The organism is Aliicoccus persicus, assembly GCF_900110815.1.
Lineage (GTDB): Bacteria > Bacillota > Bacilli > Staphylococcales > Salinicoccaceae > Aliicoccus > Aliicoccus persicus.
Window position 1 is genome coordinate 129,054 of record NZ_FOIT01000003.1, and the last position, 47,724, is coordinate 176,777.

Annotated in this window: 45 protein-coding genes, 3 pseudogenes and 1 riboswitch; of the genes and pseudogenes, 29 read left to right on the forward strand and 19 right to left on the reverse strand. The window is 37.8% G+C overall.

Annotated elements, in window-relative coordinates; genetic code table 11:
* Positions 1-172 precede the first annotated feature (172 nt).
* The 7 genes and pseudogenes from BMW30_RS06040 to BMW30_RS10740 all read left to right on the forward strand — a co-directional run.
* Positions 173-2,134, forward strand: a complete 1,962-nt coding sequence (locus BMW30_RS06040) for an ICP22 family protein (protein WP_091474879.1) — start codon at positions 173-175, stop codon at positions 2,132-2,134.
* Between the two features lie 116 nt (positions 2,135-2,250).
* Positions 2,251-3,099 (forward strand): DUF72 domain-containing protein, encoded by an 849-nt coding sequence (locus BMW30_RS06045; protein ID WP_091474881.1) that lies wholly within the window; start codon positions 2,251-2,253, stop codon positions 3,097-3,099.
* Between the two features lie 8 nt (positions 3,100-3,107).
* On the forward strand, positions 3,108-3,929 hold the full coding sequence (locus BMW30_RS06050; protein ID WP_091474883.1) for a sulfite exporter TauE/SafE family protein: 822 nt from the start codon (positions 3,108-3,110) through the stop codon (positions 3,927-3,929).
* A 12-nt stretch (positions 3,930-3,941) separates the two neighbouring features.
* On the forward strand, positions 3,942-5,294 hold the full coding sequence (locus BMW30_RS06055) for a bifunctional metallophosphatase/5'-nucleotidase (RefSeq protein ID WP_091474884.1): 1,353 nt from the start codon (positions 3,942-3,944) through the stop codon (positions 5,292-5,294).
* Positions 5,295-5,349: 55 nt separating this feature from the next.
* Positions 5,350-5,513, forward strand: a riboswitch (Lysine riboswitch).
* Positions 5,514-5,574: 61 nt separating this feature from the next.
* Complete coding sequence (locus BMW30_RS06060) at positions 5,575-7,161, forward strand: Na+/H+ antiporter NhaC family protein (protein WP_091474886.1); 1,587 nt, start codon at positions 5,575-5,577, stop codon at positions 7,159-7,161.
* 67 nt (positions 7,162-7,228) lie between these two features.
* Positions 7,229-8,155: a lipoyl synthase gene (gene lipA, locus BMW30_RS06065; protein ID WP_091474888.1), complete on the forward strand. Its 927-nt coding sequence runs from the start codon at positions 7,229-7,231 to the stop codon at positions 8,153-8,155.
* Positions 8,156-8,184: 29 nt separating this feature from the next.
* A pseudogene (locus BMW30_RS10740) lies at positions 8,185-8,466 on the forward strand (YutD family protein); the annotation flags it as partial.
* A 997-nt stretch (positions 8,467-9,463) separates the two neighbouring features.
* Here the strand turns inward: BMW30_RS10740 and BMW30_RS06075 are convergent.
* Positions 9,464-9,754: a DUF3055 domain-containing protein gene (locus BMW30_RS06075; protein WP_091475137.1), complete on the reverse strand. Its 291-nt coding sequence runs from the start codon at positions 9,752-9,754 to the stop codon at positions 9,464-9,466.
* A 78-nt stretch (positions 9,755-9,832) separates the two neighbouring features.
* On the opposite strand from BMW30_RS06075, the gene BMW30_RS06080 reads away from it, so the two are divergent.
* From BMW30_RS06080 to BMW30_RS06105, 6 genes are all read left to right on the forward strand, one after another.
* Positions 9,833-10,258 carry a DUF86 domain-containing protein gene (locus tag BMW30_RS06080; protein WP_091474890.1) on the forward strand — a complete coding sequence of 142 codons (426 nt, stop codon included), beginning with the start codon at positions 9,833-9,835 and terminating at the stop codon, positions 10,256-10,258.
* Positions 10,259-10,343: 85 nt separating this feature from the next.
* Positions 10,344-10,901 carry a biotin transporter BioY gene (locus BMW30_RS06085; protein ID WP_091474892.1) on the forward strand — a complete coding sequence of 186 codons (558 nt, stop codon included), beginning with the start codon at positions 10,344-10,346 and terminating at the stop codon, positions 10,899-10,901.
* A gap of 167 nt (positions 10,902-11,068) precedes the next feature.
* Entirely contained in the window at positions 11,069-12,997 is a 1,929-nt protein-coding gene (locus BMW30_RS06090; protein ID WP_091474894.1) for a DUF6583 family protein, read from the forward strand.
* A 31-nt stretch (positions 12,998-13,028) separates the two neighbouring features.
* On the forward strand, positions 13,029-14,255 hold the full coding sequence (locus BMW30_RS06095; protein WP_091474896.1) for an ABC transporter permease: 1,227 nt from the start codon (positions 13,029-13,031) through the stop codon (positions 14,253-14,255).
* Complete coding sequence (locus BMW30_RS06100; protein WP_091474898.1) at positions 14,252-15,355, forward strand: ABC transporter permease; 1,104 nt, start codon at positions 14,252-14,254, stop codon at positions 15,353-15,355. The genes BMW30_RS06095 and BMW30_RS06100 overlap by 4 nt, the downstream gene beginning before the upstream one ends.
* Positions 15,348-16,013 carry an ABC transporter ATP-binding protein gene (locus tag BMW30_RS06105; protein ID WP_091474899.1) on the forward strand — a complete coding sequence of 222 codons (666 nt, stop codon included), beginning with the start codon at positions 15,348-15,350 and terminating at the stop codon, positions 16,011-16,013. The genes BMW30_RS06100 and BMW30_RS06105 overlap by 8 nt, the downstream gene beginning before the upstream one ends.
* A gap of 55 nt (positions 16,014-16,068) precedes the next feature.
* On the opposite strand, the gene BMW30_RS06110 is transcribed toward BMW30_RS06105, so the two are convergent.
* From BMW30_RS06110 to BMW30_RS06145, 8 genes are all read right to left on the reverse strand, one after another.
* Complete coding sequence (locus BMW30_RS06110; RefSeq protein ID WP_091474901.1) at positions 16,069-18,144, reverse strand: hypothetical protein; 2,076 nt, start codon at positions 18,142-18,144, stop codon at positions 16,069-16,071.
* A gap of 397 nt (positions 18,145-18,541) precedes the next feature.
* Positions 18,542-19,459 carry a sensor histidine kinase gene (locus tag BMW30_RS06115; protein WP_091474904.1) on the reverse strand — a complete coding sequence of 306 codons (918 nt, stop codon included), beginning with the start codon at positions 19,457-19,459 and terminating at the stop codon, positions 18,542-18,544.
* Between the two features lie 97 nt (positions 19,460-19,556).
* Positions 19,557-20,354 carry a hypothetical protein gene (locus tag BMW30_RS06120; protein ID WP_143248999.1) on the reverse strand — a complete coding sequence of 266 codons (798 nt, stop codon included), beginning with the start codon at positions 20,352-20,354 and terminating at the stop codon, positions 19,557-19,559.
* 1 nt (position 20,355) lies between these two features.
* Complete coding sequence (locus BMW30_RS06125) at positions 20,356-21,282, reverse strand: ABC transporter ATP-binding protein (RefSeq protein WP_091474907.1); 927 nt, start codon at positions 21,280-21,282, stop codon at positions 20,356-20,358.
* A gap of 2 nt (positions 21,283-21,284) precedes the next feature.
* Entirely contained in the window at positions 21,285-21,980 is a 696-nt protein-coding gene (locus tag BMW30_RS06130; protein ID WP_091474909.1) for a response regulator transcription factor, read from the reverse strand.
* A gap of 49 nt (positions 21,981-22,029) precedes the next feature.
* Positions 22,030-22,704, reverse strand: a complete 675-nt coding sequence (locus tag BMW30_RS06135) for an ABC transporter ATP-binding protein (protein ID WP_091474910.1) — start codon at positions 22,702-22,704, stop codon at positions 22,030-22,032.
* A 34-nt stretch (positions 22,705-22,738) separates the two neighbouring features.
* Positions 22,739-24,322, reverse strand: a complete 1,584-nt coding sequence (locus BMW30_RS06140; protein WP_091474912.1) for a hypothetical protein — start codon at positions 24,320-24,322, stop codon at positions 22,739-22,741.
* 15 nt (positions 24,323-24,337) lie between these two features.
* Positions 24,338-25,162 carry a hypothetical protein gene (locus BMW30_RS06145; RefSeq protein WP_091474914.1) on the reverse strand — a complete coding sequence of 275 codons (825 nt, stop codon included), beginning with the start codon at positions 25,160-25,162 and terminating at the stop codon, positions 24,338-24,340.
* 1,354 nt (positions 25,163-26,516) lie between these two features.
* Between BMW30_RS06145 and mobT the strand changes: the two genes are divergently transcribed.
* The 3 genes from mobT to BMW30_RS06160 all read left to right on the forward strand — a co-directional run bounded on the left by mobT (position 26,517) and on the right by BMW30_RS06160 (position 29,246).
* On the forward strand, positions 26,517-27,698 hold the full coding sequence (gene mobT / locus BMW30_RS06150) for a MobT family relaxase (protein ID WP_091474915.1): 1,182 nt from the start codon (positions 26,517-26,519) through the stop codon (positions 27,696-27,698).
* A gap of 50 nt (positions 27,699-27,748) precedes the next feature.
* Positions 27,749-28,012 carry a helix-turn-helix domain-containing protein gene (locus BMW30_RS06155; protein WP_091474917.1) on the forward strand — a complete coding sequence of 88 codons (264 nt, stop codon included), beginning with the start codon at positions 27,749-27,751 and terminating at the stop codon, positions 28,010-28,012.
* A 91-nt stretch (positions 28,013-28,103) separates the two neighbouring features.
* The gene (locus BMW30_RS06160) at positions 28,104-29,246 is read left to right on the forward strand and encodes a tyrosine-type recombinase/integrase (RefSeq protein ID WP_180366234.1); all 1,143 of its coding nucleotides are present in this window, start codon (positions 28,104-28,106) and stop codon (positions 29,244-29,246) included.
* Positions 29,247-29,565: 319 nt separating this feature from the next.
* Here BMW30_RS06160 and BMW30_RS10745 read toward each other — a convergent pair.
* From BMW30_RS10745 to BMW30_RS06175, 3 genes and pseudogenes are all read right to left on the reverse strand, one after another.
* Positions 29,566-30,156: pseudogene (locus tag BMW30_RS10745) on the reverse strand (ATP-binding cassette domain-containing protein); the annotation flags it as partial.
* A complete protein-coding gene (locus BMW30_RS06170; RefSeq protein WP_091474923.1) occupies positions 30,116-30,520 on the reverse strand; it encodes a GntR family transcriptional regulator in 405 nt (134 codons plus the stop codon). The gene BMW30_RS06170 and the pseudogene BMW30_RS10745, both read right to left, overlap by 41 nt.
* 247 nt (positions 30,521-30,767) lie before the next feature.
* Positions 30,768-31,088 (reverse strand): YuzD family protein, encoded by a 321-nt coding sequence (locus BMW30_RS06175; protein ID WP_091474925.1) that lies wholly within the window; start codon positions 31,086-31,088, stop codon positions 30,768-30,770.
* A gap of 119 nt (positions 31,089-31,207) precedes the next feature.
* On the opposite strand from BMW30_RS06175, the pseudogene BMW30_RS06180 reads away from it, so the two are divergent.
* The 7 genes and pseudogenes from BMW30_RS06180 to BMW30_RS06210 all read left to right on the forward strand — a co-directional run.
* Positions 31,208-31,429 (forward strand): annotated as a pseudogene (locus BMW30_RS06180) (NifU family protein); the annotation flags it as partial.
* Between the two features lie 43 nt (positions 31,430-31,472).
* Entirely contained in the window at positions 31,473-31,733 is a 261-nt protein-coding gene (locus tag BMW30_RS06185) for a YuzB family protein (RefSeq protein ID WP_091474927.1), read from the forward strand.
* A 20-nt stretch (positions 31,734-31,753) separates the two neighbouring features.
* Positions 31,754-32,113: a HesB/IscA family protein gene (locus tag BMW30_RS06190; protein ID WP_091474929.1), complete on the forward strand. Its 360-nt coding sequence runs from the start codon at positions 31,754-31,756 to the stop codon at positions 32,111-32,113.
* A gap of 91 nt (positions 32,114-32,204) precedes the next feature.
* Positions 32,205-33,422 (forward strand): NAD(P)/FAD-dependent oxidoreductase, encoded by a 1,218-nt coding sequence (locus BMW30_RS06195; protein ID WP_091474931.1) that lies wholly within the window; start codon positions 32,205-32,207, stop codon positions 33,420-33,422.
* Between the two features lie 63 nt (positions 33,423-33,485).
* Positions 33,486-33,806 carry a YuiB family protein gene (locus BMW30_RS06200; protein ID WP_091474934.1) on the forward strand — a complete coding sequence of 107 codons (321 nt, stop codon included), beginning with the start codon at positions 33,486-33,488 and terminating at the stop codon, positions 33,804-33,806.
* An 18-nt stretch (positions 33,807-33,824) separates the two neighbouring features.
* On the forward strand, positions 33,825-35,303 hold the full coding sequence (locus BMW30_RS06205) for a leucyl aminopeptidase (protein ID WP_245705641.1): 1,479 nt from the start codon (positions 33,825-33,827) through the stop codon (positions 35,301-35,303).
* A complete protein-coding gene (locus BMW30_RS06210) occupies positions 35,303-35,686 on the forward strand; it encodes a hotdog fold thioesterase (RefSeq protein WP_180366236.1) in 384 nt (127 codons plus the stop codon). The genes BMW30_RS06205 and BMW30_RS06210 overlap by 1 nt, the downstream gene beginning before the upstream one ends.
* A gap of 19 nt (positions 35,687-35,705) precedes the next feature.
* Here the strand turns inward: BMW30_RS06210 and mnhG are convergent, their stop codons facing one another.
* Genes mnhG through BMW30_RS06245 form a run of 7 tightly spaced genes read right to left on the reverse strand, consistent with a single transcriptional unit; the run spans position 35,706 to position 41,553 of the window.
* A complete protein-coding gene (gene mnhG / locus BMW30_RS06215; protein WP_091474936.1) occupies positions 35,706-36,113 on the reverse strand; it encodes a monovalent cation/H(+) antiporter subunit G in 408 nt (135 codons plus the stop codon).
* Entirely contained in the window at positions 36,091-36,396 is a 306-nt protein-coding gene (locus BMW30_RS06220; RefSeq protein WP_091474939.1) for a Na(+)/H(+) antiporter subunit F1, read from the reverse strand. The genes mnhG and BMW30_RS06220 overlap by 23 nt, the downstream gene beginning before the upstream one ends.
* Positions 36,393-36,872 carry a Na+/H+ antiporter subunit E gene (locus BMW30_RS06225; protein ID WP_091474941.1) on the reverse strand — a complete coding sequence of 160 codons (480 nt, stop codon included), beginning with the start codon at positions 36,870-36,872 and terminating at the stop codon, positions 36,393-36,395. The genes BMW30_RS06220 and BMW30_RS06225 overlap by 4 nt, the downstream gene beginning before the upstream one ends.
* Positions 36,873-38,366, reverse strand: a complete 1,494-nt coding sequence (locus BMW30_RS06230; protein ID WP_091474943.1) for a Na+/H+ antiporter subunit D — start codon at positions 38,364-38,366, stop codon at positions 36,873-36,875.
* Positions 38,356-38,697: a Na(+)/H(+) antiporter subunit C gene (locus BMW30_RS06235; protein ID WP_091474945.1), complete on the reverse strand. Its 342-nt coding sequence runs from the start codon at positions 38,695-38,697 to the stop codon at positions 38,356-38,358. The genes BMW30_RS06230 and BMW30_RS06235 overlap by 11 nt, the downstream gene beginning before the upstream one ends.
* Positions 38,697-39,164 carry a Na(+)/H(+) antiporter subunit B gene (locus BMW30_RS06240; protein ID WP_091474947.1) on the reverse strand — a complete coding sequence of 156 codons (468 nt, stop codon included), beginning with the start codon at positions 39,162-39,164 and terminating at the stop codon, positions 38,697-38,699. Before BMW30_RS06240 ends, BMW30_RS06235 begins: the two co-directional genes overlap by 1 nt.
* On the reverse strand, positions 39,133-41,553 hold the full coding sequence (locus BMW30_RS06245) for a Na+/H+ antiporter subunit A (protein WP_091474949.1): 2,421 nt from the start codon (positions 41,551-41,553) through the stop codon (positions 39,133-39,135). The genes BMW30_RS06240 and BMW30_RS06245 overlap by 32 nt, the downstream gene beginning before the upstream one ends.
* 209 nt (positions 41,554-41,762) lie before the next feature.
* Between BMW30_RS06245 and BMW30_RS06250 the strand changes: the two genes are divergently transcribed.
* From BMW30_RS06250 to BMW30_RS06275, 6 genes are all read left to right on the forward strand, one after another.
* Positions 41,763-42,353 carry a peptidylprolyl isomerase gene (locus BMW30_RS06250; RefSeq protein WP_091474951.1) on the forward strand — a complete coding sequence of 197 codons (591 nt, stop codon included), beginning with the start codon at positions 41,763-41,765 and terminating at the stop codon, positions 42,351-42,353.
* Between the two features lie 82 nt (positions 42,354-42,435).
* Positions 42,436-42,651: a hypothetical protein gene (locus BMW30_RS06255; RefSeq protein WP_091474952.1), complete on the forward strand. Its 216-nt coding sequence runs from the start codon at positions 42,436-42,438 to the stop codon at positions 42,649-42,651.
* A gap of 114 nt (positions 42,652-42,765) precedes the next feature.
* Positions 42,766-43,155, forward strand: a complete 390-nt coding sequence (ygs, locus tag BMW30_RS06260) for a S1 domain-containing post-transcriptional regulator Ygs (RefSeq protein ID WP_091474954.1) — start codon at positions 42,766-42,768, stop codon at positions 43,153-43,155.
* A 172-nt stretch (positions 43,156-43,327) separates the two neighbouring features.
* Positions 43,328-44,872, forward strand: coding sequence for an L-glutamate gamma-semialdehyde dehydrogenase (pruA, locus tag BMW30_RS06265; RefSeq protein ID WP_091474956.1), 1,545 nt, complete (start codon positions 43,328-43,330; stop codon positions 44,870-44,872).
* A gap of 75 nt (positions 44,873-44,947) precedes the next feature.
* Positions 44,948-46,141, forward strand: coding sequence for an ornithine--oxo-acid transaminase (locus BMW30_RS06270; RefSeq protein WP_091474958.1), 1,194 nt, complete (start codon positions 44,948-44,950; stop codon positions 46,139-46,141).
* A 70-nt stretch (positions 46,142-46,211) separates the two neighbouring features.
* Positions 46,212-47,456, forward strand: coding sequence for a Glu/Leu/Phe/Val family dehydrogenase (locus BMW30_RS06275; protein WP_091474959.1), 1,245 nt, complete (start codon positions 46,212-46,214; stop codon positions 47,454-47,456).
* Positions 47,457-47,724: the final 268 nt, after the last annotated feature.

Genomic DNA, 47,724 nt, shown 5'->3' on the forward strand with positions numbered 1-47,724 from the left:
CGCCAATGAGGTTATCTCATAGTCCGTCAAACTGATATGCACGCCAATGAGAGTCGCTCATAGTCCGTCAAATGGATTCTGCGCGCCAATGAAACTTGCTCATAGTCACGCAAACCTCCAAATCACCACTGTTCATCAGATTTATTAACTTGAATATAGGGAGAGATACCAAATGAAGTTAAAATTAGCCTCGGCCATAGCAACTTTTGCCATTTCGCTTGGTTTTTATGCGACTGCTTTTGCTCAAGACAGCTATACAGTTCAAGATTATTTTCCATTAACAGAAAATTACCATGCATGGTTTGAAGGAGACGGTATAGAATTTTCTTCTTATGATGTTTATTTTGATTATATTGAGGACAATTACGTTCAAACGCGTACGGTTTCTGGTACGAGCATGTTAGAAATCTACCAGGTAACTGAAGATACATTGTACCTCTGGTATCAAGAACCTGAGATGTATGATCCAGATAATTATATTCCTGAAATAAAGAACACTGTGGATGTCCCAGTGGATGTGCCACTTCAAGCACCACTAGAAGTTGGTAATACGTGGGGTACTGCGAGTGGTCAGAGAGAAATTGTTGAGGCGTTCATTCCATTGGAGATAAACGGCACAACGTATCAGGATGTAATCGTTGTAAGAGAGTATCCAGATTTTGAGATTCCTGAAAATGAAACAGTAGAAATGTATAAATACTATGCTCCTGGAGTAGGTCTCGTTCAAGACTACTACTATTCAGAAATTGAAGGTGAGGAGCCGTTTAGTGTAACGAGCGTACTCCATACACTCGATACTTCTGGTACAAATCACCAAACTGTAGTTGTCGGTGCTGAAGACGGCACTGAAGAAGACGGCACTGAAGAAAACGACACCGAAGAGGATAACGGCACTGAAGAAAACGACACCGAAGAGGATAACGGCACTGAAGAAGACAGTACTGAAGACGGTACTGAAGACGGCACTGAAGAAGACAACACTGAAGAAAACGACACCGAAGAGGATAACGGCACTGAAGACAACGGTACAGAAGAAGACAACGGCACTGAAGACAACGGCACAGAAGAAGACAATAACGAAGAATCTAACACCGAAGACGAAAGCTCTGAAGAGGACGGTACCGAAGAAATCGACGGACCACTTGCGAGTGATTACTTCCCGCTGACGGATAATTATCATGCTTTCTTTGAAGGTGAAGGTATCGAGTATGCAACATATGAAACATACTTTGATTTCATCGATGATGATTATGTACAAACGCGTACGATTTCTGGAACGAGTTTAGTGGAAATTTTCCAAGCGACGGATGAAGCGGTATATCAATGGTACGCGCAACCTGAAATTTATGTGCGTGAGAACTTTATTTCCCGTGTTCGTTCTCAAGCGGATGAACCGCTGGATGTCTTGATACAAACACCAATCGAAGTTGGAAACTATTGGGAAACTGAAACTGGTGCGCGTGAGATTGTTTCCATCGATGAAACAGTAGAAGTTGGAGATGAAACGTACGAGGATGTTTTAGTGATTGAAGTGTACCAGAACGAGGAAACAGAACAGAATGAAGAAAATCAAACATTAGAATACTATGCACCAGGTGTCGGTTTGGTGTTAGAAGAATTCTCAAGTGTGGCTGGTGAAGATGAGGAACCTGTTGTAGTGACAAGTACGCTCGATAGTATTGAAACAGATGGTTGGTATGAAACGATAACGGTATTTGTACCGGATGAGCAGGGTATGTACTTAGAACCTGTAGAATATGAATTATTCACAGAAACTGACACGTTTATGAGGGGCGACTTTGCTTCTATTTTCCAAGGTGAGCATGATGGTATTCCACAAATTGCACCGGATGGTTTAACGATAAACTTCATGTACACACATTGGAATAGTAATCCATCAGACAACCGACTTTTTGTAGATTTCTCAAATGAAATAACAGAGTTAAGAGGGTCAACTGAAGTACTAATGACGCTGGAAGCAATGCTCCATACGATTCAAAACTACTACTACGGTACGGATATGATCGTAACGGTTGAAAATGAGCCACTTCACACAGATGGCATTCAGTTTAATGAAGATGAAGTCTATGTACCTGATGAATCGTTAATCAACGAATCAGAAACTGTTCAATAACTAATTTATAGACTCCGAAACACTGCTTCAAAAGTGTTTCGGATTTTTTTAGTTTCGATAAGCCTGTACCCCTTTATGCATAATTTTCTATGATACAATATACCAAGGTGATAAGTATGATTTATATCGGCTTGACAGGGTGGGGGGATCACGACGATCTTTATCCGGATGTTAGTCAGAAAAAAGATAAACTACGCACGTACGCATCGTATTTTCCAATTGTAGAATTGGATGCGACTTACTACGCAATTCAACGGCAATCTACAATTGAAAAATGGTGTATTGAGACTCCCAAAAATTTTAAATTTGTCGTCAAGGCTCATCAATATATGACGGGACACAGTGATTTTAGACAATACTTTGATTCGATTAAAGATGTGTTTGACGCATATAACGACATGCTGAAGCCGATGGTTAAACATGACAAACTCGCGTTCGTATTGTTACAGTTTCCACCTTGGTTCGACTGTTCGGTAAAAAATGTTAAATATGTTCAATATGCCATTCAGCAGCTTGAACCGTATCCAATATCCGTGGAATTTCGCAATCAGACATGGTTTACGAAAGAGAATAAGGAACAGACATTGGAGTTTTTACATCGCAACTCTGCCATTCATAGTATTTGTGATGAACCACAAGCGGGTATCGGCAGCATTCCTTTTGTCAATCGCATTACGAATGAATCGGCGTTTATCCGGATGCACGGAAGAAATGTGGAAGGATGGACACAGAAGGATTTGTCGCAAGAAGAGTGGCGTAATGTGAGATACTTGTATGATTATAATCAAGAGGAACTCAATTGGTTGCAGCACGAGATAAAAATACTGTCACACAAAGCAAAAGATATTTATATTGTATTTAACAATAACTCAGGTGGTCATGCTGCGAACAATGCACTGCACTTTATAAAGATGTTAGGGATACAATATGAGAAATTAGCACCTCAACAACTTAAATTATTTTAGGAGAAATTATGTATATAATCATTTTAATTCTAATCGGATTACTCGCATCGATGATCGGTGCATTGGTTGGTCTAGGTGGCGGTGTGTTCATCGTTCCACTGCTTGTTTTCTTCGGAACTGAATTGCAATGGGTCGATGGTATTACACCACAAATTGCAGTGGGGACATCCAGTGCAGTACTCATATTTATTGGGCTGTCAGCGATGCTTGGTTACGGTAGAAAGAGTCAGGTGGACTATAAAAATGGTCGCATGTTCTTAATCGGGATTATTCCTGGTGCACTCGTCGGATCTTATGTAAATAGATTTTTCACGATTGATGGTTTTTATTTATACTTCGGGTTATTTCTTATTTTTATCAGTTTACTTTTAATTATTAGAAGTAGAATTAAACCATTTAAAATTTTCCAGAATGAAAAATACATGCAACGATTTACTGATGCCGATGGTACAGAGTATCAATATGGATTCTCACCACTCGTTGCGATTGTGTTAACATTTGTTGTTGGATTCAGCACGGGGTTATTCGGAATTGGTGGTGGTGCACTGATGACACCAATCATGTTGATACTACTCAGAATGCCACCAAAAGTAACGGTTGGCACGAGTATGATGATCGTGTTCTTTGCTGGTTTAGCCAGTGCATTTGGACACATGTTACAAGGAAACATTCATTACTATTATTTATTATTCTTAGTACCAGCAGCGTTTATTGGTGCGAGACTTGGCGTCAACATCAATCAAGTCATTTCATCTCAAGGTACAGTCATCGTTTTGCGTTTAGTTTTAATGGGACTCGGGCTCTATATGGTGTTACAAACATTCTTCTAGGAGTTGATGGCCATGCAGATAAAGATCTTTCACACGAATGACGTACATAGTACGTTTGATAACTATATTAAGATTACTTCTTTTATACAGGATATGAAGAAAAAGTATGGAGATAATATGCTTTATGTGGATATCGGCGATCATGTGGATCGCTCACATCCATTGACTGAAGCGACGCGCGGTCTTGCCAATGTTGAGATGTTGAACGAGGCATTATGTGACGTTGCCACGATTGGAAATAACGAGGGCATAACACTTGAGAAAAAGGACTTAGAAAGACTTTATGAATCCGCGGATTTCGATGTGATCTGTGCAAACTTACGACATAAAGATACCCATGAATTATTTTTTGATCCTTATGTGATTAAAGAAGTAAATGGCGTTAAAATTGGGTTTATTGCAGCAACAGTAGAGTTTACACCATTTTATGAAGCATTGGATTGGGAAGTGTCCGGGGCAATCCGTTGGATTGAAAAAGCAGTTGCAGAGATTAAAGACAATGTCGATATCATCGTCGTCATGAGTCATCTTGGTATGTATGATGATGAATTGATCGCACAAAAGATGCCAGAAGTGGATTTGATTTTAGGTGGGCATACGCATCATTATTTCGAACAGGGTGAATGGCAGAACGATACACTGATCGGTGCTGCGGGTCGCTTCGGTGAATACATCGGTGAGATCACGCTAGATATTGAAGACGGCAAAGTGATCAAAAAAGCGGCGCGATTAATTGATGTTAACTTGCTCAGCTCAAAACACGATAAATCATTTGAACATGGAAAACAATTACTCAGTACGCCGATTGTTTCTCGTGCGGAACCAATCGAACGTCGGCTGCTCAGCGCAAGTTGTTTTATGACTGCACTGAGTGCTGTGCTTTTATCGTTTACGAGAAGTCATGCAACACTGATTAATACGGGACTCGTCGTTAAGCAATTCGATGGTGGTGAGTTGACGATGTATGAGCTTCACAAAGTCTTGCCCCATGCAATAAACGCAGTGAGAATTGAACTCAGCGGCCGTGAATTGAAAGAGGTCATTCATCAAGCAGAGGACCATGAATATCAAGATATGATCGTTAAAGGTCTAGGATTCCGCGGAGATATTTTTGGAAGATTTGTCATGCATAATGTTGGCTATATCGAGTCAAAGCGTGAACATTTTATTTACAAAGATGATGAACCGGTCTTAATCGATGACCACGAAACATACATTTTGGGAACGCTCGATATGTATACATTCGGTCGATTTTTCCCGCAATTTAAGTCGGCGAAAAAAGAGTATTTAATGCCGGATATGTTGCGTGATATCGTGCAGAACGCATATAGAAATGACCCAGAAATTTTTAAAATGGTCGATTAAGGTAGACAAGACTGAGTTTGTGATCTATAATCATAATCATCAAAAAACTTAATACAATCAATGTAGAGGTTGCAATTCTCAGGAGTACATATTTTAGCAGACATGCCGAGATGATATGGAAAGGGAGCGTTGCCGAAATGTGGTATGCGGTGGCATATCATGTTGGGGATACGTAAAACATACGTATAACTGTCATGGAAATGGAGTACTACATCTTTTATATATTTAACCATGATCTCATTGTATTGGATCATGGTTTTTTATATTTAGGAGGATTTTTATGGAAGCTATTTTAAATTGGGAGTACATGCCAATCGTGCCGCCGTTAATCACTTTGATTTTGGTACTCGCGACACGCAAAGTTGTGCTCAGTTTAGGTATCGGTATTATTTTATCTGCAATTGTCGTTGGAAATGGTCAGTTTGGTGAGACGTTATCACTACTTTGGCAGGGGTTTGCAGCTATTTTTGTAGATAGTGGCAGCATCAACACATGGGAAGCGTTTATATTAATATTTCTAGTATTACTTGGAATCATGACTGCATTTATTAATATGTCGGGTGGTGCTCTGCAGTTCTCCAACTGGGTAGTCAGTAAAGTGAAAACGCGAAGACAATCAAAGCTCGTGGCGGGTATTCTCGGAATTATTATTTTTATTGATGATTACTTCAGTGCATTGATGGTTGGTCAAGTGTCAAAACCGCTCACTGATGAGCACAAAGTGTCACGCGCTAAACTTGCATACATCGTTGATGCGACAGCGTCACCAGTATCAGTCATTGCACCAATTTCATCATGGGGTGCAGGAATCATGGCACTGACAGCGCCACTGTTAGTCGCAGCGAGTATTGAAACATCAGCATTCATGGCATTTATTGAAATGATTCCGATGAATTTATATGTTGTTGCAGCACTTGCACTCATGTTCATAGTGATTATTTTCAACATTAACATCGGTCCGATGAGAACGCACGAAGAACGCGCAATGCAAGAAGGTATTTTATTTGATGCAGATAAAGAGATACCTGGTGAGATGAATGACGACTTGCCATTACATAAAGAGGGTTCACCGATGGCATTAATTATGCCACTCTTCGCATTGATTGTTACTGTATTCGTGATGATGTATGCAACTGGTGTTTATGAAGGAGGTTCATACTCATTATTCAGTGCTTTTGAAAACACGTTAGTCACACATTCACTTGTTGTCGGTGGGATTGTTGGACTTCTAGTGAGTCTGTTTTATTACTTTAGCTACACAGGGAGTAAACAAGAATTTGGTGCAAAGACTTTCGGTTTAGGTATTGTTAATGGCTTTAAAGCGATGATGCCAGCAATTATTATTTTAACGCTTGCGTGGATGATCGGTTCACTCATCAGTAGTCTAGGTACAGGAGAATTGCTCGGGCATTGGGTAGAGACAAGCAACTTACCAATCGCATTGATTCCAGCAATCGTATTTATTGTCGCGTGTATCATGTCACTAGCAACAGGAACAAGCTGGGGTTCATTCGGTATTTTGATTCCAATTGCAGGTGAAATCATCATCGCATTAAATTCACCAGAGTTACTGTTAATCACGATTGCAGCAGTATTAGCGGGTAGTGTATTTGGAGACCACTGTTCACCAATCTCAGACTCGACGATACTTGCGTCGACGGGATCTGGAAGTAACCACATCGACCACGTCATGACTCAGATACCTTATGCAGTCATCGCAGCGTGTATCGCACTCGTGGGCTTTATCGTGCTCGGGTATACGACGAACGTATTACTTGGACTGTTAACGGTGACAGTATTATTAGTTGCGGTAACAGTTGTTGCGAGGTTCATTAAAAGTTCAAAAACAAATACCGTTACTTCTTAATTAAGTCAAATATTTACTGATTTGTATGTTAAAATAGTCAGTAAATGCGACTTAAGGGGGATTTATTATGGCAACGAAGAATGATGAAATACTTAGAAAGCCCGATTGGTTGAAAATAAAATTAAATACGAACAAAAACTATACAGATCTCAAGAAAATGATGAGAGAAAAAGATTTACATACGGTTTGTGAAGAAGCGAGATGTCCGAACATCCATGAATGTTGGGCAGAGCGCCGTACAGCAACGTTTATGATTCTTGGTGATACATGTACACGCGCATGTCGATTCTGTGCAATTAAAACAGGCTTGCCAACACACTTCGACAAGGACGAGCCGAACCGTATTGCAGAATCAGTGAAAGCTATGAATTTGAAACACGTTGTGATTACAGCAGTTGCGCGTGACGACTTAAAAGATGGGGGATCAGGAATTTTCGCTGAGACAATCCGTCGCACACGTGAAGTAAATCCGTATACGACAATCGAAGTATTGCCAAGTGATATGGGTGGCGTGTACGAAAACTTAAAAACTTTAATGGATGCACAGCCAGATATTTTAAACCACAATATTGAAACAGTGGAACGCTTAACGCCAAGAGTGCGCGCGAAAGCTAAATACCGCCGTTCTTTAGAACTATTGCAACGTGCAAAAGAGATGTATCCAGAAATTCCTACAAAATCAAGCATCATGGTTGGGTTAGGTGAATCACTAGAAGAGATCCACCAGACAATGGATGATTTACTTGAGCACAAAGTGGACATCATGACGATTGGTCAATATCTACAACCCACACGTAAACATTTAAAAGTACAAAAATATTATTCACCACTTGAATTTGGTAAAATGGCTAAAGTGGCACGAGAAAAAGGATTCTCACATTGCCAAGCAGGACCGATGGTTCGTTCAAGTTACCATGCAGATGAACAAGTGAACGAAGCAGCAAAACAAAAACAAGCAATGGGTGACAAACTTTTAAATGAAACGAATGAGTAGGTGATAATGTGGTCATATCCATTGGACACATGCACTTTGACATAATCGAAAATTATCGAGATGCATTTGATCAAGAACAGTTTGCTTTGAAATACAGTGAAGTGTTGAACAAGTATGATTACATCGTCGGCGATATCGGTTATGAAAAACTGCGAATGAGTGGTTTTTATCGGGATAATAAAGCGAAGGTTGAAAGAGAGAAAAAATTCAGTGCCATTGAAGATTACATCAGCGAGTACTGCAACTTCGGCTGCGCGTATTTTATCTTGAGAAAACTCTCGAAAGAAGAAGTGAAAGAACTGAAAGAAGAAGGTACTGTTTTTATAGAGCTCGAGATGGGCGGACCGGCTGAGACGGCTGATGATAAGGTTTCGGATGATGGTGCTGGTTTAGGTGAAAGTGCTGGTTCAGGTGACGAAGCTAGTTCAAGTGACGAACCGGGCGGGAAAGATATAAAACCTGCCGGTAAACCGAAGCGTGGCTCGCGTGGTCAAGGTGAAGACCAGAAAGCTGGTAGTCGATCGCAAGGAAAACCAGATAACCGCCGATCAAGAAGAAGAAAGTCGCGAGCGAAGCAAGATGGCGGAGGCGGTGCCGGTGGGAATAAACCTGCTGCGCGTGGGAAACAGGGGCAGAAAAAAAGTGCCGCTGACAACACTGCTAAGAAAAAAAGTACGAACCGTACGTTGTCGTCATTTCAGAGAGATTAATAAGGAAAAGTTCAACAAACCTTCATGGGATTGTTGAACTTTTTTTGTGCCGAGCTACTACGTACACTAAAAGAGGGTCTACCGTACCAATGAGAATCCACAGAGTCGAGTTAGAGGCGCCAGCGTACCAATGAGAATCCACAGAGTCGAGCTAGAGGTGCCAGCGTACCAATGAGAAGCGACAGAGTCGAGTTAGAGAAGCCAGCGTACCAATGAGAATCCACAGAGTCGAGCTAGAGGTGCCAGCGTACCAATGAGAATCCATAGAGTCACTATTGTGTAAAGCTGATCACCGTCAAGTTTATGCTAGAGGGCTTACTGTAAAGTTGTGGTTTCACAAGTTTATGCTAGATGGCTTACTGTAAAGTTGTGACTTCACAAGTTTACGCTAGATGGCTTACTGTAAAGTTGTGGTTTCACAAGTTTACGCTAGATGGCTTACTGTAAAGTTGTGGTTTCACAAGTTTATACAGGAGGGCTTATAGTAAAGTTGTGGTTTCACAAGTTTACGCTAGATGGCTTACTGTAAAGTTGTGGTTTCACAAGTTTACGATGAGCCGCTACCATACCAATAATCAGCTGCCTTTCAACGCATCCCCTACAAATCTCCAATATCCATGCCAGGTGATATAACTTCTCTCAAGAAGACTTCGACTTCGGCTGCTTCCTCTTCCGTGTAACCTAGTGCATAGGATGTAAACCCTTCTTCATCCAGATCATCGGTCCCGAAAATTCCAAACTTGTTATTTTGCATGTTCATTACGATACTTTTACCAAAAAAACGCGTCGTTTGCATGACCGCCAAATCATAACGGTTTTCATCACCGACGAAGCTTACGAATCTGGTACTCGTATCTTCCGTATCATCATATAGGTAAAAATCTATCATATGCTCAGTCCATTCTAATAATATTTCTTCATATGCTATCATAATTATATACAAATAAAAATGAACGGGGATAGGCACATGTACTTTGTCGATAAAGAACTTTTAATAGAACGTTTAGATTACATTGAGAAATTATCACATGAAGTTGAAAGTCAAGATGGCTTCGCACTCGAAAGGGTGTGTCACATGTTAATAGAAGTAACTGTCGATGTTGGGAACATGATTATCGATGGTTTTATCTTAAGAGATCCTGGCAGTTACAGTGATGTGATGGATATTATGGCGCTTGAGGGTGTAATGTCTGAAGAAAACAAAAACAAAATTGTAGAAACTTTCGAATGGCGTCAAAAGCTTCAGAGGGAATACACAAACATTGATCACCAATCTCTTAAAGAAGACTTCACTAAAGCAAAAGATTTATATGCGCAGTTCAAACAAGAGGTATATCGCTTTTTCGAAAATGAAAATCAGAGTATTACAGCATTCAAAGCGGACAAAAACTAATTGTCAACCAAAAATAAAAATAGGTTAACAATCACCACTCAATTATGTTACAATCTGAAAGTAACTAAAAATTGAGGAGAACATCATGAAAACAAAAGAACTAATTTTAATCGGGTTATTCGCATCAATCATTGCAATTTCTACCTTTATAAAAATACCAATTGGCCCTGTACCAATCACACTACAGCTACCAGCAATTCTACTCACTGGATTTTTGCTCGGTTCAAAGCGCGCAAGCTATAGTGTACTCATTTATATACTTGTCGGCTTGGTCGGCATTCCAGTTTTTTCATTCGGTGGGGGACTGAGTTCAGTCGTATCTCCTACATTCGGCTTTGTCGTTGGTTTTATCTTTGCTGCAATGATCGTTGGCCTGAGTCATCGATTTAAGATAAACATTCCGCTCTATATCCTTTTATCGGTCTGTGCAATTGGTGTGACATATATTTTTGGTGTCCTACACTTCTATATCATTATGAATTTTGTATTGGATACTCCATACTCGATCATTGGTGTTCTGCAAGTTGCAGTAATTCCATTTGTGATAAAAGATATCATATTTGCAATAATTACGGTTTTTCTTGCTATAAGTTTGAGAAAAGTGGGTATAGGATTAAATGAATACCAAAAAGAGCCTGTATAAACATTCATCACTGTAATTAATTTACAATAAATTAACTCGAAATCGTGATGATATTATATATTTTTGTATAATCATCGTGTATACTTTGATTTTTTGGTATGAATGATTTTATGCTGTTTTTACTAGGTATTCACCTTGGTAGTCAACAAAATGGAGGTAGGTTAATTATGAAAGGTAACAAAAAAGCTTTAAAATTTCCACTGCAACTAGCAACTGCATCCGCTTTAGCAGTCAGTACATTAGCATTTGGTATGTCTGCAGAAGCTCAGTCAGAAGCTAAAGATGCTTACATCCAAGCAGAAGAAAATGAATCAGCTCAGGTTACAACTTATTTGGAATCTCGTTTCCAGAGTGAAATGGATTGGGCAGAGCAGAGTACAAACAATGCATCTGAAAGTTTAGTGAACCTTAGCTTAGAAGCAAATGGTGTACCTGACTTCGATCCAGAAATTGAAAGCATCATTAATTCATCTTACCTTGAGTTCTTAGCTCAACAAGATATGAATGCCCAACAATTACTAGTAGATGTAAATGCGAATATTGGTGGCGCAAACATCGATGATTTAGCATTTGGTATTGATCAAGATACATTAATTGCTAACTTACCATTCTATGACACACCATTAACACTGACGGAAGATGGAATCAAACGTCTAGCTGAAGAAAATGGTGAGAGCTTAGGAGAATTTACTTTCGCTGATTTCTTTGCAACAGAAATGACTGTTGAAGGTTTAGATGAAGAATACTTTACACGTTATAACGATTTAGTATATGAAACTTTAGCTGATGAGTCATTTACATCAGAAGAAGTTGAAGAAGAAATCGCTGGTGTATCTCAGCAAGCGACAGTACTTACTATGCAACTTTCAGAAGAAGAAATTCATGAAGTTGTAAATGTTGTATTAGAAGAATTAAAAAATGACGAAGTAATTCTTGATTTAATTGCCACACAATTTGAAGTACAGATGAATAGTCAAGATGTACAACAAGAGTTTGTTGACTCAATTGAAGAGTTACAAACTGAATTCAATGAAACGAAATTCCCACAAGGTTTAACTTCTACACTTTATGTTGTAGATAATCAAGTATTGAAGCGTGAAGTGGTTACTGAAATCCAGGCACCAGAAGGTACTGGCAGTGCACCAGTTGATGAAACAACTGAAGTAGAAGACGGTACTGAGGAAGATGCAACTGAAGACGGTACAGAAGTAGAAGACGGTACTGAGGAAGATGCAACTGAAGACGGTACGGAAGTAGAAGATGGTACTGAGGAAGATGCAACTGAAGACGGTACAGAAGTAGAAGACGGTACTGAGGAAGACACTGAAGTAGAAGACGGTACTGAAGACGATACTGAAGGCGATAGCGCTTCAATTAGTTCTTCTAATGGTCAGTTCGCTGCGCAATCATCTGAAGACGATGAAGGTGAAGAGGACGTAACAGATGAGGGAACTGAAGAAGGTACTGAAACCGAAGAAGGCACAGAAGTAGAAGAAGGTACTGAAGAAGACGGAACTGAAGAAGGTACTGAAGATGTTACAGTTGAAACTAGTGAATCTGTTGTGATTAACTATGTAAGTGAAACTGCATTAACAGAAACTGGTTCTGAAACAGTTTATACACTTGAAGCTGATGGTTCAGTACTTGAAGGTACGTTATCATTAAGTGAAGGTGCTGAAGGATTCAATGATTTATTCACACTTGTAGCTGACGGTGAAGAAGTTGCATTTGTTCAAGTAGATAAAGCGAACACAGGCGACGGTTCTTCTGACTACACTTACACATTTAATGTAGGTCCAACAGGTGAAAAAGTTGAAATCGTATGGAGTGGTTCATCGACTTACCAAGCAGATAATGCTCAAGGTGAGGATCGTATCACATTCAATATTCCTGAATTTGTGACTCATGATCAGTTTGCAGTAGTGTTAACTACTGAAAGTCGTTTAATCAATGGTATTGAAATGATTGACACTTCTAATGCGACAGACTTAAGTGGAATGTCAGCAACTGAGATTGAAACATTCTTCAACACGGAAATAGCTGAAAGCTTTAACAACTGGTTGATGGGTCTGTTCAGTCAAACACAACAGCAGTAAAATTTAACGAAGGTTAACCGAGGTGTCGTTTATGAAATGGTTTAAGCATATCATGCTTTTCATCAACAACGACATAAAACTCTTATTGAGGAAGTGGAGAACACTTCCTCTTCTTTTAGTTGCACCAGTAATTATGCTCGTAATGATTGCTTTTTTGGCGATTCGTTTTATTGGTGATTTTGAAGAGATGGATATTCAAGTCGGATTGACAAATCTCGATGAAGCACAAGAAACAACGATGATTGTCAATGCGTTGATGGAAACATCAGATATAAGTGAAATGCTTACGATACATAACATGACGGTAGAAGAAGCGGAGATCGCAATTAGTAGTAACGAAATCGCAGCAAACATAATTTTTCCTGAAGACTTTTTTGCGGATATGACCGGTGGTAATTCTTCGACTGTTGAAGTGGTCGGAAATGCGGACATGTCATTAGAGAGTGATATCGTCAATGAGATTGTTGCGACTGTCACGAAGCACATCAGAAATTCGCAAGCGAGTATTTTAGCAATTGGTTATCGTGCAGCTGAAGTGGGTGTTGATGAAGAAGAAGTTGATGAGATGATTTTGAACTTGTTCGTCGAATATTTCGTGCAAGTCATGTCGAGTAGCGATATGTTAGATGAGAATTTACAAAGTAACGTTGCGACAAATAATACGAATAATTATTATATTTTGTCTGTTGTATTTGTACTTTTGATTATTTGGTCGACGATTATCTCGATTTATTTAAAAGGCGAAACACATCAACGTGTTAAAACACGTATGAAATTATATGGTGTCACTGAACTCACAGAGAGCATAAGCAAGATTGCCGTATTGATTGCATCTATGATCATACTTGCAGCAATCTCATTGCTCGGACTGTACTTTTTCACAGACATATTAAACTTAGCGTTTGATAACATATTGAGAGTTATAACACTCGTCGCATTGTTTATTATCGCAATCGGTGGTATTCATATTTTAATCGGTATACTGTTCGATAATGTAAAAACACAATTGATTGTTAAACTGATCATGAGTATTTTACTTATTGTATTTAGTGGTGCACTCATCCCAGAAATTTACTTCCCTGAGTATCTATTACCTGTATTTGATTACAGTGTGTCACATATGACTGTTTACTGGGTAATGGAGATTGTGTTTGGTGGACGTTTCTATATGGAACTTGTTCCTATAGCAATTGCAATTGGTGTTATTTATGGATTGATTGTCCTTGCGTCACTCTTTAAGGGGGTGAGACGCGCATGAAAAATATGATAGATATTCGCTTGATGTTGAGTAAAAAGCGTCTCATTGGATTGTTTGTATGGTTGACAGTTCCGACATTACTAACGATGGGAATTTTTTATATTTTCAACGATGTGACCGACGATTTTTCTGTACCAGTCGGTATCGCAAATGACAGCGATGAAGAAGAAGTTGAATCAATCATTCAAGAAATTGGTGACAATAACTTAATCAATGTCCGAATGATTGAGGCAGATGAGGCTGGAAGACTCGTTGAACAACACGAGTTAGATAGTACATTCGTCTTTGATGAACAGTTCTATGATAATCTGGAGAACTTAAGAAGAACAAACATGATTGAAAGTCATTACTCGAACCGCTCGCTTGCGTATGGTGCAATTAAAGAAAGCGTTGGGGCAGTTGTTCAAGAACGCTACGGTTTGTACTACGCAAAAAATATGATCAATCAAGTAGAAGAGGAAAATGACGCAGAACAATCGGATTTAGAAACCGTTGATACGTTGATCAATGATCTCATCGACCGCTTTAACTTACTCGAATATGAATATTCATATTATGGCGATATTACTCCGGTTTCGGACCATGAAGACATGAACATCTTCTTGATTTGGAGTATCGTCACATTCTTTGTTACGTTATTTATTTTCGAATTGATCGTGTCAGAACGTAGGCAAAAAGTCATGCAACGATTGGCATTTACTCGCTATAACATGACGAAATACTTCTTGTACCAGGTATCAATTCTGACGATATTACTCGTCGTTTCAGACTTGATTGCATGGTTTGTCTTTGAGTTTTTCTACGAGCAGTCAATCAGTATTTTAACAGTGCTCAGTGTGAGATTGATGATGATATTATTCGCTTACGTACTCGCTGTGCTGATAAAAAATGTCTACACATATTTACTCGTCAGTCTGTTTGTTATCATTGCGATTATCATATTCACATTCGTACTTAATCCGTTGTTTGTCACGATGGATTTGGGATATTTAAATCATCTCAACCCGTTGTATCAGTTTATTAATGAAGAAATCACAGTGTACTGGAGTGTCGGATTGCTCGTCATCATTGCACTATTTTGGAGGGTTAGACATGCTTAAAGTAGATAATGTATCATTCTCATATCGTACAAAGAAAGTTTTAGATAACGTATCGATAGAAATCGAAGACGGGGAAATTATCGGTCTAGTCGGAGAAAATGGTGCGGGTAAAACGACATTTTTAAATATACTTGCAACATTGTTAAAACCTAGAAAAGGTACAATCACTTACAATGATATGAAGTATAAATCAAAGAAAAGTGCGATTAGAAAACAGATCGGTTACGTCCCACAGGACATCGCACTTTGGGAAGACTTAACTGTTATGGAGAACATGTTATTCTTTGAAAAGTTATCATGGGTGAAGAAGTCTGAAAAAGAATTAAAAGATATACTTCTCGACATGCAGCTTGACCGCTTTGATTCAAAAGTTAAAGAATTATCCGGTGGTATGAAACGGAAATTAAACTTAGCCATCAGCTTAATTCATGATCCGTCACTCTTATTACTCGATGAACCGACGGTCGGAATTGACTTAAAGTCGAAGATCGAAATCAATGACATACTCGACTACATGAGTGAAGAAGAAAATATGACGGTCATCTATACTTCACATGATATGGATGAAATTACACAATTATGTGACCGAACGATTGTTTTCGGACAAGATCCATTTTATCGCGAGCTGCTTGAGCGCGAAGGTATGCCGATCAGTTAATGAAAAATTAAATGTAAAAATCACACCTACTCGAATGTAAGTGTGATTTTTTTGATTAATCTTCTAGTCCTAAAATATTCAAGGTCGTATTATTAAATGGGATATCATATAAATCTTCAAATTCCTCTACTATTTCAAATTCCTCTGAGTAAACCGGTGCGTAAACAAGTACGAGTTCTCCGTTTCCATCAAATGCGGCATCGTTTACTTTTTCAAACACATCTTCAAGTGATTCCTCTTTAACGCGTTCGAAATCATATGCTTCAAAGACTTCTTCTACTGTATCGTTTTGTATCGCTTCAACAAATTCATCTATCTCACCTGACAAGTTGGCAATATAAACATCTCCAGAATAAGAGAGTCCAAGAGATTCAGAGATTGGAATGTTGGCAGCCTCTTGTCTATCGAGTAATATGGACTGTATCGCACTGTTATAAATGTCTATATATGAAATACTTTGATTGCCTATCCAGTAATAGTAATCGATACCATTCAACTCGAATCCAACATCAACAAATAACATCGGATTTAATTGTGTTTGGATTTGAGCGAGTGATAATTCATCACGATTATCTGCATTTTGAAATTCTTCCACAAATTCAGCGCTACGTGTGCCTTCGATTTGTATCGTATCAGAATAAGTCGTAATTGTTACATGATTCACTGCATCGATATTAATAATTCCATCTAAAATATTCTTTACTTCCACTCTATCAACAATCTCGTCATATAATGCCATCTCATCATCGTCTAATAAATATGTTCTGTGTAGAAAATCTCCATTACTTAATCGATAAGAAACATTCACTTCATTGGAAGCATCGTAATATTGCCAACCGTTTGATAAGTAACTAAAAATATTGGAACGATTTTCGATTATTTCTTTGTGAACGCTATGGAAATATTCTATATCGGATTTTTTTGTTGAGTAGCCATGATTTTCATCGATTATCTCAGCTTCTTGTAACACAAAATAGTCATAAAGATGATAGCGCGAATCATAGATGTATGCCGCTTCTATATCATCTTGATTCGGAATCGTTGAGAAATGCACATGCCAACTGATAAAAAAGATAATCCAGAATGTTAATGCAAATACGAGAGCTGCAATCATTGATTTTAGAGAGAATTTTATCCTCGGTGTGAATTGTAAGATCATCTCTACAATTAAATAAGCAAGTCCGAGACCGATGAAGTAACTGACAATCGTAACAATCCAGTTAGAAAATACGATTGACATAAAGCTACCAAATACAAGCATGCCGAGTGTCGTTAACCAAGCGCTGAGCAAAACGTGTAACCAATCGAAGTAAAATGCTTGTGCTGTACGTTCCACATGGTGACGATTGTATAGCATATACGTGGCCGCAACTAAGATGATTGCAAAGATTACCCAAAATATGATCGAGAAAGTATACCCTGTGTAAAGCGCGCTCAGTATATGCACCGGAAATGTTAATGATTCCATAAAACGACTAAACCCGTATGATTGAAGTGGTGTAAAACTGGATGCCCCAACAAACAATGTGGATGCAGCAAACTGACTGAGTACCCATGTAATATAAGGTAAGAGCATCATTGCTGCAGTAAACAGAGCTTGTAATACAGCACGTTTTACAAACATACCGACGAATATAGTAAAGCTATACGTTACAAAAATGACATACCATGAGAAGAGTATCCACGTCATAATTTCAGCAAATGGTAATTCAAATGCAAGTCCAAATGTTAATAGATAGATAATCAGTCCGACGACTGCAGTTAAGATAAACAATATACTCGTTCCGATTATGATGCCCTGAGTCAAAATTTGCGTGCGTTTGATTGGTAGAGCATGGATGAAATCTGATGATGCTTCATGGTTTTTATAATCAAACTGTGTGATGGCAATAATCGTTACCATGACGAGTGTAAACAAATGTTGCAAAGAGCCGAGCTGACGAAAGTATGTAATCGTATCCTCGATTGTGTATTCTTGTAGCGTAAAGCTATCTATATAAGAAGAATGGCTAATCAATGCAGGTATGTGAATGAGTAAGAGCCCGATGAAATAAATGAGTGCTAACCAGACGATGTTATTAAAGAAATAGCGCACCAATGATTTATTCCAAAATGATGTTTTTGATTTCATAGCCCTTACCTCCCATCTCGTATGCAAAGATTTCTTCTAACGTCAGTGGTAATATATCGTACATGTACTTCACTGCTTAAAGAGACAAAAATATTCAATTAAGCCTGATACAATAAGCTTAATTGCATTTCTCATAACTTAACAGTAACAGCGTGGTTGTCGTATTTTTTGTCCATAGCTAATATTTAGTTATACAGAGGGCAATTCTTAATTTCTATCATGAATAAAGAAATTTATCCGATATTTTGACAATTTTAGAGATTTTTTCCAATGTTTTTCCAATAAATTTTCAGTTAAAAATACTAAGAAAAATGCGCACATATGCAAAAACTAGAGGGTGTTTACGTCCTCTAGTTTTTAATACCATTCTATTTTAATTATGAATCTTTTTAAATTCTTAATCTTCTACAGGGATTTGTAAAGTGAAATGAATCTTATTATCCATAGTCTTCACAGACAACTTCATTCGCAAACGTTCTGCCAGTTTTTGGGCAATGGATAAACCTAAACCACTAGATCCGCTAGTTCTACTTTCATCTGCTCTATATAATCGTTCAAACAGTCTCTCTTCATCAATTGCGGAAAGGTTTTCTGCTTCGTTTTCAAAATGAAAACTTATATATCCTTCTTTCTTTTCAGAATAGACAGAAAAACTTCCTACTCCATGTTGAAAGGCATTTTTAATTAGATTCCCGATAATTCGTTTCAAATCATTTTGACTCGTATGAATATAAATAGGAGTTTCTTCTATATGAATATCAATGGAGTCAAAGATTTTATCTAATTCTTCATAATACAGAGCTAATTGTTCCTGTAAAACAAGGACTGGATTTACACGTTGTAATGAAACACTATATTCTTTGGAGTCAAGAAGAGAAAGCATATAAAAGTCTTCTACTAGACTGTTTAACGTTCTCGTTCGTTCTTCAATAATCCCTAGATAATTCTCCTCGTTTAAAGTAAAAGCGTCTTTCTTAACGATTTGAATATAGCCAAGCATAGAAGTCAGTGGTGTTCTAAAGTCATGGGAAATAGATGATACCATTCGCTTATTTTCTTCGATCATTTTCTCATACTGAAAAGAGATCTCATTTAACTTTTTAACAAGTCTATTGACTTCTATTATCAACTCATCATGACTTTTACTTTGACCTGAAATAGAAAGCGCAGAGTTCGATTTTCCTTCAATAATCTTCTTCAAGTGTGTTGTTGTTCGTTTATTTTGTTTTTTCTGAATCATTTCTTTAAAAATAAACAGTCCATTAAAAAGTAGACTGCTTATTAATATCCCAATAAAAATTTCCAGCATTCCCATCTTTTGCACCCCTATTTCCCTAACTTAAAAAAATGTAGATTACACTACATACTCTCAATCTATCTAAAGTATCCTATACATTTTTACATATGTCTAGTTAAGAAAGAGCATCATATTTAATATCTACTTTTTTAAGTATGAAAATAACGATTGGAAGCAAAAACAAAATATATAGTAACCCTATACCCCAGGTTGCAAGCAAAATAGTGTATGAGAACCCGTTTTCTATATAATTCGGAATAGTTAACATCTGTGATACTTCAAAAAGACGGTAAGATAAGGTATACGATTTCACTAATTGTAAATCTAATCTGCTCAAAGTAGAGAATCTATCTAGTATTTCAATAATAGCGCTCGAATAAACAAACAGTAAAGCAAAAATACTAACTAAAGCACTTTGGGTACTATACAAGATAACTTGAACTAGTAAGGAGAAAGCTATAATGCCAAAATATAGTGTGATTACACCATATAAAATATGTTCAAAAAAGTGTACATGAAAAGGCGCTCCATTATGAATCAAAGCAAGTATGCCATAGAGACTAAAGAAAAAAACAGTTCCTAATATAAGAATGCCTGTAACAAATAGAACCATAACGATAAGTTTAGAAAAAACATAGGTTGACCTTTCTATTCCCACACTTAAAATATTTGATAGATTATTTGAAGAAAAATCATCAATATAAACAGTATAAAAAGTAAAAATACCAATAATAAGAGTACTGAAACGCGCGACAATATCTAAAGTATGCCTAAAAAGTGGCTCACTAATTGTTTCCCCAACGTTGGGTGTGACTATAAACAATTGTAGGAATGTAAATCCACCAAATAAAAGCGATAACACAATATACATCGATTTTTTGTGAAGTATGCGCTGGATATCTGCACGAACCAAGTTAATCATCCTTATTCACACCTCTTAACTTCACTAATTCCAAGTAATATTCCTCTAAAGTACTACTTTGATTAACTAATTTATAGATTGTCAGTCCTCCGGCAATTAACTGATCATTTAATTCATCCACACCTCGAGTGTAGTGTGATAAAACAATCTCTTTATCTCCATTTATTCTGTAGTCTTCAACATGCAAATGTTGTTCAAGTATATAAGTAGCCTCTTCAAGACGATCAACTTTAATAATCGTTCGATTTTCAGTTTTATTCCTTAAATCTTCCCGATCAATTTCTTCAAGAAGTAGTCCGTCATGCATAAATCCATAACGTGTTGCTATTAGGTCTAGTTCTCCTAAAATATGTGAAGAGATAATAAACGTTACATGTTGTTCTTTATTTAATCGTTGGATGTACTCTCTAAAATCAGCTATGCCTTGAGGATCAAGCCCATTAATTGGTTCATCAAGAACAACAATATCTGGTGATCCTAAAAGAGCTACAGCTATACTTAATCTTGTCTTCATTCCCATAGAATAGGAGCGAAATACTTTCGTTTCCTGATCTAAGTCAACAAGTTTTAGAACCCTGTCCACTTCGTTCCTATCAGCAATTCCTTTTAATTGCCTAAAATATTCTACATTTTGATGAGCAGTTAAATAGGGATAAAAGGATGAGTTCATCATAAATCCCATATGTTGTCGAGATTCATTTACTTTTTTAGGTTCTGTTTCTCCATAAATGCTTAGTTCACCAGAAGTAGGTTTCGCAAGTCCCATCATCATACGCATAATAGTGGTTTTTCCTGCACCATTTTTTCCTATTAATGCATAAATTTCTCCATGACGAACGTGGATAGAAACATCTTTTATTGCATATTCTTTTCCATATTTCTTATTCAATTGATTTGTTTCTAATATATTTTGTAACACGCTTAGTCACTTCCTTGATAACTTTCAAGTGCCAACTTAAATCCAACTCCCCAAACAGTTTGAATAATCTCCTCATCTGAATAATCTGTTAATTTCGATCGTAAACGAGACATATGCACAGATATAGTATTATCATCTCCAATATAGGGTTCTTGCCATACACTTTCATAAAGATTAGCCTTTGTATAGACTTTCTTGGGATGGAGCAGGAACAGCTTTAACATTTCATACTCTTTTTGAGTTAAATTCACGACTTCATTGTGTATAGTTACTTGTCGTCTCTCTTCATTCATTTTAATTGGTCCTACTTGAATGATTGAAGTACCTACTGAATGAACAGTCTTTCTTAGTTGGGCTTCTACTCTTGCCAATACTTCAACTGTATTGAATGGTTTTGCGATGTAATCATTTGCTCCAAGTTTAAATACATCAGCCAGTACATCTATTTCTGACTTAGCTGTAATTACAATAATAGGTACCTCAGAGATTTTACGAAATTCTTTAATAAATTCTTCCCCTGGAAGCCCTGGAAGCATTAAATCCAATAATATCAAATCATAGGAGTCTCCCACTACTAATCTTTTTGCTTCAGTACCAGAGTAAGCTTGAGTGATATGAACTTTTTTATTCTTGCTGAGTAAATCTAATAAGAGATTATTAATATGTTGATCATCTTCCACTATTAGTACCTTTTTCATTAAAGATCCCTCGATTTTCCCTTGTTTTTATTACTTAAAGCTTACCATATTACTGATGACTGAAATACATTTCTTTTATCTTTTCATCAAACTCTACGACTTCTTGATCCAGAATAATATAGACATCATTACAAAGCATTTCGATATCTTCATGATTGTGACTCGTTAATAGAATCGTCTTTCCTTCTGTTTGCAATTCTTTAATCACCTGCCGGATATTAACCACTGATTTTGCATCTAAAGCATTAAATGGTTCATCTAAAATAATAATATCCTGATTTTCCATAATGGCTTGAGCAATTCCAAGTTTCTTTTTCATTCCTGAAGAATAATCTTTTACTTTCGTTTTATCTTCTGGATCTAACCCTACACGTTTCAAGGTATCCCTTATTTTTTCATCATCAATAATTTGGTTAATCTCTGCTAGGTATTTTAAGTTTTTAAATCCCGAGTATGGAGCAATATATCCTGGATCATTTATCAAAGCTCCTGTGTTTGAAGGAAAATCGACATCTCTTCCAATCCGTTTTCCTCGTACAATCACTTCCCCCGTATCTGGCTCAATTAACCCTACAATCATTTTATATAAAACTGACTTCCCACTTCCATTCTCTCCAACTAAACCAATCGTCGATCCTTCATTCACTGTAATGTTTACATCTTTCATTAGTGTTCTTTTCTTAAATCTTTTTGATACTCCGTTGACTTCAATAATTTGACTCATTTTTATATTCTCCCTCTTTCATATTTCATATCTATTATTTGAATAATTTCTTACTCCCTAACATAGAAATATACGTTAGTAAGATTGCAATGTATAAAATCAATAAGAAACTTGATTGATAAAATGACAAACCAATTTGTGCACCGAAACCTGTGTTTCTTCCAATAGCTGCCATACTAAAGGGACTAAATCTCATCACTGAAAAAGGAAATCCAGTAATAATATATCCAAATAGAATAACGATAAAACTAGTTGTTGTTGACTTCGTTAGGCAATACAGACTAAAAAGAAATAAAAATCCAGTTATTATTTCTAAAACAAGTAAAACAAAACTTTCTAAATATAAATTTACTGCCATTATTCCAAGTCCATTAGGTGATAGTCCAGTGCCTTCAATCAAAGAAAAGATTTCAGCATTAAACCCTACTCCTACTATGAAAGACAGTAGAAAAGATACAAGCACATATCCAATTAAGAAAATAACAATTGCTCTAATGACTGAGTAAATCCATTTCTTTTTATCTCTTAGACGGATTAATAAAATTGAGCTTGCATCAGATAATCGATCTTCTAAATATACTCCCACAAAATAAAATGGAATAAGCATATATAAACTATAAAATACCAAGCTCATTAGACTAGGCTCTTCTAAAGAAGTCCCATAAAATTGTGTAAGGATTAAGTCTCCTACATGTCCAACTTGTAATCCTTCCGTAGTAAACACTCCCTGTAAGGCATACAGAAGTAACCAGCTAATTAAAATAACTATTCGATTTTTTGATAATAAGCTTTGTAAATTCCAGTAGGTTAACGAACCAGTTAGTGGGGTTAACCTCTCTTTTTTTCTTTTCACTTTTAACTCTCTTACGTTCTTTCTAAATTTATACTTTTCTATACTTAGCAAAAATAAGATAAGACCTAGTGTAATTAAAAGATAAAAATACCAACCATACCCAAATAAATATCCTTGATGAAAAATTAAATAACGATTTAATAGAAAAAAGTTAAGTGCTGTTGGGACTTCCATTCGAGTACTGACAGTAACTCCTACATAAAGACAACCTAAAAGTAGAACCAGTAACTTTTCTTTTAAAAATTTCTTCAAAATTAAGAATAACGTAATCAACGTTGTACATCCCATAACCATATAACTAGAAGCTCCTATAATTCCAGATAAGGGTGTAGAAAATGTTTCTTTAAAGAAATAGAGTTGGCTTTGTGAATCTTGAGCGACTATGGAAAACTCATTCTGAAAAGGAAGACCTAGCGCAAGTAGAAGCAAGAGAACTAAATGAATGGCTACAACGACTAGAGAGATTAAAAACCCTGCTAGAATTAATTGCCAAACATATTTCCATCTTTTTCCAAACCTTAAAAGAGCAATCTCTGTTTCTTCTTTAAAAGTGAAAAATACAAATACCCAAAAAGGGAGCAGAAACCCAAATGATAGATAATAAATTTCCGTCATCCCATGAAGTACAAATTCAGAATATGTTATTGCTGTATTTGCATAAAGCGATCGTTCATATCCCATAAAAAGAAGAAGTAAAAAAATCATTGCTAAAATTTTTGGAGTGAAAAACTGATACATTTTCTCTCTAATAACAATACTATTCATTTTTCATTCCCTTTCTTATACATCATATATGGTTTCTTTCTTTATTTTGGCAAAATAAATCCAAATAGTTACTATCAACAATACAATCCAAACTGGGGATATCAAATATTTTGGAATAGAAACTGCTTGGCTTGTTAAACCGCTTTGAAAGAAACTATATGATAGCGATAGATCCGATCGACCCACAACAGCTGTAATAAAATTCTCAAGTTGAACAATTACAAATGGGGATATCAATACAACAAATAGATTTTTAATATAAGCTGCTAGCAGAAATCCTAAACTATTCACAACAATTGCTAAAACAGATCGCCATAGACTTACCACTATTCCATAGATTAACGGGTGATTTAAAGTATAATATCCTCCAAATCCACTCAATTGTGATGCTTCAGCTTGTTCTAATAATGTTGAATCCGTAGTTGCTACATCTGGAAATAAATAAAGAGCAATGAATAAACCAAGAAAAGAAATTAGAAAAATAATGAATGCGGCTGAACCACTTGAGACTAACCATTTTGCTATCAGATACTTTTTCTTTGGAATTCTGGTTTGCATGTAGCGTATATAGTGATACTTTCGTTCGTAAACTAATTGCCAAATAATTGGAATTGTAGCAAATAAAGGGAAGACAACAGTAAATAAATCTCCCGTATTCATCCATAAATCCATATTATTTGCGTAGACATAGCCTTCTCTTAAAAAAAATAAAGTACTCACTGCAAAAATTATTCCTACTATTAATCCAATCAAATATATGGGTTGTATTTTTTTAAATTCTAATTTTATTAAATATGACATTTTATCATTTCCCTTCTTTATACTTTCTAATCTCATCATAACGAGCAAACCTTTCTAAAGTCTGTCTTATTTCTTACAAAAGTCTTAACTCTTTTTTTTATTAGTAAATATATTTAAAAAGTTCAATACTTAGGTATCTCAATGCAACAATTTAATGTTTCCAGTTGAGTTAATGTATAGAAAAGGAATTCACTATATTCCACCTTCTATACCTTGACTCTTTTTTTCGTTATGACTCTTAGCTCATAAATTATTTCTAATAATTCCAACAAATTCCACTTGCCATCCCTTCTATTAAGTGAAAGAAGATCAGGTTATTTTATTGAAAAAGAAAGAAAATGATTCAAAAAAAGTGATAGAAATGCAACAAATTCATCTTTCAATCGGTTCTATTGTTTGAAGAGGGAAGTTATTTTCTTAGTAAGAATCTACTCAAAATAAACTTTTATAAGGAAAAACGCTACAAATCCCCATTCCCAATTGGGACTAAGTATGAAGGGGCGCTTCTCTCTATCACTCAATAATATTATTTTATAAAACAACTTAAATTCCAGAATTTATTACGTAGTCGCAACAAATCCCCCTTCTCAGTTGGGCTATTGTATGAAGGAAGGATACTCTTCAAGGAAACCAATTCTCCTTAAAATAAATACTTTGAAGTTAAACCGCTACATTCCTCACTTTTCAATCGAGACTAAGTGGATGAAGGGGCACTACTTTCATAAAGAAAAGTTTTCTTAACTTTCTATTATTGATATGCAACATTTCCACTCCACCTGTCGAGAGATAGAGTGAGGGAACATCTTTTTGATTACTTTATGAATTTTTCCTATCTATGAAACAAATTGACGTTACCTCGGTATGTATTGTTTAGAAAAGGGAAATGACATCTTTATGAGGATAAATTAAAAATTCAAAGAGAATGACTCTGAAAACGCGATTTTTCGGGTGTTTCAGTCGGGCTATTGTATGAAGGGGATCGTTTTCCTTGAGTTGAAATAGAAGAAGGAGAAAGAGTCAATTCCTTTATTCATAGCTATTTCTTTCACTATTTATCCTCAAGGGAGAATAGAAAGAAAAGTGAACAAGCTAAGTCTAACGAAAGATTCCCCTTTTTAAACCACAAAGAATGGAGTGATAACAATGGTGACAACTTCCCAGCAGTCTGGAAGCACAGGCGGCGGGCGGAGCGTAAGCCAGCCAAAGCTTCCAGAGCTGCTGGCTGGTGTGGCGTTAGCCACGCCAGCTGATTTACCCCACACCATCTAACAGTGGGGTAAAAAACAACTGGAAACAGACAATATTTCGTCAGGTAGACTTGATACCACAGCGTTTAACGTACCTGTCAACTTTTTCGCATGAGTTGACTACTAAATTTCAGGAGGAATGTACAATGACAACGAAACAATGGCATGAGAATTTGAAGGAAAAACGAATTGCTTATGGACTCTCTCAAAAGAAATTGGCTCAAGCTTCTACGATCTCTCGTCAATATTACAATCAAATTGAAACAGGAAAAAGAGTTCCTTCGGACGAACGAAAACAAATGATTGAACAAGCCTTAGAACGTTTCAATCCAGAAAGCCCGTTAGACATGATGATTGATTATGTCCGTTTAAGGTTTCCAACAACGGATGTAAAAGAAGTTATTCAGAAGACTTTACGACTGAAAATAAAATACTTCTTACATCAGGATTTTGGTTATTATGGCTACTCCGAGCATTTTGTCTTAGGAGATATTATGGTGCTTGTTTCTCATGAGGAAGACAAAGGCGTACTTTTAGAATTAAAAGGTCGGGGAACACGCCAATTTGAAGGCTACCTTGACGCACAAGGAAGAGATTGGTATGAATTTTTCATGGATTGTTTGATACAAAAAGCGGTCATCAAACGATTGGACTTAGCGATCAATGATAAAGTCGGTTTATTAAATATTCCAACTCTCACAAAGAAATGTGCGGATGAAGAATGTATTTCTGTCTTTCGGAGTTTTAAGAGCTACCGTAGTGGAGAATTAACCAGACGTGATGAAAAGATAGGCATGGGTCATACGTTATATATTGGTTCCTTACGTTCGGATATTTATCTGTGTTTGTATCAGAAGAACTATGAAGAATATGCAAAAAAGAATATTCCCCTATCCGATACGGAGACAAAGAATCGGTTTGAAATTCGACTAAAGAATGAACGTGCCTTGTATGCGTTAAAAGATTTACTCAGGCATGAAAATCCTGAACGAACCGCCTTTAAAATTATTAATCGTTATCTTCGTTTTTGCGATAAAGAAAAAGGAAAACCTCGCTCCGAATGGAAACTCAATGATGACTGGAAGTTATTCATTGGCGAAAACAGACAAGCCATGAGGCTTACCACAAAGCCTGAACCTTATACGTTCGATCGAACACTTCGCTGGCTCGCCCATCAAGTTGCCCCTTCGTTAAAAATTGCCACTAAATTAGATGAACTTCACAACACCTCTCATATTAAAGACATGATTTCCAAAGCCAAACTAAAAGATAAGCATATTACCCTTCTTAAGCAACAATCCGTCTCTATAGACGAGATTATTCTTTAATTTACCCTCTTATTTCCCTCTCAAAAACTTCTACAAAGGATTGACCTCATATGACAAACACTTCTCTCTTACTCGCCAAAATGGCCCAACATGGCTATAACAAAACCCAACTCGCCGATAAAGTCGGTATTCACCGTCACACCTTCTCAAACAAAATGAATAACCAGTCTCATTTTACCGTTGAAGAAGTAGTTGATTTAGCAGAAACATTGGAACTTACTGCGACAGAAATTGATATCATCTTCTTTGACAACCAACTGGCAAAGATCAATCAAACGGTACTCTCTAAGCGCCCTGATTATACTTCTCTATAAACTATTCTCCCTATTCGAATCCCACAGAAAGATGTGCTACAATAAGGGCGCATATTGTAGCGCGTTTTTCTTTCAGAAGGACGTGTTAAAAATGGCTTCATTTACAAAAACCAAACATGGCTGGGGTGTACGCATTAGTGCAAAGAACCCTCGCTGGTACAAAGGAAGTGACGAACCACGCTATCTCAGAGATAGCAAACAACCGTTTCAAACCAAAGCAGAGGCAAGAGAATGGGCAGACAACCGAAAGAAAGAATTAGAAAATGGAATAAGCGAGTTTACAGACTTATCGGTGCCAGATTACTTTGAGAAATGGTTTCTCACATTTAAAAAAGGGAAACATTCTGAAAATACTGACCTTGCATATGAACATGCGATTGATAAGTTTAGAGATCATCTGTCTCATGTAAAAATGAACGAGTTAACTCAAATTATTTATCAAACTTTTATGAATGAATTAGAAGCAAAAGGACTTGCTAAAAATTCGATAATCAACTATCATAAATGCTTTGCGGTATGTTTAAAACAAGCTCTGTATGATGAAGTAATTCCAAAAGATCCGACATTCAACATAAAAATTGGCGGGGTTCCTCCTAAAGATGAAAAAGAGAAGTACCTTGAAGTAAATGAATTAAAACAACTGGAAAACTTCTTTTTGAATCACTTTGAAGATATGTTTGCACGAGTACTCTTTGTTCAAGGACGTACAGGCTTACGTATTGGGGAAGTTTTAGGCATTACACATGACCGTATTGACTTCAAGAACCACACTTTACGAGTGGATCGGCAATGGGATCATCGGGCACTTAAATTTGCCCCTACGAAAAACAGAAAAAATCGAACCATTGATTTAGCTCCTTCAACCGTCCGCTTCTTAAAACAATGTATCGCTGATAACCGTAGATATGAGTTAACGATAGGAAAACGGGGTGAAGTGGGATTCTTGTTCCCTAGTCGAAAACTTCATTTAACTCGTCCCGTTAGCTATAAAACGGTACGGACAAAGTTAAAAAACTATCTCAAGGAAACTTTTGGAGAAGAAAAAGAGATTGATATAGCTACTCATGCTTTTCGACATACCTATGGAAGCTCCCTCTTACTTGCAGGAGCAGATGTAGTTTATGTAGCAGATCAATTAGGAGATACGGTTGAAATTGTAGAAAAGACCTACTTACACCTGCTTGAAGATATTCGCAAGCGGAATGTAAAAATTCTACATGAACAACATGGGTGAGTTGCCAATATTTTGCCAATTTCAAACTAGAAATGCTGGTTTTATAGGAAATCCTACTATCAAGTCTATAGTGCGGATGTTTCGTAATTTTTTCTTCGATATCCATCATGTCTCCACGTACGATACATGTCATCACGCGTCCCTTCTTCGTATGATGTACGACATTTAACGCTTTGAAGAACGATTCATCTGGCATCTCTTTAAATGCAATTTGAACCTTGCTGTGTTCGCCTTTCATATCGCTCATTTCTTTATAGAATAAAAGTGCTCCATGATGAATAATCGATACAGAATCACAAATATCTTCCATCTCACGCAAGTTATGACTCGATGCAATGATTGTCATGCCATGTGCAGCGATATCCTGCATCATGATGCTTTTCACTTGTGAACGAATGATTGGATCAAGTCCGTCAAACGGTTCATCTAAAATCATCACATCAGGACGTGCTGAAAATGCAAGAATAAATGCAGCTTGACGCTTCATCCCTTTAGATACTTGATTAAGTGATTTTTTTTCGTTGAAGTTAAAGTGTTCTTTCAATTTGTTGTAGCGCGATTGAGACCATTTTGGGTATATATTCTCATAGAATTCAGCCATTTGAGCGAGTGATGCATTTCTAAAAAAGTAGGGTATATCAGCAAGAAAAATCACTCGATTTTTAATGTCAGATTGTTCATATACTGAATTCGGATTATCCTCATATTTAATCGAACCGCTATCGAGCTGATAAATCCCGATCATCGACTTCAACAGTGTCGTCTTCCCGGCACCATTCGAGCCAAGAACACCGTGAATCGTGCCACTATCAATTGTCATCGAAACATTTTTTAGCGCTTGCTGGTGTCCAAAAAATTTATTTACACCATCAATTGTGATTTTCATTTGTATCACCACTTTCTTTCGCATTTAAGTTTTCTACTGCATCCATCCACTCAATTAACTCCGCTTTGGAAACATTAAGCAGTGACAACTCCGTGAAAATACGTATCAATTCAGTTTTTAATTGTGCAATTTTGTCATTGTTAATCGTCTCTTTCATATCGTTTACAAAGCTACCTTTCCCAGGGAGTGAATAGACATAGCCTTCTGATTCAAGCGCCCTGTATGCTTTTTGAATAGTATTTGGATTGACCGTTAATTCACCAGCGAGCACGCGCACAGATGGTAATTGATCACCAGGTTGCAACACTTCTTGTGCCATGAGCAACTTAATGCGATTGATCAACTGCTCATAGATGGGTGTTCGACTTTTCATATCGATCTGTATCACATCGTTTCCCTCCTTATAACACTGTACTATCTGTAATAACTAAGATAATACAGTTAATGCGGTTGAGTGTCAATAAAAATAGAATGGAATAAAAAAGCACACGACAACTGTCGTGTGCGTACAAAACATTATTTTGTTTTTTAATCTGTCTACTTGACAGTGAGCAGTTTATCCCTAGGCGTCAAGTGTGCTTTATAATTTGGACCAGACTTATGTCCGTATTTAAAAATCATACTAAAGTATTGAATTATTGAGCGTTCTCTTTCTGTCCGTCCAACCATCTATAAATCGGTTTTAAATTTACATAACCATCTTGTACCACTTCGTCATTCATTGTCACTAACGGATAAAATAACTCATCATCGTTAATCTGTTCAATCAGTGAATCATCGTGATCTGATAGGTTTTCTGCATTGTCTAAGTCAATGTATGAAAATCTGAAATCAGTATCCGTATATTTTTTTGGAAGTAGGGCTTCTAGCCATTCATAGGTATCCTTCGATCCGGGAGCGTTCACACAGCTGGCACAGATAACATCGCGACCATAAATTTTTACTGCTACACGCATGTAATCCAACCTCTCTTTTATTAGATTTTTTTATCAATGTCTATTATAATATAAATTATAGAATTTTACTGTTTGAAAGAACTGGAGTGAAGACAATGACAGTAGAGCAACAAGATTCAATGTTCGAACAAGTTGATGAGGTCATTGAGAAGTTACGTCCATTCTTACTGCGTGATGGTGGGGATTGCGAGCTTGTTGATGTCGAAGAAGGTGTAGTCAAACTTAGATTACTTGGTGCTTGTGGAACATGCCCAAGCTCAACGATAACGCTTAAAGCAGGTATTGAGCGTGCGTTATTAGAAGAAGTACCTGGGTTTGTAGAGATAGAGCAAGTATTCTAAAGCGACCCCAGTGGTCGCTTTTCATTTTACAGGAGGGAATGACATGTATCATATCGTTGAGTTCTGTTCATCTAATATGCTAAAGGGTTCACAAAACGTATATGATACACTTCAGAAAGACCCTGAACTCGATGTCGTCGATTATGGCTGTCTCAGTAACTGTGGCATCTGTAGTAAAATGTTTTTTGCATACGTGAACGGAAAGACTGTAAGTGGTAAAACACCTGAGCAACTGCTCGAACGCATATACAAGCAGATCGAAAAGGAAGACGAAAAAAGCAAGTTAGATCGCTATCAATTTTAAAACTGGTGAGGTGAAACATAATGAGTGTGATTACATTAACTGAAAGTGCAGCATATGAAGTTAAAGATATGTTAGAAAAAAACAATCTGGGTCATGGTTTCTTACGTTTCAAAGTTCAAGGTGGCGGTTGCACGGGATTAACTTATGGTATGTCTGCAGATGAAGAATCAACAGACAAAGATGAAATATTAGAATTTTACGGCATTAGAGTACTCGTTGATCGCTACGATATCCCTGTCATTGAAGGTACAGTTGTCGATTTTAAACAGTCTTTAATGGGTGGCGGATTTACGATTGAAAATCCAAATGCTATCGCATCATGTGGATGTGGGACTTCATTTAAGACGAAGAAGAATGCAGGTACACCTGGAGATTGTTAGAAATTAAGAAAACAGCTTGATATACCTACAAAAGATAAGTAAAATTGATAATGATATATTATGTAAAAGAAACGGGGAAAAGGTGACTAATATGAGTTTCGAAAGAACTAAAGTACTAGTGCTTGGCGCTGGTTATGCAGGTATTCAAACTGTAGCAAAAATTCAGCAAAAACTTTCAAGACATACGCTAGACGTAACGTTAATCAACAAACATGAATTCCACTATGAATCAACATGGTTACATGAAGTAGCGGCGGGTGCCATTGAATGGCATCATGCAACATACTCAATCAATCACATCGTTGATACTTTAAAAACAAATTTTGTTCAAGCAACTGTAACAGCAATTGATAAGGAAGCAAAAAAGGTCCAAACAACGGCTGGTGAGTTTGACTACGATATTTTAGTCGTTGCACTTGGCTTCGAAAGTGAATCATTTGGTATTCAAGGTATGGACGAACATGCACACACGATTGTATCACCAGAAACTGCCATTGCAGTTTGGGAAGAGATCAATAAAAACTTCAATCGCTATTTAGAATCTGGAGATAACAATGATCTATCAATTGTTGTTGGCGGTGGCGGGTTCACAGGGTTTGAATTCCTTGGTGAACTTTCAAATACGATTCCTGAGCTATGTAAAGAACTCGGCATCGATCGTAATAAAGTGAAAATTACAGCAATTGAAGCGATGCCTAAAGTATTGCCGATGTTCCCAGATCATTTAGCAGATTATGCGAAAAACTTCTTAAAAGATAACCAAATTGAATTAATGACAGGCACTGCAATTACTGCAGCAAACGATCAGGGTTTAATGGTTAAAGTTGGTGAAGAAGAGAAACTAATCGCGGGTGCTACACGTGTTTGGACAGCGGGCGTACGTGGTAATCAGTTGATGGAGAAATCATTTGAAGGCGTTAAACGCGGGCGTATTATCGTTAAGCCTGACCTATCAATTGAAGGCCATCCAGAAATTTTTGTTATCGGCGACTGTGCTGCAGCGATGAACGGTGAGGGTGAAGGTGCTAGACCATATCCAACGACAGCGCAAATTGCAATGCAGATGGGTGAATTAACAGCGACAAACATCGGTCATATTATTAAGGGAGTTAAAACAGAGCCATTTAACTTCATTGACCGCGGCACAGTGTGTTCTTTAGGTAGCCATGATGGTATTGGTATTGCACTCGGTCGTGAAGTGACTGGTAGACGCGCTGCGATGATGAAACGCATCATTGATACTCGCGCAATTTTCAAAGTCGGCGGACCGATACTCGCACTTTCAAGAGGTAAACTTTTAAATATTTAATTTTAAGCGATGGGTATAAAATATTTTTATACCCATTTTTTATTACGGAGGTTCATGTAAATAATGATTGAACTTGTACAGTTATTCATATCTATGGTCTTATTTTTAGTACTCTTCTTTGGGATCTCATTCATCTTGAACATGGTGCTGAAATTGACATGGGTAATGGTATTTATCTATCCGATTATCGTACTGTTTTTTATAAACACTGTACCACTCGGTGATTTTATCTCAAGTCCTGGTGCATCATTCGGTTCACTTTGGGATAATATTACAAGCATGTTGCTCGCAGATTATTTGCTGTTCGGTAGTGGACTCGTCGGTGTAATTATCGCCGGTGCAGCAATACGTTACTTAAGAAAAGCAGGATATACAATGTTTTAAATTATAGGAGGAATCACTTTGAATTTTACATATTTGAACAAGTATGAAATGACAGAAGGACCTGTAGTTATTGCACTGCCTAGCCATTTAAACCAACTCGATAACTTTGAGGAAGTCGATGCATTGCTCGGTGGTAGTTTAGAAGCAATGGTAAAAGAAAAAATATTAACGACGAAGCGTGGATCGATTTCATCGACTGGTGCAACGATTCAAACAGAATACAAAAAAGTGATTACAGTTGGTTTAGGTAATAAGAACGAACTGGGATATAAAGAAATGATCAGTGTATTTGCACACTTATTTAAACATTTAAGAAAAGAAAAAATTGATACTGCGCAAGTGTTACTCGATAGTTTTAGTTACGACAATGGTAATTTAGGTGAAGTACTTCCTGTTGCACTTTATATGGCTGTACATGAATTTGATTCATATAAATCAGATAAAAAACCGTACTATATTGATCAGTTAAACTTAACATTAACAAGCGCGCAAGATCTTGAGTCAGATATTGAAAGATATAAATATCTAGGTGAAGGGATTGCGCGTGCACGTGATTATAGTGAGACTCCGCCGAATCTTTTATATCCAGAAAACTTTGCTGAGCAAATCAATGCGGAGTTTAAAGATGTTGCGAATGTAACGGTTGAAGTAAAAGACGATAAAGTGCTTGAAGATGAAGGTTATGGATTAATCATGGCTGTGGGTAAAGCGTCGGTTCGTAAACCGAGATTGGTGACTTTAGAATACAAGCCTGAAAATCCTAAAAATGAATCACCGATTGCGCTTGTTGGTAAAGGGATTACGTACGATACAGGTGGTTACTCAATAAAAACTAAAAATGGTATGCCTGAAATGAAACGTGACATGAGTGGGGCAGCGAACGTTGTCGGTATGTTCCATGCAATTAGCAAGATGGAATTACCGGTTCACGTGGTAGCGGTGTTAGCACTCGCTGAAAACATGATCGATGGCAATGGTATGCGTCCAGATGATGTGTATACAGCACTGAGCGGTCATTCTGTAGAAATTAAAAATACTGATGCTGAAGGTCGTCTCGTGCTTGCAGATGCTGTGTTCCATGCAGCGCAATACACACCAGAGGTTATCATGGACTTTGCAACGTTAACAGGTGCAGTCGTTATGGCACTGAGCGGAGACAGAACAGGCGTATGGACGAACCAACCACGCACGTTTATAGAAGATGTGCTTGCAGTGTCAGATACAGTTGGGGAAGAGATGTGGCAGTTACCAATTTCGGAAATCGAAGAAGATAAAGTTAAAAAATCTGAGATCGCAGATATTACGAACCATTATCCAGCGCCAGGTGCGGCATCATTTGCAGCATGCTTCATTAAACAATTCGTCGATAGTAAGCCGTGGATTCACTTTGATATTGCAGGTACAGCTTCAACGGGTACAGGTTCTGAACTAGGTCCAAAAGGTGCGACGGGAACGCCAATTCGTACGATTGTTAAATATTTGGAGCAATACAAATAATGGATATCAATACGGGCCTTATTGAGTTCTTTGGAATTGAGGAAGTCAGTCGAGGTGAAGATACGCTCGTCATGAAGATGCCGGTTACTGAGCGCATTAAACAACCGGTCGGATTTGTTCATGGTGGGGCATATGTCGCACTTGCTGAAACTGTGGCGAGCTTAGGAGCATTTTATTCGATTGATTTAGATAAGTATTTAGCATTTGGCCAAGAGATTAATGCAAACCATGTGAGAGCAACGCGAGAAGGTGTGCTGTATGCATATGGCAAAACAATGCACAAAGGACGCACATCACAAGTTTGGATTGTCGATATTAAAAATGAACAAGGTCAACTGGTCTGTACTTCAAGATGTACAGTTGCAATCACAGAAAAACGATAAAAAAGAGTCAAACGATGAATTATTCATCGTTTGACTTTTTTAATGCCTGATATGAAGGTGCTGTATATTCTACTTCTTCAATACCTGATTCATCACGTTTAAGCTCATTTAAGATGGTTAACCGGTAAGGTTCGACATCCGAGTGGAAAGCACTACGTGAGACGACATGTGCAGCAACAGGTGCTGTTACAAATATAAATAGTATTGCTAAGAACAATTTTGCATCGATTAAGTTATCCATATACCAAAAATAGAAAAATGTACCGAGCATCATCATCATGACGCCGAGTGTTGAACTTTTTGACGCAGCATGTAATCTAGAGTAAACATCTGGTAATCGGACGACACCAACAGCTGCTACGACAGTGAAAAAGGTACCGCCAAGAATTAAAAATGAAATTAGACTAATCATCAGAATCTCTATCATTTTCAATCACCAAACCTTTCTCTAAGTATTTTGCGAATCCAATCGTAGCAATAAAAGCAAGAATTCCAATTAAGAGTATGACAACAGTTAAATACTGTGAATGAATCATCATCGAAATCAGTGCGATAAAACCCATTAAAAGTACACCAAGCGCATCTAGACTTAATACACGATCGTGAAGTGTCGGACCGACAACAATGCGGTACATCATGCCGAGCATAGCAAATGACAATACGAGAATGCTAAAGATTAAAACAACATCCAATACGGACTGTGCATTCATGATAACTTCACCTCTTCAATCACAGCTTCAAAATTCTTTTTAATTTTTTCAATTTCTGTATCTGCTTCTTCTAAATCCAAAGCGTGAACATACATCGTGCGTTGATCGTCACTGATTGCAACGATTACTGTTCCAGGTGTCAGTGTAATTAATGCCGAAAGCAGTGAGATTTCCCAATCAGCCTCTAAATCTGTAGGATATGCAAAGAATCCTGGGTGAATATCAATTTTAGGACTCAGCACGATACGCAAGACACTGAAGTTTGATTTGATGAGCTCGACTAAGAAAATTATTATTAATTTTAGAATTGCGTACACGCGTTTCATATAGAATCGACCGGGTAAAAAGCGTCGCATAATAAACACGACAACGATACCTAATGTGTATCCAACAAAGAAACCTGTCACCGTGAAGTTTGAGTTCATAAACATCCAAAGAAGTGCTAAAACGACGTTAATTAAAATTTGAACTGGCAATTATTGCACCTCCAGTAAATAACTTGAATACGATGCAGGGTCATAGAATGATTGGGCAGCCATTTCAAAGAGAGGATACAAGAAGTCTGCACTTAGCCCAAAGACGACTGCAATGACGACTAAACTGATTGCACTAAACATCATCTTATCCATCTTAACGTCTTTCAAACGATCGAAGTCCATATCTTCACCCCAGAAGACATTCATAAATACACGCATGATCGAGTAAAGGACGACTAGACTTGATAGCAACACAACGATTGCCGCGATGAACATCTGATTATCAAGTGCTGATTCTACGATAAACAACTTCCCATAGAAACCAGATAACGGCGGTACACCAGCGAGTGATAAACCGGCGATGAAAAATGTCCAACCGAGTACAGGATGTACTTTTATCAGTCCGCCAAGACGCTCAGAATTTGTCTCACCGGTACGGAAGATAATGACACCGATCAGTAAGAATAATGCCGCTTTGATTAACATATCGTGAATTAAGTAATACATCGCACCGATTGAACCAGCAGCATCCATAATCGCAAATCCAACTAAGATGACACCTACTGCGATGATAATGTTATAGATGATAACTTTCTTCATATCTAAGTATGCGAGTGCACCGATACAACCTGAAATAATCGTGAGCACTGCGAGGACTAAAATAATCGTTGACGTAAATTCAACATTATCGACAAAGAATAAGCTGAATGTACGAGCGATTGCGTATATACCAACCTTTGTTAACAATGCACCAAATAGCGCGAGTATTGGAACTGGTGGTGCCGCATAAGAGTTTGGTAGCCAAGAGTAAAGTGGGAACATACCAGCCTTTGTTGCAAAGACGAGTAAGAATACGATAGCGACGATTGTTAATCCTGTCGTATCGCCTTCATATGATGCGATCTTCATCTGCATGTCCGCCATGTTTAATGTTCCAGTGACCGAATAGAGATAGGCAAGACCTAAGACGAAGAAGTTCGACGACACTAAATTGATAAGTACATATTTAAATCCTTCGGGTAACTGGAGCTTCTCTCCACCTAAAGTGATTAATATGTAAGATGAAAGTAAAAATACTTCAAAGAATACGAACATATTAAATATATCGCCTGTTAAGAATGCACCATTTATACCTGTGAGCATAACCATGACCATCGCATAGAAGTAATATTTTTCACGAGGTTCACCAATTGATTGGAATGAGAACACCGTGATAAAGAAGACGATGATCGATGTCGTTAAAACGAGAATTGCAGCAACCATATCGATTACGACTGTAATACCGAACGGCGGTTCCCACCCACCAATATATGTCACATACATCCCGTTCTGATAGACGAAAAAGACTTGGTATGCCGAAACAATGATTAGTATGAGTCCACCAATTGCTGCGATGGCACGATGCTTAACCGGTCGTTTCCCGACCAACAGCATAATCACTGCCATGAAAAATGGCAACATAATAGGAATTAGGGGTAATATATTAGTCAGCATACGGGTCCCCCTTCATCTTCTCGATATCATTCGTACCGAGTTCTTTATAAATTCTAAGTGCCAACACTAAGATTATCGCTGTTAAGGCAAAGGCAATAACGATGGCCGTTAGAATCAATGCTTGTGGTAAAGGATCTGCATAAGCTTCTACATTCTCATCGAGAACGGGTACTGCACCACGTTTTAATTCACCCATCGTGAGAAACATCAGATGCACACCATGAGAAAAGATTGCTGTACCGAATATTATGCGTATGAGGTTTTTAGATAACATTAAGTACGCCGCTGCACCCATGAGTATTCCAGCAAGAATAATTGTAATAAGTTCCATCAGGCCTTCTCCTCCGCAACTAACGTAATAATGAGTAAACAAGCACCCATTACTGTTAAGAATACACCGATATCAAAAAGTACTGCTGTATGAAGTGAAAGTTCTTGTAAAATTGGCACTTCAACATATGTGAATTGGTGTTGGAAAAACGGTGTACCAAATAGAAACGATAGCGTTGGTACAACCCCTGCAAATACAAGTCCAAGTGTAATCATGAAGCGATAGTCTATCGGCATCATCTTATGCACCGTTTTACGGTCAAATGCAATGAGCAGCAAGACGACTGCGGATGCACCGAGTAGTCCACCAACGAATCCTCCACCTGGTGTATAGTGACCAGCGAAGAATAAGTTAAAGGCAAACATGACGATTAGAAAGAAAATTACTTTAGAAGCAAACTGTAAAAACACATCGTTCATCTGCCGACTAACTTTTTTATAACCGGCTCTCATCAATGTGCTCTTCATGATCATCACCTTCTTTCTTCGTATTAAGTCTAAGTCTCATCATGCTGTATACTCCAAGTCCAGCAATGGCGAATACAAGTGTTTCGAACAATGTATCAAATCCACGGAAGTCAACGAGAATTACGTTTACCATGTTTCCACCGGCAGCGAGGTCGTAAACGTTGTCGATATGGAATTGACTGATTGGATCAAACAATCGATTTGAATATGCGGAATAACCAATGATGATTGCCGTAAGTGCAACACCAACTGAAATGATTAAGTGTGGAATATTTAGTTTCACACTGTATTTATATGATTCTTTATCTGGCAACTTACTGAAAACGAGTAAAAAGATCGTCGTCGTTACTGTTTCGATAGCCAACTGTGTTAACCCGAGATCTGCGGAACGGAACATGACAAACAAGAGTGCCATAGAGAAACCGATAGATCCAAGTAAAATGAGAGCGACCATACGTGATTTCACGACCAATATTCCCGCAAGTGCAATGAGGATAATTGTGACAACTATCATTTCTTGTAATGTAATTGGTGAAGCAGTTCTAATATCGATTGCCATGCCGTTCACGATAAATGTATAAATGCTGACAATGACAAAGAATCCAAGTACGTATGCCAAGTAATGCGAGACATTGCCGTTTACAAACTTGTCATTTAACTGCTTAGATGAAATTCGGCTGTACACCAACCCACGGTCGTATAAGTAATTGAGCGTGAAATGTTCCTTGTGATATTCATAAATAAACATCCAGTGGTGTCTTGTCATGTAAAGCAGCGTACCTGAAACGATAATAAACACGGTTAACCATAAAGCCGGCGAGTCAAATCCATGCCAATGATAGATTTGAGTGTCGAGTGCAGTCGTTGTTCCGAGAATACCCATCGCTGCAGGATCAATAATTGTTTGTGACAGTATGTTCGGGAACAATCCAAAAACAATTACAAGTAGAGAGAGAATCAACGGAGACGCTAACATTAACCAAGGTGCTTCATGTGGTGTTTTCGGCGTATCTTCAGTTTCTTTACCTAAGAACACTTCTTTAAATAATATGACTGAGTAAATGAAAGTAAATATACTTCCGAATACTGCGAGTATTGGGAAGAGAATGCTGACATCACTTAAGAATGAAAAGTCTGCGTGACGAATATTGACCATCACTTCTAAGAACATCTCTTTCGATAAAAACCCGTTGAACGGTGGTAAACCAGCCATCGATGCTGCTGTTATTGCAGTCATTGTCCCGGTAATCGGCATAATTGTCATTAAACCACCGAGTCTCTTCAAGCTTCTTGTACCTGATTCATGATCGATGATACCGACCAACATGAACAATGCACCTTTGAATGTCGCGTGGTTAATCAAGTGGAAAACTGCAGCGACTATTGCTACGGTAAATAGCTCTTCCGCAGCACCTGTATGTACACCTAATGCGCCGAGACCGAGGAGTGACATAATCAGTCCGAGTTGTGAAACCGTAGAGAATGCGAGCATTGCTTTTAAGTCATCTTGTTTGACCGCATTGAACGATGCCCAAGCAAGTGTAATCAATCCGGTAAGTAAAATGAGCCACACCCAAAGTTCACTGAAAGCAAAGATTGGTGTGAATCGAGCAACAAGATAAAGCCCAGCTTTAACCATTGTTGCAGAGTGTAAATACGCGCTGACTGGCGTCGGTGCTTCCATCGCATCTGGCAACCAGATGTAGAATGGGAATTGCGCTGATTTAGTAAATGCGCCGAGTAAAATTAAGACGATTGCAATTGGTGCCAATTCACTCGCTTGAATTAGATCGACCTGTGCAATCATTTCTCGAATACTAAATGATCCTGTGATCAAATAGAGTGACAGGAAACCCCCGAGCATTAAAAATCCGCCGCCCATCGTGATGAGCATTGATTTTGTCGCACCGTATAATGAACGTTCACGGTTATACCAAAAAGCAATCAATAGGAAACTAGAAATCGATGTCAGTTCCCAGAATAAGTATAGGCCCAGTACATTATCATTTAAAACGACACCGAGCATGGCCGTCATAAAGATTAATAGATAGATATAAAAACTGGTTAAATCTTCTCGATGTGATAAGTACCCAATAGAGTAAAGTACGACTAGCGCGCCGATACCAGAAATTAAAATGGCAAACAGCAAGCCAAGACCATCTACATAAACATCAAAGTTTAAACCGATATTCGGCATGACGTTCATCGAATGATAGAGCACATCGTGGCGATTGACGTCCGGGATTAAAGTAAGGAAATAAATTACAATAAGCAATGGAACAGGTAGGACGAGCCAACCAGTATGTATTCTTTTTGAATATTTTTTTGATAGTCCAACGATAACTGCCGCTATGATGGGTAACAATATGGCTAAATGTATAAGTGTCACATGAGTCCCTCCTTTGTGATTAAGTAAAAATAGTAATATAGTATGATTATACATTAGATATGAAGGTAAATAAATGACATAAAAGATTTTTCCCCATCTTAAACTATGATAAAATATAAATTATCAACATTCACACAATATGCCTTGTCGTCATAAAATGTTCATATTTTTTGAATAGCATATTAGTGTTATAAATTAGGAGGAGAAACATGTCATTCTCACAATTAAATCAAGAAGTAAACGAAAACGAAGTAAAAGCAGTGATTCATACGAACCAAGGGGATATTACCGTTAAGTTATTTCCAGAAATTGCACCCAAAACTGTTGAAAACTTCGTTAAACTTTCTGAAGATAATTACTACAACGGTGTTATTTTCCACCGTGTTATCAAAGATTTCATGATCCAAGGTGGAGACCCAACTGGTACAGGTATGGGTGGAGAAAGCATCTACGGTGAAGCATTCGAAGATGAATTTTCTTTAGAAGCATTCAACTTATATGGTGCATTGTCTATGGCAAATGCAGGGCCAAATACGAACGGCTCTCAGTTCTTTATCGTTCAATTAAATCAAGTACCTGCTCAAATGATGTCACAGTTAGAAGGTGCGGGTTATCCTGCTGAAATCATTGAAGCGTATAGAAGTAAAGGTGGTACACCTTGGCTCGATCAGCGTCACACGGTCTTTGGTCATGTAATCGAAGGCATGGATGTCGTAGAGAAAATTGCAGCAGTTGAAGTCGGCGCACAAGACAAGCCTGTTGAAGATGTTGTCATCGAACGTGTGACAATAGAAAAATAATGTTAACAATTCCGTCATCTTAATGTTGACCATAAACCGAGAATATTTGATATAATTTTATCGGTAAAGGGTGTGATATACAATGATGGAATTTCTTTATTTTCCTCAGGATAGAACAGAATATATACCAGCAGTAATCATATTGCTGCTAGTGCTCATCGCAGCTATGGTTGCCGTCTATTTCATTAAGAAGCATTCCGCGAAACAAGAAGATAAATTAAGAGAATTTGAAGCGCGTGTCATGGCACAGATAGACAAAGAAGAATCGAATAAGTCTAAGAATAACGGCGTAAAATAAGACGTCGTTATTTTTATATATTGGATCATATAAACATCACGACAATGTTTATAGCGAGTGTTCATTAAATATGATAGAATTGATTTGCAATTCCTATTATATAGGGGTGAACCTATGGCAAAACATTACCGCGTTGGCCAATTTGTAAAAGTTAAAGTAACCGGTATCCAGTCATATGGTGCTTTTGTCAAAACCCCAGATAATCGAGAAGGATTAATTCACATCTCAGAAGTCATGGATGATTATGTCCATGATGTCGGTCAGTTTCTTACAAAAGGACAGATAGTCAAAGCAAAAATCATCAGTATTGAAGATGATGAAAAATTAAACTTAACGCTCAAGGAAAATGAGTATTTCAAAAATGAAGAGCGTCAAAAAGCAAAGAAGTCCGTATTAGACTTGATCAAAGAGACAGAAGAATATGGGTTTGAATCGCTAGCACAAAAGATGCCAGGTTGGATCCAGGAAGCAAAGGCAAATATGCGAAACGAACAAGGTAGATGAGTATTAAAAGGACACGGTAATCGTGTCCTTTTTTGTGTTTTTATACGTTACAGTGCATACGCTTTCAGTCTATGTTTCACAAGAGTTTCTCAATATTTTAAAAGCTTGAAAAATTGTCGCATTTTGTTCATTATATAAGGTGAGCAAAAATTTATAAGGAGGATTCATTATTATGATTCCATACAAGCACGAACCATTTAAAGATTATACGCTAGAGGAGAACCGTCAGAAAGTCGCTGAAGGTTTCGATTTAGTTAAATCGTACCTTGGTCAAGAATATCCATTAATCATTGACGGTAAACGCGTGAAATCTGATGAAGAGCTAAGCAGATCTTATAACCCAGCAGATAAGGACGAGACGATTGGTCACGTACATCAAGCGGGTCAAAAAGAAGCAGATAAAGCGATGGAAGCAGCGAAAAAAGCTTTTGAATCATGGAGAAAATACTCATTCGAGTATCGCTCAGATGTACTCTTCAAAGCAGCTGAAATCATTCGTAAAAGACGCTTCGAGTTCGTTGCGCATTTAGGTAAAGAAGCGGGTAAACCGTGGAAAGAAGCTGACGTAGAAGTCGCAGAAGCAATTGACTTCTTAGAATATTATGGTCGTCAAAACTTAACATTAAAAGATGGACAGCATGTTGAGTCACGTCCAGGTGAATATAACCAATTTGATTACATTCCACTTGGTGTTGGTTTCGTTATCTCACCTTGGAACTTCTCATTTGCAATTATGGCGGGTACAACTGTTGCAGCGATGGTGGCAGGTAACACAGTATTGCTCAAACCATCATCACGAACGCCAATCATTGCATACAAGTTCATTGAAGTATTAGAAGAAGCGGGCATGCCAAACGGTGTTGTTAACTATATTCCTGGTTCATCTAGAAATATCGGTGACTATTTAGTAGAACACAAAGACACTGCATTCGTATCATTTACTGGTTCAAGAGATGTCGGTGTAAGAATTTACGAAAAAGCAGCAATCGTTCAAGAAGGTCAGCTTAACTTGAAACGTGTGATCGCTGAAATGGGCGGTAAAGATACAATCGTTGTTGACAGTGACGCAGACTTAGAGTTAGCTGCAGATGCAATTGTTCAATCTGCATTTGGTTTCACAGGTCAAAAATGTTCAGCATGTTCACGTGTTATTGCACTTGAAGACATTCATGATGAATTATTAGAAAGAGTTGTTGCAAAAACGAAAGAATTATCAGTAGGTAACCCTGAAACTGATATTTATATGGGTCCAGTTATCGACCAATCTTCTTTAGATAAAATCGAGAAATATATCGAAATTGGTAAAGAAGAAGGTAAGCTTGAAGTCGGTGGTACAATCGACAACGAAGTTGGACACTTTGCATATCCGACAGTATTCTCTGGCCTTAAGCATAATGACCGCGTTATGCAAGAAGAAATCTTTGGTCCTGTTGTCGGTTTCGCTACTGCGAAAACATTTGACCAAGCGATTGAATTTGCGAACGATACGGACTACGGTTTAACAGGTGCTGTAATTACGAAGAGCCGTGATCATATCGAACAAGCGAGACGTGACTTCCATGTTGGTAACTTATACTTCAACCGTGGATGTACAGCTGCAATCGTTGGTTACCAACCATTCGGTGGCTTCAAGATGTCAGGTACAGACTCTAAAGCTGGTGGACCAGACTACTTACTACTTCACATGCAAGGTAAAACGACGTCAGAAATGTTCTAAACCCGCATTAAAATAATATATTCATCATAAAACTCGGGTGTATGCCCGAGTTTTCAAACAGAAAGGAAGGTCTACATGACTGAAACCAATCGAATAATTGAACTCACAGAAAAGTATGGTGCTAACAACTACAATCCACTGCCAATCGTTATATCTGAAGCAGAAGGCGTGTGGGTACATGACCCAGATGGCAATAAATATTTAGATATGTTAGCTGCATACTCAGCAGTAAACCAAGGACATAGACATCCTAAGATTATTCAAGCGTTAAAAGATCAAGCAGATCGTGCGACTTTAACTTCACGTGCTTTCCATAACGATCAGTTAGGTGCATGGTATGAAAAAGTTTGTCAATTATCTGGTATGGAAATGGCGTTACCAATCAACACAGGCGCAGAAGCTGTAGAAACAGCGATGAAAGCAGCTCGTCGTTGGGCATATGATGTAAAAGGTGTCGAAAACAATAAAGCTGAAATCATCGCAATGAACGGTAACTTCCATGGTAGAACATTGGGTGCGACTTCTTTATCTTCTGAAGCGACATACCGTCGTGGTTATGGACCTTTACTAGACGGGATAAACCTCGTCGACTATGGTGATATTGAACAGATTAAAGCAGCGATCAATGATAATACTGCAGCAGTGCTTTTAGAACCAATTCAAGGTGAGGCTGGAATTATCATCCCTGAAGATGGATTCTTAAAAGAGTTGCGTCAAGTATGTGATGAAAACAACGTGTTATTCATTGCAGATGAAATTCAAGCGGGGCTTGGACGAACTGGTAAAATGTTCGCAACAGAATGGGAAGACGTAAAACCAGATATGTACATCTTAGGTAAAGCATTAGGTGGGGGCGTATTCCCAATTTCATGTGTTTTATCTTCAAGAGAAGTATTAGGTGTATTTAACCCAGGTTCACACGGATCAACATTTGGTGGTAACCCGTTAGCATGTGCAGTGTCAATCGCAGCATTAGACGTGTTAGAAGAAGAAAACTTAATTGAACGTGCACAAGAGTTAGGTAAATATTTCATGGATGAGTTAAGAAAGATTGATAATCCTTCAATCGTAGAAGTCCGTGGTAAAGGATTATTCATCGGGGTTGAATTGAATCATGAAGCAAGACCTTACTGTGAAGCACTGAAAGAGGAAGGCGTACTTTGTAAAGAAACACATCGCACGGTTATCCGTTTTGCACCTCCTCTGACAATCACGAAAGAAGAGCTTGATTGGGCATTAGAAAAAGTACGTAAAGTACTTACAAAATAGTCGATTCAAACAATCGTGTTTATGTTACAATAGCGTTAAAATAAGTATCATAAAATGAGGCGGATGAAATATGTCAGAAAATTCTAATCTTGTGACGTCAACACAAGGAATTATCAAAGAAGCACTAGACAAACTTGGTTTTGATCAAGGCATGTATGAGCTGATTAAAGAACCGATGCGCTTGTTAAAAGTACGCATTCCGGTGCGTATGGACGATGGTACAGTAAAAGTATTTACAGGTTACCGTGCACAGCACAATGATGCAGTTGGTCCAACTAAAGGTGGCGTGCGTTTCCACCCAGATGTTACAGAAGATGATGTCGTAGCGTTATCGATGTGGATGACATTAAAAGCAGGTATCGTCAACCTACCTTACGGTGGGGGTAAAGGTGGTATCGTCTGTGATCCACGTGAGATGAGCATCGGTGAAGTCGAGCGACTGAGCCGTGGTTACGTGCGTGCAATTTCTCAAATTGTCGGACCGACAAAAGATATTCCAGCACCAGACGTGTTTACGAATGCTCAGATTATGGCATGGATGATGGATGAATACAGCGCGATTGATGAGTATAACTCACCTGGGTTTATCACGGGTAAACCACTTGTTCTCGGAGGAAGTCAAGGACGCGACAAAGCAACTGCAATGGGCGTTGTCATTTGTTTAGAACAAGCATTAGAAAAACGCGGTAAGACAATCGAAGGTTCACGCGTTGTTATCCAAGGATTCGGTAACGCGGGTAGTTTCCTTTCTAAAATCCTTTCAGACAGAGGCGCGAAAATTATTGGTATCTCAGATGCCCATGCGGCATTACACGATCCAAATGGATTAGACATCGATTACTTGTTAGACCGTCGTGATAGTTTTGGTATGGTAACAAACTTATTCGAAGATACAATTACAAACCAAGAATTGTTAGAATTAGATTGTGATGTACTTATCCCTGCTGCGATTGCGAACCAGATTACTGGAGATAACGCAGCAAACGTTAAAGCAGATATTCTGTGTGAAGCGGCAAACGGACCTACAACTGCAGAAGCAACTAAGATTTTAAACGATAAAGGTACTTTAATCGTACCTGACGTTCTTGCATCAGCAGGTGGGGTAACAGTATCGTACTTCGAGTGGGTTCAGAATAACCAAGGTTATTACTGGGGCGAGGAAGAAGTAAATACGAAGATGACTGAGATTCTTATCAAAGCATTCGATGATATTTATGAACTCAGCCAATCACGCCGTGTAGACATGCGTTTAGCAGCATACATCATCGGTATCAAGCGTACTGCAGAAGCAAGCAGATACCGTGGATGGGCGTAAGTTGATTTTTGATATTTGATTTTGAATGATATGTAGTGTGGGGCCTGTGTTTGTGGGGTCCTGAAATAAATAGTATAGAGAACGGCCTTGGAATCAATTTTGGGATTCCGGGGTCGTATTTTTGTTGGTATTTTGTAGATAGGAGTGTTGTTTGAATTTCTAGTTCGGAATGGTGGGTGTGCGTCATATCGAAATTTTAGGAGTTGCCGCACACTTGGGTCTTTGAACTGTGCGTCAGCTCGGATTTTTCGGAGTTGCCGCACACTTT

Bases quoted from the DNA above. Each gene is read 5' to 3' on its own strand.
- BMW30_RS06040 (WP_091474879.1), top strand. From the start codon at position 173: ATGAAGTTAAAATTAGCCTCGGCCATAGCAACTTTTGCCATTTCGCTT.
- BMW30_RS06045 (WP_091474881.1), top strand. From the start codon at position 2,251: ATGATTTATATCGGCTTGACAGGGTGGGGGGATCACGACGATCTTTAT.
- BMW30_RS06050 (WP_091474883.1), top strand. From the start codon at position 3,108: ATGTATATAATCATTTTAATTCTAATCGGATTACTCGCATCGATGATC.
- BMW30_RS06055 (WP_091474884.1), top strand. From the start codon at position 3,942: ATGCAGATAAAGATCTTTCACACGAATGACGTACATAGTACGTTTGAT.
- BMW30_RS06060 (WP_091474886.1), top strand. From the start codon at position 5,575: ATGGAAGCTATTTTAAATTGGGAGTACATGCCAATCGTGCCGCCGTTA.
- lipA (WP_091474888.1), top strand. From the start codon at position 7,229: ATGGCAACGAAGAATGATGAAATACTTAGAAAGCCCGATTGGTTGAAA.
- BMW30_RS06075 (WP_091475137.1), bottom strand. From the start codon at position 9,754: ATGATAGATTTTTACCTATATGATGATACGGAAGATACGAGTACCAGA.
- BMW30_RS06080 (WP_091474890.1), top strand. From the start codon at position 9,833: ATGTACTTTGTCGATAAAGAACTTTTAATAGAACGTTTAGATTACATT.
- BMW30_RS06085 (WP_091474892.1), top strand. From the start codon at position 10,344: ATGAAAACAAAAGAACTAATTTTAATCGGGTTATTCGCATCAATCATT.
- BMW30_RS06090 (WP_091474894.1), top strand. From the start codon at position 11,069: ATGAAAGGTAACAAAAAAGCTTTAAAATTTCCACTGCAACTAGCAACT.
- BMW30_RS06095 (WP_091474896.1), top strand. From the start codon at position 13,029: ATGAAATGGTTTAAGCATATCATGCTTTTCATCAACAACGACATAAAA.
- BMW30_RS06100 (WP_091474898.1), top strand. From the start codon at position 14,252: ATGAAAAATATGATAGATATTCGCTTGATGTTGAGTAAAAAGCGTCTC.
- BMW30_RS06105 (WP_091474899.1), top strand. From the start codon at position 15,348: ATGCTTAAAGTAGATAATGTATCATTCTCATATCGTACAAAGAAAGTT.
- BMW30_RS06110 (WP_091474901.1), bottom strand. From the start codon at position 18,144: ATGAAATCAAAAACATCATTTTGGAATAAATCATTGGTGCGCTATTTC.
- BMW30_RS06115 (WP_091474904.1), bottom strand. From the start codon at position 19,459: ATGGGAATGCTGGAAATTTTTATTGGGATATTAATAAGCAGTCTACTT.
- BMW30_RS06130 (WP_091474909.1), bottom strand. From the start codon at position 21,980: ATGAAAAAGGTACTAATAGTGGAAGATGATCAACATATTAATAATCTC.
- BMW30_RS06135 (WP_091474910.1), bottom strand. From the start codon at position 22,704: ATGAGTCAAATTATTGAAGTCAACGGAGTATCAAAAAGATTTAAGAAA.
- BMW30_RS06140 (WP_091474912.1), bottom strand. From the start codon at position 24,322: ATGAATAGTATTGTTATTAGAGAGAAAATGTATCAGTTTTTCACTCCA.
- BMW30_RS06145 (WP_091474914.1), bottom strand. From the start codon at position 25,162: ATGATGAGATTAGAAAGTATAAAGAAGGGAAATGATAAAATGTCATAT.
- mobT (WP_091474915.1), top strand. From the start codon at position 26,517: ATGACAACGAAACAATGGCATGAGAATTTGAAGGAAAAACGAATTGCT.
- BMW30_RS06155 (WP_091474917.1), top strand. From the start codon at position 27,749: ATGACAAACACTTCTCTCTTACTCGCCAAAATGGCCCAACATGGCTAT.
- BMW30_RS06160 (WP_180366234.1), top strand. From the start codon at position 28,104: ATGGCTTCATTTACAAAAACCAAACATGGCTGGGGTGTACGCATTAGT.
- BMW30_RS06175 (WP_091474925.1), bottom strand. From the start codon at position 31,088: ATGCGTGTAGCAGTAAAAATTTATGGTCGCGATGTTATCTGTGCCAGC.
- BMW30_RS06185 (WP_091474927.1), top strand. From the start codon at position 31,473: ATGTATCATATCGTTGAGTTCTGTTCATCTAATATGCTAAAGGGTTCA.
- BMW30_RS06190 (WP_091474929.1), top strand. From the start codon at position 31,754: ATGAGTGTGATTACATTAACTGAAAGTGCAGCATATGAAGTTAAAGAT.
- BMW30_RS06195 (WP_091474931.1), top strand. From the start codon at position 32,205: ATGAGTTTCGAAAGAACTAAAGTACTAGTGCTTGGCGCTGGTTATGCA.
- BMW30_RS06200 (WP_091474934.1), top strand. From the start codon at position 33,486: ATGATTGAACTTGTACAGTTATTCATATCTATGGTCTTATTTTTAGTA.
- BMW30_RS06210 (WP_180366236.1), top strand. From the start codon at position 35,303: ATGGATATCAATACGGGCCTTATTGAGTTCTTTGGAATTGAGGAAGTC.
- mnhG (WP_091474936.1), bottom strand. From the start codon at position 36,113: ATGATAGAGATTCTGATGATTAGTCTAATTTCATTTTTAATTCTTGGC.
- BMW30_RS06220 (WP_091474939.1), bottom strand. From the start codon at position 36,396: ATGAATGCACAGTCCGTATTGGATGTTGTTTTAATCTTTAGCATTCTC.
- BMW30_RS06230 (WP_091474943.1), bottom strand. From the start codon at position 38,366: ATGCTGACTAATATATTACCCCTAATTCCTATTATGTTGCCATTTTTC.
- BMW30_RS06235 (WP_091474945.1), bottom strand. From the start codon at position 38,697: ATGGAACTTATTACAATTATTCTTGCTGGAATACTCATGGGTGCAGCG.
- BMW30_RS06240 (WP_091474947.1), bottom strand. From the start codon at position 39,164: ATGAAGAGCACATTGATGAGAGCCGGTTATAAAAAAGTTAGTCGGCAG.
- BMW30_RS06250 (WP_091474951.1), top strand. From the start codon at position 41,763: ATGTCATTCTCACAATTAAATCAAGAAGTAAACGAAAACGAAGTAAAA.
- BMW30_RS06255 (WP_091474952.1), top strand. From the start codon at position 42,436: ATGATGGAATTTCTTTATTTTCCTCAGGATAGAACAGAATATATACCA.
- ygs (WP_091474954.1), top strand. From the start codon at position 42,766: ATGGCAAAACATTACCGCGTTGGCCAATTTGTAAAAGTTAAAGTAACC.
- pruA (WP_091474956.1), top strand. From the start codon at position 43,328: ATGATTCCATACAAGCACGAACCATTTAAAGATTATACGCTAGAGGAG.
- BMW30_RS06270 (WP_091474958.1), top strand. From the start codon at position 44,948: ATGACTGAAACCAATCGAATAATTGAACTCACAGAAAAGTATGGTGCT.
- BMW30_RS06275 (WP_091474959.1), top strand. From the start codon at position 46,212: ATGTCAGAAAATTCTAATCTTGTGACGTCAACACAAGGAATTATCAAA.